The sequence below is a fragment of the Bacillus sp. FSL K6-1012 genome (assembly GCF_037964915.1).
In the GTDB taxonomy this organism is placed as follows: Bacteria; Bacillota; Bacilli; order Bacillales; family Bacillaceae; genus Bacillus; species Bacillus halotolerans.
Genome location: NZ_CP150175.1, coordinates 4205863 through 4262953, shown reverse-complemented (window position 1 = coordinate 4262953; position 57091 = coordinate 4205863). Strand labels below are relative to the sequence as shown.

Annotated in this window: 59 protein-coding genes, 4 tRNA genes and 7 pseudogenes (2 of these 70 running past the window's edge); 40 read left to right on the top strand and 30 right to left on the bottom strand. The window is 41.6% G+C overall.

The genetic code is table 11. The annotated features are described in order from the left end of the window. From NSS75_RS22080 to NSS75_RS22040, 9 genes are all read left to right on the top strand, one after another. Positions 1-315: the end of a molybdopterin-dependent oxidoreductase gene (locus tag NSS75_RS22080; RefSeq protein ID WP_339235220.1), read on the top strand. Its footprint begins 1689 nt before the window's first position; 315 of the gene's 2004 nt are visible here — the last part of the coding sequence; its start codon lies beyond the left edge, outside the window; its stop codon occupies positions 313-315. A gap of 126 nt (positions 316-441) precedes the next feature. Then, positions 442-1542, top strand: a complete 1101-nt coding sequence (gene ychF / locus NSS75_RS22075; RefSeq protein ID WP_024123566.1) for a redox-regulated ATPase YchF — start codon at positions 442-444, stop codon at positions 1540-1542. A gap of 110 nt (positions 1543-1652) precedes the next feature. Continuing rightward, positions 1653-1940, top strand: coding sequence for a 30S ribosomal protein S6 (gene rpsF / locus NSS75_RS22070; RefSeq protein WP_010332658.1), 288 nt, complete (start codon positions 1653-1655; stop codon positions 1938-1940). A 40-nt stretch (positions 1941-1980) separates the two neighbouring features. Beyond that, positions 1981-2499: a single-stranded DNA-binding protein SsbA gene (gene ssbA / locus NSS75_RS22065; protein ID WP_010332657.1), complete on the top strand. Its 519-nt coding sequence runs from the start codon at positions 1981-1983 to the stop codon at positions 2497-2499. Positions 2500-2541: 42 nt separating this feature from the next. Then, positions 2542-2781 (top strand): 30S ribosomal protein S18, encoded by a 240-nt coding sequence (gene rpsR, locus NSS75_RS22060; protein WP_010332656.1) that lies wholly within the window; start codon positions 2542-2544, stop codon positions 2779-2781. 65 nt (positions 2782-2846) lie between these two features. Continuing rightward, positions 2847-3605 carry an exodeoxyribonuclease III gene (gene xth / locus NSS75_RS22055; protein ID WP_216395040.1) on the top strand — a complete coding sequence of 253 codons (759 nt, stop codon included), beginning with the start codon at positions 2847-2849 and terminating at the stop codon, positions 3603-3605. 58 nt (positions 3606-3663) lie between these two features. Then, on the top strand, positions 3664-4605 hold the full coding sequence (locus NSS75_RS22050) for a LacI family DNA-binding transcriptional regulator (protein WP_216395041.1): 942 nt from the start codon (positions 3664-3666) through the stop codon (positions 4603-4605). 51 nt (positions 4606-4656) lie between these two features. Next, positions 4657-5037: a VOC family protein gene (locus NSS75_RS22045; protein WP_216395042.1), complete on the top strand. Its 381-nt coding sequence runs from the start codon at positions 4657-4659 to the stop codon at positions 5035-5037. 18 nt (positions 5038-5055) lie between these two features. Beyond that, entirely contained in the window at positions 5056-5610 is a 555-nt protein-coding gene (locus NSS75_RS22040) for a maltose acetyltransferase domain-containing protein (RefSeq protein WP_024123563.1), read from the top strand. A 31-nt stretch (positions 5611-5641) separates the two neighbouring features. Here the strand turns inward: NSS75_RS22040 and NSS75_RS22035 are convergent, their stop codons facing one another. Next, positions 5642-6994, bottom strand: a complete 1353-nt coding sequence (locus tag NSS75_RS22035) for an MFS transporter (RefSeq protein ID WP_024123562.1) — start codon at positions 6992-6994, stop codon at positions 5642-5644. A gap of 228 nt (positions 6995-7222) precedes the next feature. Here NSS75_RS22035 and NSS75_RS22030 point away from each other — a divergent pair, with 228 nt between their 5' ends. Continuing rightward, positions 7223-8122: a type II CAAX endopeptidase family protein gene (locus tag NSS75_RS22030; RefSeq protein WP_339235213.1), complete on the top strand. Its 900-nt coding sequence runs from the start codon at positions 7223-7225 to the stop codon at positions 8120-8122. Here NSS75_RS22030 and NSS75_RS22025 read toward each other — a convergent pair. The 4 genes and pseudogenes from NSS75_RS22025 to NSS75_RS22010 form a co-directional block, all read right to left on the bottom strand. Beyond that, a pseudogene (locus NSS75_RS22025) lies at positions 8119-10209 on the bottom strand (thioredoxin domain-containing protein). The gene NSS75_RS22030 and the pseudogene NSS75_RS22025 sit on opposite strands and share 4 nt — an antisense overlap. A gap of 68 nt (positions 10210-10277) precedes the next feature. Then, positions 10278-11195: an EamA family transporter gene (locus NSS75_RS22020; RefSeq protein WP_024123558.1), complete on the bottom strand. Its 918-nt coding sequence runs from the start codon at positions 11193-11195 to the stop codon at positions 10278-10280. Next, entirely contained in the window at positions 11192-11605 is a 414-nt protein-coding gene (locus NSS75_RS22015; protein WP_105954671.1) for a MerR family transcriptional regulator, read from the bottom strand. The genes NSS75_RS22020 and NSS75_RS22015 overlap by 4 nt, the downstream gene beginning before the upstream one ends. Positions 11606-11759: 154 nt before the next feature. Then, positions 11760-11859, bottom strand: a pseudogene (locus tag NSS75_RS22010) (hypothetical protein); the annotation flags it as partial. 128 nt (positions 11860-11987) lie between these two features. On the opposite strand from NSS75_RS22010, the gene NSS75_RS22005 reads away from it, so the two are divergent. Beyond that, positions 11988-12464 (top strand): HXXEE domain-containing protein, encoded by a 477-nt coding sequence (locus NSS75_RS22005; RefSeq protein ID WP_061571965.1) that lies wholly within the window; start codon positions 11988-11990, stop codon positions 12462-12464. 208 nt (positions 12465-12672) lie between these two features. Here the strand turns inward: NSS75_RS22005 and NSS75_RS22000 are convergent. Then, positions 12673-12843: pseudogene (locus NSS75_RS22000) on the bottom strand (DUF255 domain-containing protein); the annotation flags it as partial. 236 nt (positions 12844-13079) lie between these two features. Between NSS75_RS22000 and NSS75_RS21995 the strand changes: the two are divergent. After that, positions 13080-13529: a GyrI-like domain-containing protein gene (locus NSS75_RS21995; protein ID WP_024123555.1), complete on the top strand. Its 450-nt coding sequence runs from the start codon at positions 13080-13082 to the stop codon at positions 13527-13529. A gap of 375 nt (positions 13530-13904) precedes the next feature. Here the strand turns inward: NSS75_RS21995 and NSS75_RS21990 are convergent, their stop codons facing one another. Then, positions 13905-15197, bottom strand: a complete 1293-nt coding sequence (locus NSS75_RS21990; protein WP_339235207.1) for an amino acid permease — start codon at positions 15195-15197, stop codon at positions 13905-13907. A 153-nt stretch (positions 15198-15350) separates the two neighbouring features. Here NSS75_RS21990 and NSS75_RS21985 point away from each other — a divergent pair, with 153 nt between their 5' ends. Continuing rightward, positions 15351-15794 carry an Lrp/AsnC family transcriptional regulator gene (locus tag NSS75_RS21985; protein ID WP_024123553.1) on the top strand — a complete coding sequence of 148 codons (444 nt, stop codon included), beginning with the start codon at positions 15351-15353 and terminating at the stop codon, positions 15792-15794. A 31-nt stretch (positions 15795-15825) separates the two neighbouring features. Here the strand turns inward: NSS75_RS21985 and NSS75_RS21980 are convergent. Both NSS75_RS21980 and fabF read right to left on the bottom strand, forming a co-directional pair. Beyond that, positions 15826-15996 (bottom strand): annotated as a pseudogene (locus NSS75_RS21980) (DUF255 domain-containing protein); the annotation flags it as partial. Positions 15997-16167: 171 nt separating this feature from the next. Next, the gene (gene fabF / locus NSS75_RS21975) at positions 16168-17400 is read right to left on the bottom strand and encodes a beta-ketoacyl-ACP synthase II (protein ID WP_339235204.1); all 1233 of its coding nucleotides are present in this window, start codon (positions 17398-17400) and stop codon (positions 16168-16170) included. Positions 17401-17503: 103 nt separating this feature from the next. Here fabF and NSS75_RS21970 point away from each other — a divergent pair, with 103 nt between their 5' ends. Further along, entirely contained in the window at positions 17504-18340 is an 837-nt protein-coding gene (locus NSS75_RS21970) for a helix-turn-helix transcriptional regulator (protein WP_095712554.1), read from the top strand. Between the two features lie 63 nt (positions 18341-18403). On the opposite strand, the pseudogene NSS75_RS21965 reads toward NSS75_RS21970, so the two are convergent. Next, positions 18404-18511: pseudogene (locus NSS75_RS21965) on the bottom strand (DUF255 domain-containing protein); the annotation flags it as partial. Positions 18512-18575: 64 nt separating this feature from the next. Here NSS75_RS21965 and NSS75_RS21960 point away from each other — a divergent pair. Next, a pseudogene (locus NSS75_RS21960) lies at positions 18576-18647 on the top strand (MarR family transcriptional regulator); the annotation flags it as partial. A 299-nt stretch (positions 18648-18946) separates the two neighbouring features. Here the strand turns inward: NSS75_RS21960 and NSS75_RS21955 are convergent. From NSS75_RS21955 to NSS75_RS21945, 3 genes are all read right to left on the bottom strand, one after another. Further along, the gene (locus NSS75_RS21955) at positions 18947-19822 is read right to left on the bottom strand and encodes an AraC family transcriptional regulator (protein WP_198098277.1); all 876 of its coding nucleotides are present in this window, start codon (positions 19820-19822) and stop codon (positions 18947-18949) included. Positions 19823-19917: 95 nt separating this feature from the next. Then, positions 19918-20607 carry a DUF554 domain-containing protein gene (locus NSS75_RS21950; protein ID WP_103672080.1) on the bottom strand — a complete coding sequence of 230 codons (690 nt, stop codon included), beginning with the start codon at positions 20605-20607 and terminating at the stop codon, positions 19918-19920. 90 nt (positions 20608-20697) lie between these two features. Beyond that, positions 20698-21510, bottom strand: a complete 813-nt coding sequence (locus tag NSS75_RS21945) for a MerR family transcriptional regulator (RefSeq protein ID WP_024123548.1) — start codon at positions 21508-21510, stop codon at positions 20698-20700. A gap of 466 nt (positions 21511-21976) precedes the next feature. On the opposite strand from NSS75_RS21945, the gene NSS75_RS21940 reads away from it, so the two are divergent. The 3 genes from NSS75_RS21940 (at position 21977) to NSS75_RS21930 (ending at position 24640) form a co-directional block, all read left to right on the top strand. Next, positions 21977-22552, top strand: a complete 576-nt coding sequence (locus NSS75_RS21940) for a TetR/AcrR family transcriptional regulator (protein ID WP_101859635.1) — start codon at positions 21977-21979, stop codon at positions 22550-22552. Between the two features lie 58 nt (positions 22553-22610). After that, complete coding sequence (locus NSS75_RS21935) at positions 22611-23360, top strand: SDR family NAD(P)-dependent oxidoreductase (protein WP_216394750.1); 750 nt, start codon at positions 22611-22613, stop codon at positions 23358-23360. Positions 23361-23626: 266 nt separating this feature from the next. Further along, complete coding sequence (locus NSS75_RS21930) at positions 23627-24640, top strand: NADP-dependent oxidoreductase (protein WP_216394749.1); 1014 nt, start codon at positions 23627-23629, stop codon at positions 24638-24640. 464 nt (positions 24641-25104) lie between these two features. On the opposite strand, the gene NSS75_RS21925 is transcribed toward NSS75_RS21930, so the two are convergent. Then, entirely contained in the window at positions 25105-25728 is a 624-nt protein-coding gene (locus tag NSS75_RS21925; protein ID WP_024123544.1) for a flavin reductase family protein, read from the bottom strand. A gap of 89 nt (positions 25729-25817) precedes the next feature. Between NSS75_RS21925 and NSS75_RS21920 the strand changes: the two genes are divergently transcribed. Next, positions 25818-26498, top strand: a complete 681-nt coding sequence (locus tag NSS75_RS21920) for a winged helix-turn-helix domain-containing protein (protein ID WP_339235193.1) — start codon at positions 25818-25820, stop codon at positions 26496-26498. A 104-nt stretch (positions 26499-26602) separates the two neighbouring features. On the opposite strand, the gene NSS75_RS21915 is transcribed toward NSS75_RS21920, so the two are convergent. Next, positions 26603-26758, bottom strand: coding sequence for a winged helix-turn-helix transcriptional regulator (locus NSS75_RS21915; RefSeq protein WP_308314958.1), 156 nt, complete (start codon positions 26756-26758; stop codon positions 26603-26605). A gap of 66 nt (positions 26759-26824) precedes the next feature. On the opposite strand from NSS75_RS21915, the gene NSS75_RS21910 reads away from it, so the two are divergent. After that, positions 26825-27487, top strand: coding sequence for an MBL fold metallo-hydrolase (locus NSS75_RS21910; RefSeq protein WP_101859640.1), 663 nt, complete (start codon positions 26825-26827; stop codon positions 27485-27487). A 121-nt stretch (positions 27488-27608) separates the two neighbouring features. Here NSS75_RS21910 and NSS75_RS21905 read toward each other — a convergent pair whose 3' ends face one another. Next, entirely contained in the window at positions 27609-27986 is a 378-nt protein-coding gene (locus tag NSS75_RS21905) for a VOC family protein (protein ID WP_339235189.1), read from the bottom strand. Positions 27987-28068: 82 nt separating this feature from the next. Beyond that, the gene (locus NSS75_RS21900) at positions 28069-28647 is read right to left on the bottom strand and encodes a LysE family transporter (protein ID WP_024123540.1); all 579 of its coding nucleotides are present in this window, start codon (positions 28645-28647) and stop codon (positions 28069-28071) included. Positions 28648-28768: 121 nt separating this feature from the next. On the opposite strand from NSS75_RS21900, the gene NSS75_RS21895 reads away from it, so the two are divergent. After that, entirely contained in the window at positions 28769-29683 is a 915-nt protein-coding gene (locus tag NSS75_RS21895; protein ID WP_339235186.1) for a LysR family transcriptional regulator, read from the top strand. A gap of 58 nt (positions 29684-29741) precedes the next feature. On the opposite strand, the gene NSS75_RS21890 is transcribed toward NSS75_RS21895, so the two are convergent. The 3 genes and pseudogenes from NSS75_RS21890 to NSS75_RS21880 all read right to left on the bottom strand — a co-directional run bounded on the left by NSS75_RS21890 (position 29742) and on the right by NSS75_RS21880 (position 31636). Next, complete coding sequence (locus tag NSS75_RS21890) at positions 29742-30221, bottom strand: DUF2798 domain-containing protein (RefSeq protein WP_326323489.1); 480 nt, start codon at positions 30219-30221, stop codon at positions 29742-29744. 82 nt (positions 30222-30303) lie between these two features. Continuing rightward, positions 30304-30743: pseudogene (locus tag NSS75_RS21885) on the bottom strand (GNAT family N-acetyltransferase). Beyond that, entirely contained in the window at positions 30740-31636 is an 897-nt protein-coding gene (locus NSS75_RS21880; protein WP_339235182.1) for a LysR family transcriptional regulator, read from the bottom strand. Before NSS75_RS21880 ends, NSS75_RS21885 begins: the two are co-directional and overlap by 4 nt. A 189-nt stretch (positions 31637-31825) precedes the next feature. Between NSS75_RS21880 and NSS75_RS21875 the strand changes: the two genes are divergently transcribed. Then, positions 31826-33025 carry an MFS transporter gene (locus NSS75_RS21875; RefSeq protein ID WP_339235179.1) on the top strand — a complete coding sequence of 400 codons (1200 nt, stop codon included), beginning with the start codon at positions 31826-31828 and terminating at the stop codon, positions 33023-33025. Positions 33026-33105: 80 nt separating this feature from the next. Here NSS75_RS21875 and NSS75_RS21870 read toward each other — a convergent pair whose 3' ends face one another. After that, the gene (locus NSS75_RS21870; RefSeq protein ID WP_339235176.1) at positions 33106-33954 is read right to left on the bottom strand and encodes a pentapeptide repeat-containing protein; all 849 of its coding nucleotides are present in this window, start codon (positions 33952-33954) and stop codon (positions 33106-33108) included. A gap of 158 nt (positions 33955-34112) precedes the next feature. Between NSS75_RS21870 and NSS75_RS21865 the strand changes: the two genes are divergently transcribed. Beyond that, positions 34113-34496 (top strand): nuclear transport factor 2 family protein, encoded by a 384-nt coding sequence (locus tag NSS75_RS21865; protein WP_339235173.1) that lies wholly within the window; start codon positions 34113-34115, stop codon positions 34494-34496. 107 nt (positions 34497-34603) lie between these two features. Continuing rightward, positions 34604-35398 (top strand): hypothetical protein, encoded by a 795-nt coding sequence (locus NSS75_RS21860; protein WP_024123533.1) that lies wholly within the window; start codon positions 34604-34606, stop codon positions 35396-35398. A 33-nt stretch (positions 35399-35431) separates the two neighbouring features. Here NSS75_RS21860 and NSS75_RS21855 read toward each other — a convergent pair whose 3' ends face one another. Continuing rightward, positions 35432-36166 (bottom strand): MerR family transcriptional regulator, encoded by a 735-nt coding sequence (locus NSS75_RS21855; RefSeq protein ID WP_339235170.1) that lies wholly within the window; start codon positions 36164-36166, stop codon positions 35432-35434. Positions 36167-36321: 155 nt separating this feature from the next. Further along, positions 36322-37632, bottom strand: a complete 1311-nt coding sequence (locus NSS75_RS21850) for an MFS transporter (RefSeq protein WP_339235167.1) — start codon at positions 37630-37632, stop codon at positions 36322-36324. Positions 37633-38069: 437 nt separating this feature from the next. On the opposite strand from NSS75_RS21850, the gene NSS75_RS21845 reads away from it, so the two are divergent. Beyond that, a complete protein-coding gene (locus NSS75_RS21845; protein ID WP_185848387.1) occupies positions 38070-38519 on the top strand; it encodes a DUF6376 family protein in 450 nt (149 codons plus the stop codon). 59 nt (positions 38520-38578) lie between these two features. On the opposite strand, the gene NSS75_RS21840 is transcribed toward NSS75_RS21845, so the two are convergent. Together NSS75_RS21840 and NSS75_RS21835 are read right to left on the bottom strand one after the other, a co-directional pair. Then, a protein-coding gene (locus tag NSS75_RS21840) for an IS3 family transposase (RefSeq protein WP_339233173.1) occupies positions 38579-39729 on the bottom strand; the annotation gives its coding sequence in 2 pieces (ribosomal slippage) (positions 38579-39456 and positions 39456-39729; 1152 coding nt in all). Positions 39730-39843: 114 nt separating this feature from the next. Beyond that, the gene (locus NSS75_RS21835) at positions 39844-40773 is read right to left on the bottom strand and encodes a manganese-dependent inorganic pyrophosphatase (RefSeq protein ID WP_010332614.1); all 930 of its coding nucleotides are present in this window, start codon (positions 40771-40773) and stop codon (positions 39844-39846) included. A gap of 209 nt (positions 40774-40982) precedes the next feature. Between NSS75_RS21835 and NSS75_RS21830 the strand changes: the two genes are divergently transcribed. Further along, positions 40983-41360: a winged helix-turn-helix transcriptional regulator gene (locus NSS75_RS21830; RefSeq protein WP_024123528.1), complete on the top strand. Its 378-nt coding sequence runs from the start codon at positions 40983-40985 to the stop codon at positions 41358-41360. Between the two features lie 29 nt (positions 41361-41389). On the opposite strand, the gene NSS75_RS21825 is transcribed toward NSS75_RS21830, so the two are convergent. Then, positions 41390-41875, bottom strand: coding sequence for a spore coat protein (locus NSS75_RS21825; protein WP_024123527.1), 486 nt, complete (start codon positions 41873-41875; stop codon positions 41390-41392). Positions 41876-42020: 145 nt separating this feature from the next. Between NSS75_RS21825 and NSS75_RS21820 the strand changes: the two genes are divergently transcribed. The 4 genes from NSS75_RS21820 (at position 42021) to rplI (ending at position 45786) form a co-directional block, all read left to right on the top strand. Then, the gene (locus tag NSS75_RS21820; RefSeq protein WP_010332611.1) at positions 42021-42170 is read left to right on the top strand and encodes a hypothetical protein; all 150 of its coding nucleotides are present in this window, start codon (positions 42021-42023) and stop codon (positions 42168-42170) included. 224 nt (positions 42171-42394) lie between these two features. Beyond that, positions 42395-43324, top strand: a complete 930-nt coding sequence (locus NSS75_RS21815) for a YybS family protein (RefSeq protein WP_339235160.1) — start codon at positions 42395-42397, stop codon at positions 43322-43324. Positions 43325-43360: 36 nt separating this feature from the next. Continuing rightward, complete coding sequence (gene gdpP / locus NSS75_RS21810) at positions 43361-45340, top strand: cyclic-di-AMP phosphodiesterase GdpP (RefSeq protein WP_024123525.1); 1980 nt, start codon at positions 43361-43363, stop codon at positions 45338-45340. After that, positions 45337-45786 (top strand): 50S ribosomal protein L9, encoded by a 450-nt coding sequence (rplI, locus tag NSS75_RS21805; RefSeq protein ID WP_010332608.1) that lies wholly within the window; start codon positions 45337-45339, stop codon positions 45784-45786. Before gdpP ends, rplI begins: the two co-directional genes overlap by 4 nt. A gap of 36 nt (positions 45787-45822) precedes the next feature. Here the strand turns inward: rplI and NSS75_RS21800 are convergent, their stop codons facing one another. The 3 genes from NSS75_RS21800 to NSS75_RS21790 form a co-directional block, all read right to left on the bottom strand. Beyond that, on the bottom strand, positions 45823-47901 hold the full coding sequence (locus NSS75_RS21800; RefSeq protein ID WP_339235155.1) for a glycosyltransferase family 39 protein: 2079 nt from the start codon (positions 47899-47901) through the stop codon (positions 45823-45825). 135 nt (positions 47902-48036) lie between these two features. Then, positions 48037-49245 (bottom strand): MFS transporter, encoded by a 1209-nt coding sequence (locus tag NSS75_RS21795; RefSeq protein WP_213418195.1) that lies wholly within the window; start codon positions 49243-49245, stop codon positions 48037-48039. A 72-nt stretch (positions 49246-49317) separates the two neighbouring features. Further along, positions 49318-49458, bottom strand: a complete 141-nt coding sequence (locus NSS75_RS21790) for a YycC family protein (protein WP_003242786.1) — start codon at positions 49456-49458, stop codon at positions 49318-49320. Between the two features lie 120 nt (positions 49459-49578). Here NSS75_RS21790 and NSS75_RS21785 point away from each other — a divergent pair, with 120 nt between their 5' ends. Beyond that, positions 49579-49782 carry a hypothetical protein gene (locus NSS75_RS21785; RefSeq protein WP_059335329.1) on the top strand — a complete coding sequence of 68 codons (204 nt, stop codon included), beginning with the start codon at positions 49579-49581 and terminating at the stop codon, positions 49780-49782. Between the two features lie 49 nt (positions 49783-49831). On the opposite strand, the gene NSS75_RS21780 is transcribed toward NSS75_RS21785, so the two are convergent. Further along, on the bottom strand, positions 49832-50032 hold the full coding sequence (locus NSS75_RS21780; RefSeq protein WP_038954329.1) for a DUF2188 domain-containing protein: 201 nt from the start codon (positions 50030-50032) through the stop codon (positions 49832-49834). Between the two features lie 170 nt (positions 50033-50202). Here NSS75_RS21780 and dnaB point away from each other — a divergent pair, with 170 nt between their 5' ends. The 9 genes from dnaB to walK all read left to right on the top strand — a co-directional run. Then, on the top strand, positions 50203-51567 hold the full coding sequence (gene dnaB, locus NSS75_RS21775; RefSeq protein WP_010332602.1) for a replicative DNA helicase: 1365 nt from the start codon (positions 50203-50205) through the stop codon (positions 51565-51567). Between the two features lie 119 nt (positions 51568-51686). Beyond that, on the top strand, positions 51687-52106 hold the full coding sequence (locus NSS75_RS21770; RefSeq protein WP_339235147.1) for a VOC family protein: 420 nt from the start codon (positions 51687-51689) through the stop codon (positions 52104-52106). Positions 52107-52312: 206 nt separating this feature from the next. Beyond that, positions 52313-53605, top strand: a complete 1293-nt coding sequence (gene purA / locus NSS75_RS21765) for an adenylosuccinate synthase (RefSeq protein ID WP_101859653.1) — start codon at positions 52313-52315, stop codon at positions 53603-53605. Between the two features lie 222 nt (positions 53606-53827). Next, positions 53828-53903 (top strand) — tRNA-Lys (locus NSS75_RS21760). Positions 53904-53913: 10 nt separating this feature from the next. Then, a tRNA-Glu gene (locus NSS75_RS21755) sits at positions 53914-53985 on the top strand. A gap of 82 nt (positions 53986-54067) precedes the next feature. Then, positions 54068-54144 (top strand) — tRNA-Asp (locus NSS75_RS21750). Positions 54145-54179: 35 nt separating this feature from the next. Continuing rightward, positions 54180-54252: transfer RNA gene (locus NSS75_RS21745), tRNA-Phe, on the top strand. Between the two features lie 383 nt (positions 54253-54635). Then, the gene (gene walR / locus NSS75_RS21740) at positions 54636-55343 is read left to right on the top strand and encodes a cell wall metabolism DNA-binding response regulator WalR (protein WP_010332599.1); all 708 of its coding nucleotides are present in this window, start codon (positions 54636-54638) and stop codon (positions 55341-55343) included. A gap of 6 nt (positions 55344-55349) precedes the next feature. Continuing rightward, positions 55350-57091, top strand: the 5' portion of a protein-coding gene (gene walK, locus NSS75_RS21735; RefSeq protein ID WP_010332598.1) for a cell wall metabolism sensor histidine kinase WalK. Its footprint extends 94 nt past the window's final position; only the first 1742 of its 1836 coding nucleotides appear in the window; it begins with the start codon at positions 55350-55352; its stop codon lies beyond the right edge, outside the window.

The following is a 57091-nucleotide window of genomic DNA, read 5'->3' as shown; positions in this document are numbered from 1 at the left end:
CCGCAGCGCTCTAATCATTCACAGCATGTTCCGTTCATCGAGAAGCTTCAGCACATACAGGTCGATATTTCTTCAGATATAGCGGCTGAGCGGGATCTTCAGGATGGAGACGAGGTTGTCATTTTCAATGATCGTGGCCGTTTGAATGGTAAAGTTAAAGTGATGAAACAGGCTCATCCGAAGACGATAAATGTAGATGAAGGCATGTGGGCGGCTTTTGGCGGCTCCGTCAATACGCTGACAAATGATACAAATTCTGATAATGGAATGGGAAGTACGCTTTTTGACTGTTTAGTGGGCTTGAAAAAAGCATAATGAGAGGGTTCAGCAGGCTGAAAATGCTTTTTTGTCAGCTTGTCTTTTCCAGTGAACCTCCTTATAATTGCTCTAGGTTCAAAATACGTTAATGCAATGACGGTTTTATATAGAGGAGATGAAAGAATGGCTTTAACAGCTGGAATTGTCGGTTTGCCGAACGTCGGGAAATCAACATTATTTAACGCAATTACACAGGCCGGTGCCGAATCAGCCAACTACCCGTTCTGTACAATTGATCCGAACGTGGGAATTGTAGAAGTACCGGACGATCGTCTGCGAAAGCTGACTGAGCTGGTCAAACCGAAGAAGACTGTGCCGACTGCTTTTGAATTCACTGATATTGCAGGAATCGTAAAAGGTGCGTCAAAAGGAGAAGGTCTCGGTAACAAATTCCTTTCTCATATTCGCCAAGTTGACGCGATCTGCCACGTTGTCCGTGCTTTTTCTGATGATAATATTACACACGTTTCCGGTAAAGTTGATCCGATTGATGATATCGAAACGATCAATCTTGAGCTGATTCTCGCTGATATGGAAACAGTTGAAAAGAGGATTACACGTGTCAGCAAGCTTGCAAAGCAAAAAGATAAAGAGGCTGTGTTTGAGTTTGACATTTTGTCTAAACTGAAAGAAGCGTTTGAAAATGAAAAGCCTGCTCGTTCTGTTGAATTTACTGAAGAGCAGCAAAAGCTTGTAAAGCAGCTTCATTTGCTGACTTCAAAGCCTATTTTGTATGTTGCAAACGTAAGTGAAGAGGAAGTGGCTGATCCGTCTGGCAATGAATATGTAGCGAAGATTCGTGAATACGCTGCCGGCGAAAACGCAGAAGTCATCGTTGTTTGTGCGAAGATTGAATCCGAAATCGCTGAGCTTGAAGGCGATGAAAAGCAAATGTTCCTTGAAGAGCTGGGAATTGAAGAGTCAGGTCTTGATCAGCTGATTAAAGCATCTTACTCGCTGCTTGGGCTGGCAACATATTTCACAGCCGGTGAGCAGGAAGTCAGAGCTTGGACATTCAAAAAAGGCATGAAGGCCCCTGAATGCGCTGGAATTATTCATAGTGACTTTGAGCGCGGCTTCATTCGCGCTGAAACGGTTGCTTATGATGATCTTCTTGCGGGCGGCGGCATGGCAGGAGCGAAGGAAGCCGGAAAAGTCCGCCTTGAAGGAAAAGACTACGTGGTAAAAGACGGAGATGTTATTCATTTCCGATTTAATGTATAGGATGCAGTTGTAAAGGGACAAGAGCTTTGGTATAATATAAAATTGTGAGTAATAGAATTATTGCTCCTTGCCCATTACGGGCCGCTTAGTCCAAAAGGAGGTGCAAACAGATGAGAAAGTACGAAGTTATGTACATTATCCGCCCAAACATTGACGATGAGTCTAAAAAAGCAGTTATCGAGCGTTTCAGCAACGTTCTGACTTCTAACGGTGCGGAGATCACTGGAACAAAGGATTGGGGTAAACGTCGTCTAGCTTACGAAATCAACGATTTCCGCGACGGTTTCTACCAAATCGTAAACGTTCAAGCTGATGCTGCGGCAGTTCAAGAATTTGACCGTCTAGCTAAGATCAGTGACGATATCATTCGCCACATTGTTGTTAAAGAAGAAGAATAAGCAATTTTGAAATATATAATGGTAAAAGGTGGTCTTTCTTATGCTTAACCGAGTTGTATTAGTCGGAAGACTGACAAAAGACCCAGAGCTTCGTTATACGCCAAACGGTGCGGCTGTTGCCACGTTTACTCTTGCTGTGAATCGTACATTTACGAACCAGTCTGGAGAACGTGAGGCCGATTTCATTAATTGTGTCACTTGGAGAAGACAAGCCGAAAACGTTGCAAACTTCCTGAAAAAAGGAAGCCTTGCAGGCGTAGATGGCCGTTTACAAACAAGAAACTATGAAAACCAGCAAGGGCAGCGTGTCTTCGTGACCGAGGTCCAAGCTGAAAGTGTTCAATTTCTTGAGCCGAAAAGCGGCGGCGGTTCTGGTTCAGGTGGATACAACGAAGGAAACAGCGGCGGAGGCCAGTACTTTGGCGGAGGCCAAAATGATAATCCATTCGGGGGAAATCAAAACAACCAGAGACGCAATCAGGGGAACAGCTTTAATGATGACCCATTTGCCAACGACGGCAAGCCGATTGACATCTCGGATGATGATCTTCCATTCTAATGAGAATATCGCTAAATTGACAAAGAAAGGAGGGAAATGACAATGGCAGGAGGACGCAGAGGCGGTCGTGCGAAGCGCCGTAAAGTGTGTTATTTCACTTCTAACGGTATCACGCACATCGACTACAAAGATGTAGATCTTCTTAGAAAGTTTGTTTCTGAGCGCGGTAAAATTTTACCACGTCGTGTAACTGGAACAAACGCTAAATACCAACGTAAATTGACTGCAGCGATCAAACGCGCTCGTCAAATGGCTTTACTTCCATACGTAACTGGTGAGTAAGCTGATACGTAAAGAGCAAGGACCTTCGGGTTCTTGCTCTTTTTTATAGGGGGGATGAAACAAATATGAAGCTGATTTCTTGGAATGTAAACGGCCTGCGGGCTGTCATGAGAAAGATGGATTTCTTTTCTTATCTGAAGGAAGAGGATGCAGATATCATATGTCTTCAGGAAACAAAGATACAGGATGGCCAGGTTGATGTTCAGCCTGAAGGCTATCATGTGTATTGGAACTATGCAGAGAAAAAAGGATATTCAGGTACAGCTGTTTTTTCAAAACAAAAGCCGCTGAACGTCATGTACGGAATCGGAATAGAAGAGCATGATCAAGAGGGCAGAGTGATTACGCTGGAATTTGAAAACGTGTATGTGATGACCGTTTACACGCCTAATGCAAAAAGAGGGCTGGAACGCATTGATTACCGTTTGCAATGGGAAGAGGCTTTATTAGCGTTTATTCTCGAATTGGACAAGAAAAAACCGGTTATCCTGTGCGGTGATTTAAATGTGGCTCATCAAGAAATTGATTTGAAGAATCCAAAAGCAAACCGGAATAACGCGGGTTTTTCTGATCAAGAAAGAGGAGCATTCACTCGTTTCTTGGAAGCCGGCTTTATCGACTCATTCCGTTATTTATACCCTGATCTGGAAGGCGCTTATTCCTGGTGGTCGTATCGTGCGGGTGCCCGGGACAGAAATATTGGCTGGCGTCTGGATTACTTTGTTGTTTCTGAGCGGCTTAAGGGGCAGATTGAAGATGCCAAGATATCAGCACACGTCTGGGGTTCCGACCATTGTCCTGTTGAACTTACGATTAATATATGATGTGATAGCAGTAAGGATTGATCCTTACTGTTTTTTTATGATGAAAAAGGAGAAAGAGATGGCAAACATAAAAGAGATTGCAAGGCTGGCGAATGTATCTGTTTCGACTGTGTCACGCGTACTGAATCATCATCCGTATGTGTCTGAAGAAAAAAGGAAGCTGGTGCATCAAGTCATGGAGGAATTAGACTACACACCGAATCGAACTGCGATCGACCTCATTCGCGGCAAGACTCAAACGATCGGTGTAATCCTTCCTTACAGCGATCACCCTTGCTTTGATAAAATCGTAAACGGCATCACAAAGGCGGCATTTAGACATGAATATGCAACAACCCTCCTCCCTACCAACTATAACCCCGACATTGAAATCAAATATTTAGAGCTGTTAAGAATGAAAAAAATAGATGGCCTCATTATTACATCACGAGCCAATCACTGGGACATTATAATAGCCTATCAAGAATATGGACCGATTATCGCTTGTGAAGATACTGGAGACATTGATATTCCTTGTGCTTACAATGACAGAAAAGCAGCCTACATAGAAAGCTTTCGATATCTAAAGAACCGCGGACATGAGAATATCGCTTTTACTTGCGTGAGAAGCGCCGACAAGAGCCCGAGTACGGCGGATAAAGCAGCGGCTTATCAGGCCGTCTATGGCAGCCTGGAGGACCGCCATATGCTGACCGGCTGTAATCATATGGACGACGGAGAGCAGGCGGGTGCGTATTTCTATACAAGCGGCCGGGCTCCAACAGCTATTTATGCAAACAGTGATGAAGTGGCAGCGGGAATTTATGTATTTGCCAAAAAGAAAGACTGGGATGTTGAGATCATTGGAGAAGGACATTCCTCTATCAGCCGTGTCCTCTGTTTCCCATCGCTTGACCTGAATCTTGAGCAGCTGGGCACCGCAGCATTTTCGTTATTTTTGCAGGAACATCCCATAGATATAAAAATTCAGCATCAATTCATGAAAAAAAGCTTGAACTGAAATGCATTTCATCCCTTATAACTTCATTGAAAGACAAAGGAGGAGGAAGACATGCATATTGAGCACACGGCCATCTGGGTCAGAGATTTAGAGCGAATGAAGGCTTTTTATGAAACGTATTTTCATGGCAAAGCCAATTCTCTTTATCATAATGAGAAGAAAGATTTTAAGTCGTATTTTATGACGTTTGATTCCGGAGCAAGGCTGGAAATCATGAAAAAAGGAGATGTGACTGATCAGCCGTCACAAACGATGACAGGCTGGGCGCATATCGCTTTTTCCACTGGAAGCAAAGAGAATGTTGATGAACTGACAGAAAGGTTAAAGCAGGACGGATTCGCTGTAGTAAGCGGTCCAAGGACGACAGGGGACGGCTACTATGAAAGTGTAATTGAAGATGAGGAAGGAAATCTAATAGAGATTACAATTTAACATCTTGGAGTGAATTGAATGCTGACAGAAAAAGAAAAAATGGCAGCCGGAGAATTATACAACTCGGAAGACCGTGAATTATCACTAGAGCGTAAACATGCGAGAAATCTGATTAAACAATATAACGAATCACCAGAAGATGAGTCAGTGCGAACGGAACTTTTGAAAAATCTGCTTGGTTCGATCGGTGATCAAGTCACCATTTTGCCGACATTCCGCTGTGATTACGGCTATCACATTCATATGGGGGATCGTACATTTGTTAATTTTGACTGTGTCATTCTTGATGTTTGTGAAGTTCGTATAGGATGTGATTGTTTGATAGCTCCAGGGGTGCATATCTACACGGCTGGTCACCCTCTCGACCCGCTTGTTAGGAAGTCGGGGAAGGAATTCGGTAAGCCTGTTACAATTGGAGATAATGTTTGGATTGGCGGGCGGGCAGTGATAAACCCGGGAGTGACGATCGGCGATAACGCGGTGATTGCTTCGGGTTCCGTAGTGACAAAGGATGTCCCTGCTAATACGGTTGTAGGGGGAAACCCTGCGAGAAAGCTGAAGGAATTGAATTGAAATCAGTGCGGTTAAACGCCGCACTGATTTTTTATATCTGCTTGGCATTCGTATTGGGACCGAAGCAGATTAACAAAATGGAGCATGCGAGCCAGCAGCCGCCTATAAAGAAAAAGACGCTGACATAGCCGAGCTGAACGGCGATAAAACCGACGAGCAATGATCCGAAGATGTTCGAAAAGCGCCCGAGACCATAGGCTAAACCGCTGCCTGACGAGCGATACTCTGTTGGAAAAGGCTCAGATGTATACGCATATAAGTTTGATGTGAAAACCCGTTCCGTAATATTAACGATGAAACCAAACACGATAATCATGATGGGAATGAAGGTCATGCCATATAAAAGACCTGCGATGGCAGTCAGAAACGCACTGGCGGCCAATATCCATTTTCTCTGAAATTTTTCAGAAATCATTGAACCCAGCAATGCGCCCAGCGGAGCGCCGACCGAGTGCAATACGTTATACCATAATGTATTTTCCATCGTGACCCCGTTGCTTTTTAGCAGGCTGGGGACCCAAGAGGCAAAGCCATAGAATCCAAAGGTTTCAAAAATCCATACCGCGGATAACACAATGGTTATTTTCAGGTTTCTCCCCTTTAATAATCCCGCGTAACCCGCATGTTGTACCTGTCCGCTTGCGGTTTGCGGCGCCGGAGCAGGAAGCGGGCCTTTTTCTTTTTCAACGCTTGCTTCAATCCTTTTCAGGATGGCATCGGCTTTTTCATATTCACCGCGATTTTCATGCCAGCGGGGTGATTCCTCCAGCCGCCGAATAAAGAAAAAATAAATAAGACCAACAGCGCCCCATACAAAGACAAGTCTCCATCCCCAAGAGCCGAGCGGAATGACAAAGGCTGATACGATATTGGTGATCGGAACGCCAATCAATCCGATCATGGCACAGAAAGAAATATATTTTCCGCGAACACTTGAAGGGAAAAATTCTGCTAAATAGCTATTGGTGATGACCATGGCAGCTGCGACACCAAATCCAGTGAGGAAACGAAACGCCATTAAGGACGGGATGTCCCATGCCGCGGCATTGCATAACGATGCGATTGAAAAAACGAAGACAAATAGGTTCAAGGCTTTTTTTCGGCCGATTCGATCTGAAAGCCGTCCCCCAAGTGATGCTCCCAAAAACATGCCTAAAAACGAAGCAGCCGTTACATTGGCAATGGTTGAAAGCTGGATGCCCCAATGCTCGATCAGTGCTGGCGCTACATTGCTGAGGGTAAATAAATCCGCAAGATCAAAGAAGTAAACAATGCCGAGAGCGGTTAATACTTGGAAGTGGACACGTGAAATCGGGAGGCGGTCTAAACGGTTTGCCGCGTTTGAAAAAGGATGTGTATGTTTCTGTTTGACGCCCGTATTCATAAAAAACCCCCTTTTTTAATAGCGGGAGAAAGACTGAACATTCCCCTCTTGGCATTATTATAAGTATCTTGATTCATTGGGGACAGAGTTCAAATCACTAGATGGAAGAACTAAATTCACACTTTTCGCCTTAATTTTGCTTAAAAGATTTCCAAAACAGTAGATTAGTAGACCAAATTATGCAAATATATAGTAATATTCTCATTGAAAGGAAGAGTCATAGAAGGAATGAATTCATTTATCCGTCCTCTAGAAGGAAACAATACATTGTGGAGATATTTTTTCTCCTTTTTGGTGATGGTTGGCTTATTCTTTTTTGGAAGCATTGTTTATGTATTTATGATGTTATTGACTGCACTTTTAAGTCCACATATCGCGTTTGATGTGGATACAGGTATGTTAACCGATTCTTTGGCTGATCTGTTTTTAACTCATATCGTTTATGTATTTGCGATCCCAGGAGTTTGGCTGGCGTTTCGCTTTATCCTGAAACGCCCGTTTCGGTCAGTCATTACACCGCATGCAAAAATCAGCTGGCGCAGCATTTTCTTTGGCTTTATCGCTTATTTCTTGCTGATGGCTGTGGTTCAGGGGATTGATTATGCGATTCATCCGGCGAAATACACTTTTCAGGATTTTGACGCCTCACGTTTTCTGTGGCTGCTTGTGGCATCTCTGTTATTGGTGCCGCTTCAGACTTCTGCGGAAGAACTGTTTTTCAGGGGGTTTTTATTGCAGGCTTTTGGAAAAGTGATAAAGAATCCTTTTGTATTGACGCTGATTGTCGGCGGTCTATTTGGGATTGTACACTTTGGCAATCCTGAAATGAGTAATGGCGCTTTTTGGGCAGGCATTGAGTATGTAACAATTGGGATTCTTTTAACGTATTATACGGTCAAAACAGGCAGCCTTGAAATTTCACTTGGTGTGCATGCCGCGAATAATATGTTTTTATGTCTTTTTATGACTGAAAAAAACAGTGTATATGGAGATATTCCTTCCTTATTTGCCATCACACGGGGAAATCCGATGTGGGAGACTTTCTTTACGGTTGTCGTTAATCTTTTCTTTGCGTTTATCGTTGTACAATACCATAAGAGATCAAAAAGAAAGCAGCAAGGCGTTTAATCCCTGCTGCTTTTTAATGTTTGTAAGGCTTCTTCGATGTCTGTTGTCGGCTGCTGGCAGGCGAAATTTTCACAAATATACACGGTTGTTTGATCGTCTATGATGCGATACTCAGCCGCGAATGGCGCAATGTCTTTGCACTGGTCGGGATGCTCTGCCACCAGGATGGAATCGTTGGGATTAAAGGCCTTTTGAAGCGCGCTTGTGATCTGTTTTCTGTCTGGATCGTTCGGGCGCCCGAAAATCACAATTTCCTTTTTAGGATTCATCTGTTTTAACACACTTTGCATAAAGAAAGAGTGGCCGCTTGGGTATGCCTCGATTTCAGGCTTGAACACGGAGAACATCGTTTCGGCTTTTTCAATCAGCGAAAAATCGCCTGTGACTTGCCCGAGGCGCAGGAGCTGAACGGCTGCCACGCTGTTTCCTGAAGGCACGGCGCCATCGTACACTTCTTTTTCTCTGACAATTAACGCTTCTGCGTCGTGTCCGGTAAAGTAGAACCCCCCATGCTCCTCGTCCCAAAACAAATCGATCATATCGTCTGACAGCTTCTTCGCTTTTTCTAAATATGATAGATCAAACGAGGCTTCATAGAGGTCGAGATAAGCCCATAAGAGAAAGGCATAATCGTCGATAAATCCTTTGTTTTTCACTTCGCCGTCGCGATACCGAACCATCACCCGGCCGTTGATGATTACATTGTTTTCAATAAAGGTGATAGCGTCTTCAGCCAAGCTGAGGTATTGGGGTTCCTGGAATACCTTTGCCGCTTTAGCAAGACCCGCAATCATCAGGGCGTTCCATGACGTCAGCACCTTATCATCGACATGCGGATACGTTCTTTCTTCACGTGTCTTTAACAGCTTCAATCTTGCATCTTCAAGCTTGCGGCTGAGCTCTTCTTCGGTTAAGCCGCTATCCGCTTTGATTTGATCCCGCTTGGTATGAATGAGATTGGGAATGTTTTTGCCCTCAAAGTTGCCTTTTTCTGTGATGTCATACACGCTGCAATACAGCGTACCGAGATCCTCTCCGAGCGTCTTCAAGATCTCTTCTTTTGACCACACGTAGTACTTTCCTTCTTCGCCTTCTGTATCCGCGTCTAAAGCCGAGAAAAAGCTCCCGTCTTCATGGGTCATTTCCCGTTGAATGAACGTAATAATCTGCTCACAAATGTCTTTGTACCGGCTGTTTTGCGTGACTTGATAAGCTTCAGTATAAGCTGTCAGCAGCAGCGCATTGTCATACAGCATTTTTTCAAAGTGAGGGACGAGCCACTCATCATCGGTCGAATAGCGGGCAAACCCATAGCCGATATGGTCATAGATGCCTCCATTTGCCATGCTGTCCAGTGTTTTCGTGACGTTGTACAAAGCGTTTTCCTGCCCAGTCGTGTGATAATAACGGAGCAAATACATGAGCATATGAGGCATAGGAAATTTCGGCGCCTGTCCGAAGCCGCCGTAGATTGTATCGAAACCATTGGCAAGCTGCTGGAATGTCCGGTGGATCGCTGATTCGCTCAACCCCTCACTTGTTTTAGCCGCTGTTTTGGTCTGTAAATGGTTAGCGGCGTTTTCTGCAATATCCTCGACATGCTCAAGATCGTTCGCAAACGTTTCTGAAAGATGCTCAAGCACGTCAACAAAACCCGGACGATTATATTTACTGGTCTTCGGAAAATATGTACCCGCGTAAAACGGCTTCTGATCAGGCGTGATAAACACATTCAGCGGCCAGCCGCCCTGTCCGGTCATCAGCTGGCAGATTCTCATATAAACAGAATCAACATCAGGGCGCTCTTCCCGATCCACTTTAATCGCAACAAAACGTTCGTTAAGAAGGCGGGCGATTTCCTCGTCCTCGAAGCTTTCATGAGCCATAACGTGGCACCAATGGCATGTTCTTTAGATTAGCCAAGGTTAGCTATACCCAATAGATACGAGAACAGGCTTGTTTTCGCGTTTCGCTTTTTCAAATGCTTCTTCTCCCCAAGGGAACCAGTCCACAGGGTTATGAGCATGTTGAAGTAAATAAGGAGACTTCTCAGCGATTAATCTATTGGGTTTACTTTTGTTTGGCATGGGATCACCTTCTTCCTATAATTAGTGTATATTTAACTTAACACATTTTCTCAAAAATAATCCCTATTTTATATAGCTGACTGTTCTTTAGTATTGTACTTAGGAATACGTATTACACCCGAAGCAGTTAAAACCCCTAATATAACTAACACAGCCCCAATAACTTGAAATACCTTTATCGGTGTTCCAACGGCAAATGAAATAATCATCGTTACAACGGGAACAAGGTTGAAAAATAAAGATGTTTTTCCTGCCCCAATCTCCTTAATCCCCTGATTCCACCATAGGTAACCCAAAACACTTGTAAAGAAAGCCATAAAGGCAATTGCCCCCCAAACTCCAATCGGGATGTTCGATAAAGAAACAGGTTTGGATGTAAATAAGGAAACTACTATTAAACTAATAGCACCGATAACCATCGTATAAGTGGTTGTAGATAGCGGAGTACCATCTTTTACAAACCGACGTCCAAGTACACCATAAAGTGCCCAACAAATGTTACCTGTAAAGATTATTAAATCTCCGCCTGAAATTGATAAGGTTTTAATGGTTTCCATAGAACCTTGTGTAATGACTAACAATACACCGATGAATGCAAAGAATATGCCGAGCACTTGTTTTTTTGTAATTTTGTCCTTTAAGATAATTCGAGCGAAAATTGCTGTTAATAAAGGATTCAGACCCATTATTAATGCTCCGTTAACGGGAGATGTGTATTTCAAACCAATAAAAAACAAGGCATTAAATCCAAAAATTCCTATAATCCCAAGCACAATGTATGATACGGCATTCTTCCGTAATTGACTTTTCTTTATACCTTCAGTAAAAATCAAAATGATGAGCATCACCGCAGCAGCTAAACCGAAACGCCATGCCGCAGAAGACGATGGAGAAAAATATCCAACTGTATATTTTGCAAGATTAAAAGTAGCTCCTGTAAAAATAGAGAAGCCAAGTAACATCAGGTATATATTTAAATGTTTCATTTGTTTTCCACTTCCTCTTTCAAAATTGAATAATATGTATTCAGTTTTCCTTTTGTAGTAGAAATTACTTCTTCCAGCTCCTTTTTTTTAATTTCCATTTTCTCTAAGTGCTTGGTTAAAATCTCAATACGTTTATTTATAGATGGGGAGAGTTGTGACGATTTAACATCCGAATTGATTTTTTCCAAAATGCAGCCGTCTTTGACAAACTCATTAATATCCTCCAAAGACATACCTGTTTCCTTTAAACTTTTAAGGAATGTCATGAACTGAATATCAGTCTCTGTATAAAAACGCCTTCCACTGTTTTTTCGTTTTGGTGGTGGAAGTAACCCAATCTTTTCGTAATATCTTAATGTATACGAGCTAATACTAGTCTTTTCAGCAGCTTTACTAATGGAATACAACAAACATCATCCCTCTCTTTTGATTAAAGTTAGTTTACAACTTAGAGTTAACTCTAAGTCAAGTAAATAAAAAAACCTGCTACCGCATGGTTACGGATTACAGGTTTTAAAAAATGAATGACATAAAAGGTAAACTGTATTATTTAAACAAATGGTATTATCGTTTAAAATGGCTTCTGTTATCTTTTAATGGAGTTCCATACGAGTTGATTATCCCAGGCCACCAACAACACGTTATTGCACATATAAAAAAGAGAAGAAAATACTTAGGCAGCTTCTTCTGTCTTTTAACACCATATCAGTTCACCCTCATATGTAATATAATGTTGCTAAACCATATTGGTTGATTCCTTTAAGAGACGTGGCACCGAGGAGGAAATGAAAGATGGTTTATTTCGTAGTATTTTTTTGTTTTGCTATTACACTGCATAATATTGAGGAGGCTATTTGGTTACCTAAGTGGTCACAACAACCTTCAAAGTTTCAAAAGCCAGTAACCTCAAATGAATTTCATTTTGCTGTCATTGTTATAACTATGTTGGCTTATTTATCTGCATTTGGTTTTTTATATATGCCAGAATCAGATATTGCAAAATGGATTTTCATTGGCTTTCTAGGTTCTATGGTTATCAACGCTATTTTTCCACATCTTATCGCAACTGTTTTAATGAAAAAGTACGCACCTGGACTTCTTACGGGCTTATTGCTTAACATTCCAGTAAACTCATTAGTTATTTATCAAATGTTTGTAAAGAATTTGATTGTATGGAAGGAGTTAATAATATCTACGTTGGTTGTAGGAATTATTTTATTAGCACTTATTCCATTATTATTTAAAGTTGGTGATAAAGTATCTCCTTAATGAGTTTGAATTGATTAGAATTTAGGAAGATATTAAGGGACACAAATTAGAGGTCAAGATAAAATGCAATGAATCAAAAGAAAAAACAACAGTATTTAAATTAGAAGAGAAAAAGTTTTTGAATCTAGGTTTCTAAAAATTTGCAATAAAATTATTAAAAGGCAGCCGAAACTGGTTGCCTTTTGTGGTTATTTTAAGAGACATGACACCAATGACAACAGCTGTATCCAATACTTACCAATATGGGTTTGTTTTCTTTTTTTGCTTTGTTGAAGGCTTCTTCTCCCCACGGGTGCCAGTCAACAGGATTGTGAGCGTGTTGAAGTAAGTAAGGAGACTTCTCAGCTATTAGTCTATTGGGTTTGTTGTTAGTTGGCATGGAATCACCTTCTTTCTATACAAATTTTTATTCAGTATTGTCTATACATTATTTAATATACCAAAAAACAAGAAGAAGAGACCTTTTGAGGTAATCTCTTCTTTCTTTTTATGGATCTTCGGAATATACAGTGGCTAATGGCTTAATTAAACTATACTATAATCAGAATATTTTAAAAAATAACTTGAAAAACATTTTAAATCGAATTACCTTATCTAAGAAAGGAGGATTAAAATTTGAAAATAACTATTGAAGAATTACCTGAATCAAGGATTGCTTATTTCAGAAATGTTGGGGAGTATGGTGAAAAGCAAAACAAAGAATTAATGGAGACTTTTAAAAAGTGGGCAAAATTGAATGATGTATTTGATAATTCTACAATTTTAGGCATACCGCAAGATAACCCAGAGATTACTCCTAAAGAGGAATGTCGTTATGATGTTTGTGTTGTTATAAATAAAGATTTCAATGTGAAAAAACCAGCTCATGTTGGAGAATTTTCTGGTGGGAAATACGCTGTTTTCTTGCTTGACCATACAAAAGAGGCAGTCAGAGACTTTTGGGGCAATATTTCTTCTGAGATAGAAAGAAATAATCTATCAATAAGAGAACAACCAATTATAGAAAGATATACTCCACAAATGATTGATAATCATTTGTGTGAAATATTAATTCCTATACAGTAAGGAAGCAGGGACATTTCTTTCCTACCTTCTATTTAAAGGACGAACAACATTAGACCTACTATGTATTTCAGATCTAACTGCAATTGAACCACCACAAGTGAATGACACATATATGATGTTTGAAGTTTAAGCAGTGGTCCCACCTGAACGTTATCCTGAGTGTGGGTTCGACATGTCTGAGGAAGATATTAAGGGTCATAGGTTAGAGAAAAGTTTTTAAACTTAGGTTTCTAAAAATTTACATTAAATTTATTAAAAGGCAGCCGAAACTGGTTGCTTTTTGTGGTTATTTTAAGAGACATGCCACCAGATTCATGTCATGGGAAAGAGATAGGCAATACTTCAGCCTACCTCCATGATTTTAAAGAATACCCTTCATGATTTAATATTTCTCTCTCTTTTAGCTCTCCAGGTGATGTATCCAATACATGAAAGTGCAACAATGATAGGAATTGCTATATAGGAGCCGATGAAAGGATAAACGGCAAGACATAATAGGCAGGCAATGACAGCAAGAAACTTACCAAAGACATTTGTAATCAGCCGAACTCCTGCTGCTGTACCAACTATATAGGTTGCTATTGCTAACGAATTAGGAATAAAAACTAACTGGTCTAATCCAATGTGAAAAATAAAACTAAAAAGTAAACCAACCCCGGCAATTGCTCCTACTAGTATTACAGCACGGCTAGGAGTTGAATATTTTTTATTCATGTTGTTCAGCCATGAGGGAGCAAGACGTTTATGAGATAAGGAATAACCTAATCGGCTCATACTTGCCACAAACGCATTGTTAGTTCCTAAACATATGATAAAAGCAAGTATTGCTGTTGCCCAAGCACCATTTACTCCTGCCACTTTTTCAACGACTTGTGCTATTGAAGCATTATTCATAGCACTATTAACGGTTTGTTCCCCAGTTGAATAAGAGTTTGTGCCAATGACAGCTAAAGCTATGCCTATGTATAAAACACCAATAATAACAATGGCTCCCCAAGTTGATCGCATGATGTTTTGTTTTCTCGGGCTTTTAAATTCAGGTGCCAGACTAGAGATTGCTTCCCATCCAAAGAATGACCAAAAAATGAGCATTGCAGATTGGCCGATTGGAATGATGCTGTTTTTTGAGATGTGTGGTGTTATGCTCTCATGGTCAATTGCTGGAAATGCTAAAACTGATGTACCTAATAATATCAGTAAAGTAAGTCCGGCTAATACCAATTGAATTTTTCCACTTGTTTGCAGACCTACATAGTTTCCAATTACAGCGATTGAGAGTAATATGCTTGCAATAATATATGAGGAAAACTGCGGTAAATTGAATGCAAAAGCTATGTAAGTCCCACCCGTTAATGAAACTATAATCTGTCCAACACTTCCTGCGATGAAAAAAAACCATCCACAAATAGCACCTGCATAATGACCAAAAGCTTTATCCGTAAAAGTTAATATTCCACCTGAGCTGGGGAAATCTATTGAAAGGAATGCAAATGTACAAGCTAATGGAATACTTAGCAGTATCATAATCATCCATGAAACTAATGCATTTGAACCGGCAATGCCTGCTGTCATTCCAGGTAATATTAAGATTCCTGATCCTAAAACTGCTCCCACATATAGAGCGGTGCCTTGTGAAACCGATATAGTTTGCTTCAATGGCTGAGTCAAAGATATTCTCTCCTTACAGTTCTGAACTTATTTTTATTATAGAAGGTTATTCTCTTTTTTTATATAAACTAATGAATATTTTATTATCTTCTGCTTTACGATATGAATGAAAAACAATAGAATTATATACAATTAAGAAGAGGAGAGATGGAAATGGATGAAATAGACGGTAAATTATTAGAACTGCTCCAAGAGAATGCACGAATAACAATTATTGAACTATCGAAAAAACTGAATTTAAGTCGTCCGAGTGTAAATGAACGATTACGTCGTTTGCAGGATAACGGTGTTATTCAGGGGTTTACCGCACGTGTTTCAGCTGAGGCTATTGGAAAAGGTACAATTGTGATTATACAAATAGGAAATTTAAAAATAGAATGTCGTCGATTTGAGGAATTGATCAAAGAAGAAACGGATATTCTAGAGTGCCATAGAGTTACAGGAACAAATAGTTACTTTCTAAAGGCAGCAGTAGCTACGATGAAGGATTTAGAAGTCTTAGTAGACCGCCTAATTCCTTATGGTCAATTAAATACGTCTGTCGTATTGTCATCGCCTATTCTTTCTCGCCCTCTGCTCCCTGTCACTGATAGTTAATGTCATTATGGCTACTCTAAAAGACATGGCACCAATGACATGTTGAATAGCCGATGCTGACCAGAACCGGCTTGTTTTCGCGTTTTGCTTTTTCGAAGGCTTCTTTTCCCCAAGGGTGCCAGTCTACGGGGTTGTGGGCATGTTGAAGTAAATAAGGAGACTTCTCAGCGATTAATCTATTGGGTTTATTGTTAGTGGGCATGGGATCACCTTCTTTCTAAATGTTTTTTAAAGTATTCTCTTTCCTCTATTTAATATACCAGATAGTTAAGACCCGTCATCATTTGTCTGTGAGGTATTCCATAATGAAAATCAAGGGCTGTAAACCCTTGATAGATTCATTATTTCACCTTTGAACTATAAAGATGGGTCTTCAATCGTAATGCTTTAACACGATTGCTGAATTATGTCCTCCGAAACCAAAAGAATTTGATAGCCCATATTTCAATGGAAGGTGTCTCGCTTCTGATACAACATCTAAGTCGCAATCTGGATCTTGATTCTCTACATTAATAGTTGGCGGAATCATTCCTTGTCTCAAACTTTCCACTAAAGCAATTGCTTCAACTCCGCCAGCAGCACCAAGCATGTGCCCAGTCATTGACTTGTTTGCAGTTGTTGGAAGTTTACATGAATGTTCACCAAATAATTTCTTAATAGCTAGAACTTCTGAACGATCACCTACTTGTGTACTTGTTGCATGAGCACTAATAACATCAATTTCACCTGTTGATATATTTGCACTTCTCAATGCTTTTTTCATGGCTAAGTAGGCACCCTTACCTTCTGGGTGTGATGCTACCATATGATGAGCATCTGAACTAGCTCCGTACCCCACTACTTCACATAATATCGGCGCATCTCTAAGAATAGCATTTTCTAATGATTCTAATACTAAGATACCTGCGCCTTCACTCATAACAAAGCCATCTCTATCTGTATCGAACGGACGGCTGGCTCGATTTGGATCTTGGTTTCTTGTAGATAGTGCATGGGCGTTTCCAAAACTAGCCAAAGATATCTGTGTGATTGCAGCTTCTGCTCCACCGGCAAATATAATATCTGCTTCATCATTTCGGATAGCATTGAAAGCTTCACCAATAGAGGTGTTCCCGATTGAACAGGCTGTGACTGGTGATAATGATGGTCCTTGTGCTCCTAATTTTATGCTTATTTGGGCCGCAGCTGCATTTGAAATCATCATTGGTACAAGGCTAGGGCTTACTCTCGCGGGACCTCGTTTATTTAATACATTCACATTATCAACAAGCGATTGTATGCCTCCGATTCCTGAACCAACATATACCCCTAAACGTTCAAGATCAACATTATCTAACTGTAATTGTGAATGTTCTAATGCTTGTTCGGCTGCTGCTAAGGCAAACTGACTAAAACGATCTAATCGTTTTGCTTCTTTTCTCCCCAATATTTCACCTGCATCGAAATCACGAACGATTCCGGCTATCTTTGTTTTATAATCAGCAGTATCAAAAGAATCAATGAGAGATATTCCCGAGTGTCCTTTAACTAGTTGATTCCAAAAGCTGTTTACATCATTTCCTAGTGGAGAAATAACTCCCATTCCAGTAATGACAACTCTTTTCATGATCATTCCCTCCTCGTTTTTATTAACTTTAGCTATTGTGTTATCCTATTACAAGTTGTTGTTTATCCTAGTATAATTAATACTATTTTAAAGGGAGATCTTAATGAAACCTGAAACAAGACTTCAAGCTTTATCAGAATTTCTAAAGAACCAACGTTCGAAAATTACTCCCCAAATGGTTGGTTTACCTGTAGGAACCCGCAGAAGAACACCAGGACTAAGAAGAGAAGAAGTGGCTCAACTAGCCGGTGTAAGTCTTACTTGGTATACATGGTTAGAACAAGGCAGAGATATAAAAGTATCTACTTCGGTATTAGATGCTATTTCTCGAGCATTACAATTAAATAACGATGAAAGGAGATATTTGTATGCTCTAGCGTTAGAGGAAGGAGTGAAACAACCCTTTATAAATGAGAAGGAGAAGGAAATCAGTCCGGCTTTAGTAAAAATGTTGCAGGAACTTCGTTATTGCCCAACGATTATATCAGATAGAAGAAGCCAGATTGTTGGGTGGAATCAAGCAGCAGCTAATGTATTTTTGGATTTTGAACAAATCATCCCGGCAGAAAGGAATATAATACGCTTACTATTCGCAAGAAAGGAATTTAAAAGTTTAGCAGTGAATTGGGAGCATTTTGTTAGAGGATATATTGCAATATTTAGAACGTATTATGGACAGTATGTGGCTGATGACTGGTATGAGCAATTTATACAAGAAATGGAACAGGCATATCCCGAGTTTCGTAAAATTTGGAATGAAAATGAGATAAGCTCTGCTCCTGAAGTATTAATTGAGTTTCGTCATGCTAAGGTAGGTAAAATGTTGTTTAATCTTACTTCATTACAGGTGCATGGGGATACTGATTTAAGATGCAGCGTCTATACTCCAGTTGAGGATACTGAAACTGAGCTTAAGTTAAAACGTTTAATTGAAGGCTAGCTATGAGAAATTCACTTCCTAATGTGCATTAAATGACAATGTTCTTTAGAATAGCCAAGGTTAGCTATACCCAATAGATACGAGAACCGGCTTATTTTCACGTTTTGCTTTTTCGAAGGCTTCTTCTCCCCACGGGTACCAGTCTACTGGGTGGTGGGCGTGTTGAAGCAAATACGGTGATTACTCAGCGATTAATCTATTGGGTTTATTGTTATTTGGCATGGGATCACCTTCTCTCTACAGAGTCAGGAAAAATGTAGAACATGATTGGGAATATGTGAAGAAGGGAAACAAAAGGGATTACTAAAGTACAATTTTTCACCTTTAAAAATTTAAAGTGCATTATATGGTATAATCCCTTCAATAAAAATATGCAGTGGCCAAATACAAGTCCTGAATGACATAAAGATAATGTTCTCTTAATTTGCAGAATGAAAAGCAGACGCTGCATTATAAAAAAACATACCAAATAAAGAATATTGGTATGTTTTTTATTTTCTGTATATATCATTTGAAAAATCCTTATAGTTACTCATTATGTGTGCGATTACTTTAATTGTTTGCTTCCATAAAGAGCCTTCAATTCCTCTTTATTTATCGTAAAACTTATTCTTTTTTTAAGATCGGTATCCAAATTTCACTTTTAAAAGAAGGGGACGTTATATCTTTATGCTCGTTCCACAGTATTTCTGGACCTTCTATTTGTTCATAATTTGACGATGGAAACCATTCAGAATAAATGCGTCCCCATACTTCTTGCAGCGTATCCGGAAATGGCCCGATTGCTTCGAATACAGCCCATGTTGAGGCAGGAACTTCAAGCTGTGAGAGGTTATTTGGACACTGTTTCGTTGTGGCTGCGCCAATATAGTGATCAAGCTCTCCTTTCTCCTCGGTCCGGCCTTCAGAAAAGTTCGTGGAAGCACTAATGAGTCCCAAAGGCGCTACATTAGAAAGCTTTTTAAGTGTATTTATTGCTTCTTCATCTAAACTTTCCCACATGGATGCGATTTCCGGATTAACCCCTTTGAAAATAAGAGGAACTCTTTTTTTAATGCCGACGATGCGAAATGCTTGTTTTTCTTCAATGCGATAGTTCATTTCACTTCCTCCTTTGATTGATAACTGGAAGGTCATACGTGGATAAGCTTTAAGTGAATGGCCATTAAGTCTGGCTTTTGATGGTTTTATGCCATGCAAATTTTGGAATGCCCGTGCAAAAGAATCTGGTGAGTTATATCCGTACTTTATTGCAATGTCAATCACTTTTACATTGCTTTCTTTAAGTTCAAAAGCTGCAAGAGTAAGACGTCTGCGACGAATATATTCGGATAATGAAATACCAGAAAGGAAGGAAAACATCCTTTTAAAATGATATTCAGAGCAGAATGCAAGCTTTGCTACTTCTTTAAAATCAATATCATTAGTGAGGTTTTCTTCAATATACTTTAATGCTTTATTCATACTTTTAAGCAAATCCATTTATTTGACCTCCTTTAACAAAAGAATAACAGGGGTGAAATGTTTCTACCCGACATTCCGTGCACAGTTTTGCAGGTTAATTGTAGATTAAGGATTTAAAATGGTAATCCAAATACATGAATAATTAAAATTACAATAGGCGGAATCAACAGTGATGGCAGGAGGTTCAACGTTTTAAATTTTTTAATTCCCAGAATACTTAACCCCGAACTAAGGATTAATACACCGCCGACAATTGTGATTTCATTAATAAGGTCTGTATTTAATGCACTTTCCATTAATTTTGCAAATAAATATATTGAGCCTTGCCAGGTAAATAATACAACCGCAGATGCTGCTATTCCAAAACCAAATGTGGAAGCGAGAACAATGGAAGTGATCCCATCTAATATACCGTTTGTTAGGAGATAAGTATAATCTTCGTGCAGAGCAGCGTTAACAGGGCCTAATATTGACAACGAGCCTATACAATATAATAAGATTGCAGTTGATAAACCTTCGGCTAAATTGCTTTTGGAGAACTTGTTGACTAAATTGTTAAATCTTAATTCTAAATTTATGCTCTGACCAATCAATCCCCCAATAGCTAAACTGACAATAAAAAGAATTGGGTATTTACTAGAAGGCAAATGCTGTGTAAAGGCGTTGATCCCTAGTCCAACTGCGGCGAATCCCATTGCCTGCATAAGTATCTCTTGGTACTCATCTTTCATTCCTTTTTTGAATATACCTCCAATTAAGCTTCCTGCAATGATCATAACTGTGTTAAAAATTGTTCCAAACATAGGCTATCTCCTCCAATAATAGTTCCTTTCAAAAAAATAAACCCTCAAGTTACTTGAGGGTCAAGTGTATGTAACAGCCATTAATTAAATTTATTTGATTGGCAAAAGTATTTCAGTCACATAATTGTCTGGATTATTAGTTACCCCATAATCAATCAGCGTTATTTCGATTGAGTCGCCAGCCAATTCATAATGATGCTTTTTCATATATGTAAGTAACATTTCGTAGTATTTTGCTGCTTCTGAATGTGACCCTTTAAATCTAATTTGCAGATATTCTCTTGAGGGGAAAGTGATTTCAGGTGAATGTATTTCATCTTCATCTTCCAGAACCATAAATATACTGGAATATCGGTCAAACTGATTTGATTTTATATTTGTTGCTGAAATGGATAATCCTACTTTCCCTAAAAATAGATCTTTGTGGACTTTAAACTTAGTTCTCAATTCTGTTACCGGATACTCAATATCTTGACCAAGAATATATTCATGTTGTAAATACGCCACACGCAGTTCAGGAAGTTTAATTTTTGAAATTTCTTCTAGCGGCATATTAACTGCGTCTTCCATTTGTTTAATGCGGCGAGAGATCTTTCTCTCAATGCGTGCCAATTCCCTCTTTTTTCGGTCGATTTCAGTTTGCTGGTCTTTCAGCAAGTGAATCAGAGTATCTACCTCAAGAGAATCATAAAAATCAAGTAGTTTATTTATTGGCAAACCTAATGTCCTCAGGTACTTGATTGTACTCAATCTTTCAAATTGTTGTGTAGAATAATATCTGTAGTTATTATGTTCGTCTGTAAATTCTGGTTTTAAGAGACCAATTTCATCATAATACCTAAGAGTAGGTACGTTTACATTGAATAACTTAGATACTTCTCCAATAGAGAAAAATTCCTTCATCCTAACAACCTCTCTGTTATTAAAGCTGTCTGTTTATGTACATCCACATTATATATGATGCAGTAACCCTAAAGGTAAAGTTTTCCCTATATAGACGGCCATAATCAAGATTGAGTTGATAAATATTATATTTATTCTTTATTTGATTTGAGTAGAAATAAGAAGGAGTGATATTCGTTAAAATTCAGGTAATAGCACACCTAGACAATTTTAAAGTTTTTGCCCTTGGCCTTAAAAAATATATAAAACACAGGATGAATTCTAAATTCTTTACCGATCGTTCTTAAATTTGATATACTTAACACATGTTAGGTCTAACTGTTTTCTTCTCAAATGAGAATGCTCGTTCTTTAATTATTTAAGAATAGGGAGAGATGAATGATATAAAGTTATTTTGCCCTAGTGCATCAATGATTCTCAGTACTTTATCAGTGTTAATAGATGATACGTTATAAGGTGGGATTACATGGCTAGAAATAAAGAATTTGATGAAAAATTAGCATTAATAAAAGCGATGGAGCTTTTCTGGGAACAGGGTTATGAAAAAACATCCATGCAAGACTTGGTGGACCATATGGGGGTTCACCGCAGAAGTATCTATGATACTTTTGGTGACAAACATACTTTATTTATGAGAGCTTTAAGTCACTTTGTAGAAGTAATGGAAATGAGAATGAAGAATGAGGTGAAAGCTGATTTAACGGTTAAGCAGACTATAAGAAAAATATTTGAAATGGTTATTGATCCAGAAGAAAATCTGCCAAAAGGATGTTTAGCTGTTAATACAGCAGTTGAATTATCCCTGCTAGATGAAGAAGTAGCTAAGAAAATTAAAGAGATTTTTATAAATACGGAAGCCTTATTATTTGATCTGCTAAAACATGGTCAAGAAAAAGGAGAAATTCCTAAACACTATAACATCAAAGGGCTTTCTCAATTCATTCATAATTCACTCGTAGGGGTACGAGTATTAGCAAAAACGACAAATGATAAGGATAAATTTGAAGCCATTATCGATTTGACTTTGTCAACGCTAGACTGAGATATATTTTGTGATATGGAGAATTAATAAAAAAATATGTTTTTGAGGAGAGAATCATATGAAGTACACAGTTATTACAGGAGCAAGCTCAGGCATAGGATATGAGACAGCATTAGCGTTTGCTGCTCGCGGCAAAAACTTAATTATTGTAGCTAGAAGATTAGATAAATTAGAAGACCTTAAATCAACAATTCACAATATTAATCCTGATTTGGATGTTATTATTCGTACAAGTGACTTATCTGTCACAGATCAGGCATATACACTGTATGACAATTTAAAGGAATATCAAATTGAGACTTGGATTAATAATGCCGGGCTTGGTGAATCCTCTTCTGTCACAGATCAGAATTTAGATAAAGTGGAAACCATGTTGCGTGTCAACGTAGAATCCTTAACGATTCTTTCAACACTATTTGTACGTGATTATTCTGATGTAGAAGGAACTCAGTTAATTAACGTATCATCAGCACTCGGGTATGCAATTGCTGTTGGCAGTATTACGTATTCTGCATCTAAATACTTTGTTAGTGCATTTACAGAAGGGCTTGCAAAAGAACTGGAACGCAAAGGTGCGAAAATGAAGGTGAAAGTTTTAGCACCAGCAATCACGGAAACAGAATTCATGAAAAATGCATCTGATACGAAAGAATTTGATTACAAAGCAAATATCCCGATGTACCACACAGTTGAGCAAGTGGCGAGTTTTATGATGGAGCTTTATGATCGTAATCAAGCAGTAGGTATTGTAGACGAAAACTATGAATTTAAATTAAGAGATCAAATCTATCCGATTCTAGAGATATAATATTTAACCTATATAACGATACTCTATATCACTGCCACTTGGAGGATGAGAAACATTTGTTTACAGAAGCGGTTTTAAAAAATTTAATCATTTGAGAATGATCGTTCTAAAAATGACTAATGTTAATGAATAAATAGGAAATGTAGTGAACTCTTTATGGTTTAGGTGGCGGGTTAAAATAGGAATAAGATTCCCCTCCGCCTAAACAATTATACAAAAAGGTAAAAACCCAATATATGTAACATGATTGAGGATGCTGATAAAAAATGAAAACACTCATGAAAGCAGCTCAGATCACCAAGTACTCAAAAAATATCTATGCCCAAATCAATGACATTCCAATTCCAGAAATCGGTGAAAATGAAGTTTTGGTAAAGGTCAAAGCTGCGGCGGTCAATCCACTGGAAATGTTAATTATTACAGGCAGCGTGAAACTGATTCAAGATTATGAGTTCCCATTAACGCTTGGTAATGAATTGACAGGAGTTATCGAAAAAGTCGGAAAAAAAGTGACGGAATTTCACGTAGGAGATGCCATCTATACACGTCTCCCGCTCGAAAAAATTGGTGCTTTTGCGGAATATGCCGCAATTGATGCTGCTGCAATTGCACCCATGCCAAAAAATTTGTCTTACGTGGAAGCCGCTGCTGCACCACTGGCTGGACTCACAGCGTATCAAGGTCTGCATGAAGAACTTGAGGCACAGTCAGGTAAATCTGTCTTCATTCCAGGTGGATCAGGCAGCTTTGGCCAAATGGCTGTACCAATTGCAAAGGCAATGGGCCTAAATGTCATTGTTAGTGGCAGCTCAGAAGCGCGCGAACGCACTTTGGAAATGGGTGCAGACCAATATTTGGATTATGCAATAGAAAACTATGTTGACTTGTTGTCGAATGTGGATTACGTGATGGATACACTGGGACCTAAAGAATTTGACAGTGAATTGAGTATTATCAAACCGGGCGGAAGATTGCTCTCTCTCCGTACAGGACCAAATAAACGTTTCGGAAAAGACCGAAATTTCCCATCGTGGAAACAAATGCTATTTTCCCTTGCTGGTGCAAAGTTTGACCGCAAAGCCAAGAAACAAAACGTGGAATACCATTTTATCTTCGTTCGTTCTGACGGCGCACAACTTAAAGAGATTACCAAAATCATTGAAGAAAACAACATTGTTCCAGCAATTCATCCAACACGATTTACCATAGACAACGTAAACGAAGCACTAAAACTAGTCGCAAATGGACGACCAAAAGGGAAAGTGATTATTCAATTTTAAGAGGAATATGAAGAAAGCAGTCAAAAAGTTGAGATCATTTATGTAAAGGATTTTGAAACAAACCGCGAGTTCTGCTGATTAAGAAACAAATGGAAAAGATAAAAAGCCAGGTCAGATCATAGAAAAACTTCAGCAAGCCGGAGTCTTGTCTCAGTAATGGTAAGACATGGAGAACTAGCCATTTCAATTGTTTCTTATAAAAAATGTTGGAATGAAATTGAGACAGGTGCTTACTTTAACAGACATATCACCAATGACACGTTATTGCCCATAAAAAAAGAAGCGACAACTAAGGCAGCTTCTTTTTTTATTTCTTCAAAACTTAACAACTTTAAACTCTGTTAGTAGCCGATATCTTGTGAAGCATTTATAGGCTTTATTTTAAAAAACATTTAGTTCTGAAAAATTTGAGGTATATCGCAGCACATCAACCAAAAACTCTTCAAAATGCAGGACAAAATGAGTCATGTTTCCGAACGAAAGGTTTTTCCTATTTCTTTTCCTAAACCAAAATAGTGTCTGAAATTATAAATAAGCGGACTCCATTTTAAAGGGTCAATGTGGTTGTCGTTCAATATGATCTTTTCCTCGGCATGAAAATGTAAAGCTTGTGTTTCCACAATCGCAAATGATGGTTCGTAATCTGGTATCCGAATATGTTTCACTTCTGCTTCTATTTGGATAGGGCATTCTTTAATCCTTGTTGGTGCTACTGTCATTGATGGTAAAGGTGTTAACCCTGCCGCTTCGTATTTCTCTTTTTTGTAAGTAAACCCGAGCTGTTTCTTCAAAGGCGGGATATTCTTTTTTCCGCTAAAAGACGAAATTCTTTCAACGTTTTTCCATAAATCGGGGCTGGGCAAGTTAATGACACATTCTTTGTGTCTCTTTATATTTTCAATAGCTTTTCCTCCTAGTCCTACTCCCAGAACAATATAGTTTCCAAGCGCCCAAGAGGAAGACATCGGACTAATATTGGTGGTTCCATCTTCATTCAAAGTGGAAAGAAGGAATGTTGACGTGCCATAGTACATAATGTTTGGTTTGATTTCTTTAAAATGAAGGGTGTCTTGTTTTTCACTGTTCAACGCTTAATGCCTCCTAATCATTATTTATTCATATTGTAAAGGTTTAACATTTCAACTATCATCGAAATATGAATGTAAGGAGGAGAATGATGAATCCTAATATTGCAAAGGTTGCTTCGTTACTATCTGACCCCACGCGTTCTTCTATTCTTTTGACCCTTATGGATGGAAGAATACACCCTGCTGGAGAGCTTGCATATTTCGCTAAAATCAAGCCTCAAACTGCGAGCTTTCACCTGCAAAAATTACTTGAAGCACAGCTCATCAGTGTAGAGAAGCATGGAAGACATCGGTATTATAAATTGGCTAGCGCCGATGCTGCAAAAGTGATCGAACAATTGCTCAGTATTTCGCCTGATTCAAAAGTGAAGTCTTTCAATGATTCAAAAGAAAAAAGTGATTTACACTTTGCCCGTACCTGTTATGATCATCTGGCTGGTTATATCGGCGTGCAAGTGACACATTCATTAGTCGAGCAGGGCTTCTTACGAAAAACGGATTTACACTTTGAGGTCACTTCAGAAGGCTCTTTGTTTTTAAAGGATTTTGGAGTCGACGAAGAAAAACAAAGAAATAAGAGGAGAGCTTTTGCGCTTTGCTGTTTAGATTGGAGCGAGCGGCAGCATCATTTAGCAGGCGCTTTGGGACATGCATTATTAGACAGGATGCTAGAACTGCAATGGATTGTGCGTATGCCTAAAACTAGAGTTATTAAGGTTACACAAAGCGGAAAAGCTGCATTTGAGAAATACTTTAAATTGAGTATCTAAGATTTGAATGGAAAACATACTTCCTCCATCAAAAATGGAGAAAGCAGATGGGTGCCATATTCATATGAGAAGCGGAACGCAAAGTGATAAAGTGGCTTATCTCCTTATGTTTCGAGACGTAAAGCCTGTGATGTCTTCACCACACCATCTGTTTTCCGTTCCCTTAGCTGCAACGTCAGCATCCTTTGTGTGATACCCGGTATTGATCTTTTCAGTTCATTAAACCTGACCGGTTGATGAGACAGGGTATCGATGATGATTCCTTGCCATTTTCAGCCAACAATGTGTAAAGCCATTTACAAAAATATTCAAAGGAAGTGGTTTGCTTGAACTTAATACAAATATCAGAACATGTCTATCAGTGTGAATTTGAACTCGATATACCGATTCATATCCCAGTTCATATTTGGTTTATTAAAGATGGCGATGATGTTTATATCATTGATACAGGAATAGAACGTTTCGCAGATGCTCAAATAAAGGCAGCGTTAGCAATTGGTCATCCCAAAGCCATTCTGCTTACCCATGGCCATAGTGATCATATTCAAGGTGCAGCAAAATGGTTAGAGAAGTTTGACATTCCTATTTATGCCCATCAAAAAGAACTGATTTATATAAATGGAGAAGCGCCTTATCCGAACAAAAATGACGTCGAAAACACAAGGGTAGCACATACTGTCCGGCCACTGACGGAGCATACACTTACTCACTTGCCGATACAATACTATGTAACACCCGGACATTCTCCGGGGCATGTTATCTACCATCATGAAATTGATAACATTTTATTATCGGGAGACCTTTTTATTACAAGTAAGGAGGAGCTGCACCCGCCTATCAGAAAATTCAGCGTCGATATGAATGAGAATATAGATAGCGGCGCAATCATAGATGAAATCAAACCAACTCTTATCTGCTCTTCGCATGGACAAAGCATTCTTTATAACGAAGAACTGTATAAAAGGTATGTTTTAAAATATAGAGATTAAAGAAAGTTTGTAACAGTAAATATGAATTGGTTGGGGAGAAGAGTGAGACTATTTTGAGTATCGTTTTTAGAAGGAATAAGTCCCTCAAAACATACCAAACACTCGGTATGTTTTGGGAGATTTAAAGATACTCTGATATTTCGACGAGGTTCTGATCGGGATCTCGAATATAAACAGAGATAATCGGGCCAAGGGCGCCGGTTCTTTTTACAGGCCCTTGCTCTATATTGACATTCATTTTCGTGAGATGTTCTACTACTTTATTGATAGGTTCATCAGTGATAAAACACAAATCCGCAGATCCAGGTAATGGGTGCTGTGCCTTAGGTTCGAATTCATGACCGGCCTCATGCAAGTTTATTTTTTGATTGCCAAAACGCAATGCTTTTCTGCCCGAACCAAACGTTTCTTCCTGCATTCCCAAAACAGAGGTGTAGAAGCGGATTGTCTCCTGAAGGTTTTTTACCGTTAACACCAAATGATCAAGTCGTTTTATCATTAACGATCCCTCCTGCAAAGTATACATTTCACTAAATCTATTATTAATCCTGCATAGCTGCTTTCGTATCAGATGAGATTAACTAAAGAAAGATACTTACCGCAGAATAAATGAGCAGCAAGCACATGATGACTCGAAATGCCTTATCGTGTTTTTCAAAAAGCTTTTTAAAAACAGAGCCGAACCCTGACCATAGCAGCAGGGCGAACCAGCCCAAAAAAATGGCCAATGAGAGATAAAAAATAATTGATGTCATTGAATGCTGAAACGGCAGTATAAAAGCACTCATCAATGTTAAGAAGAACAAAACGCTTTTGATATTGATGATCTGGAAGATGAAACCGGACAAAAAAGAAGAGTGCGTGTCTCCTGAATCCTTCTTTGAGCCTTTGGCGAAACCGATCTGCCAGGCCAAATAGAGCAAATAGACTGCACCAGCTATTTTGAAGTAGGGCTCAACAAGAGGAATCCAATTGTATACACCTATTGTAAATATACCGCTGAGAATCCCCAGTGCTGCAAAGCCCGATAAGATGCCGCTATTAAAACGCCACGAACCGATAAAGCCAAACCTTCGCGCTTCATTCATCATTAAGATGTTACTTGGGCCGGGCGTAATGGATGTCAAAATCACATACGAAAGAAAAGCTATAATACTCATTGAATCACCTTCATTTACTAATGTCATATTGGGCAGTTTTTATTGTATGATAGTCATATCTATAAATAAAATTGAAATATAAAAAAGCATTATCATTTTTTTCGATAGAAGGGGAAAACGTATGGAGATCAGACATCTTGTCACGTTCCAAGCCATTGTAGAAATGGGAAGTTACACGGGAGCTGCTGCTAAGCTGGGTTATACGCAATCCACGATCACCACTCATATCCAAGCACTTGAGCAGGAGATCGGCGGCGCTTTATTTTCGTATGAAAAAAGAAATCTAAAGCTGACTCATTTAGGCAGAGAGTTAATCCCTTTGGCAGAAGATTTACTTTCTGCCCACGACCAGATCAAGAATATGAAGAGTGTTCATGAAATCAACGGAGTATTAAAGGTAGCCGCACCGGAGTCTTTAACGATTTCTAGACTAGGGCCAATCATAAGGGAATTTTCACTGAAATATCCTCATGTGAAGATTATATTAAGCAATGGGACATGCGGGGAAAACCAGGTAGATTTATTGAGCGGACGGGTGGATATTGCTTTTATGGTCTATCCAGCAATTAGCCCGGACAAATGCATTCATTATACTTTAACTGAGGAGAGGATTGTCCTTGTGGGCAGTCATGACGGACCGGATCATTTTGATGATTATAAACAAGATATCAGCGGCCATTTTTTTATCACAAATGAAGAAGGCTGCAGCTATCGATCAATGTTTGAAAGGTATCTTGTTAAGCATGACATCTGCAACGTTCAAACAATGGAGCTGTGGAGTATCGAAGCGATCAAACAAACGGTCATGAGCGGGCTTGGCTTTTCTGTTTTACCTTATGTGACAGTGAAAGAAGAGGTGGAAAGCGGTAAGCTGAAAATCCTTGGTCATTCTAAAGCTTTCGAACCGCTGTATTCCCATATGCTGATCAAAAAGAAAAAATGGCAATTGCCGGCGGCAGAGGCTTTTGCTGAACTTGTTTTACATTCGTTTCGTGAATCTGAACAGGAGTCTCTTGTTGGTATGTCCGGTGAATAGACAGGATGTTGGAAAAGGAGGAGTTGGTACGCTCACTCCTTTTCATATTAGTCATCCATCAAACTGCGGCTGAAACCTTGGGTTTTACAAACTTTACGAAAATGCCCCGGACTAAAGGGCCCATTATTAATAATTGCAATGGGTAGGCTAAAATAAAGTTTTTCAGAACGATCATAAGGTAAGCGCTGAATAGGCTGTTCTCGTTAAGTCCATTCGAAAAAACTGCCGTGATTAATCCGAAAACAGACATGCAAAGTACCATACCAACCACCATACAAGTCGACATGGCAAGGACCATATATAATTTCTTAGACTTGTCGAACGGCATTTTGAATGTCATTTTTCTTGCGAGCGGACCGACTAAAAGTAAATCTAACAGTAACGCTACAATAAATCCAATGATCATCTCAAAAGCTGTAACCCATGAAAAATCACGAATGGCTCCGTTGATCACTGCATTGTAAATCGACATGACGCAGACCATCCCAAAGCACATCATCACGCCAAAGATAAGGCCTTCTTTTTTATTTGCTGGCATACAATCAATCCTTCTCTCAATAATCGGTGATTAGTATACCAATGAATCACACATGCTCATAAGTGACAAATTTGTGAGCAATTTATTGGCTGGAATCGTCTTCTTTTGTCATCAGCACATGCGGAATGCCATCCAATATAAATTCCTCTGATGCTGTCTGATAGCCGAGCTTTTCATAAAAGCCTGCTGCCTGTGTCTGACCGTGCAGTTTACATGTATAAATGCTTTTTTCTTTCACAATGCGTTCTAACTCATCGACAATCACTTTCCCCAACCCGAATTTGCGATAGGGCTTCAGAATGCAGATTCTTTCCAGTTTGCCCGCGTGATCAACGATACGCACACGCGCTGTGCCGACCGGCTGTTGTTCATGGTAAACCAGAATGTGCTGGCAATCCCCATGGAGTGTATCGAACTCATCGAACTCGTCGGAAACTGGACAGCCTTGTTCCTCAACAAATACTGTCTTTCTGATGTCAAACGCTGTATGTAAATCATGTTCGTTATTCTCTTCACATTCATGATTGATCCTCCTCTTTATCAGAAAAATGGCTGATGACATACTGTTTAAAGGTCTCTGCCACCGGGGATAAAAATCTGCCTTCTATCCAGGCGATTCCTATGACGCGCTGACATTCCGGCCAGCTGACACGAATTTTTGTGATTTTGCTTTGGTCTAACCCTTTAAGATCGGGCAGAACGGATATGCCAAGACCGGCTGCCACAAAACCTGCCGCAGTGGCTGCTTCTTCACCCTCAAACATAATGTTCGGTTGAATGTCCGCTTTCTCAAACAATTCATCAACCGTCATGCGAAGCGCATATCCTTTTTTCAATAAAATGAAACGCTCATCGGCGACTTCGGTCAGTGCAATGCTTTCTCGATGAGATAACGGATGGTTGTTTGGCACAAATACAAACAGTTCTTCGCTCCATAATTGTATCCAGCGGATCAGCTTTTCAGGCTTGATGGAGGCAAGGAGACAGAGATCCAGATCTCCGGATTTTAATCGTTCAAGCAGCCAATATGAATGGTTTTGCTTCAGCTGGAAGGTAATGTCGGGATATTTCTGCTGAAAGCTGCCGATTAAATCGGGAACCAGCGTTGTTCCTAATGTATGTAAAAAACCGAGAGACACTTCGCCTTGGTCAGGCTGTAACAAAGCTTGGATTTCTTCTTTCCCTTCGGTATATTCCTTCATCATGGCATGAACGCGTCTTAAAAATATTTCTCCGTATTTGTTTAGTTTAATCGAACGTCCTTGCCTGTCGAATAGCGGGACGCCTAAATGGTGTTCGAGTCTGGCGATTGAGCGTGAAAGCGCAGGCTGTGTGATCGACAGACTTTGTGCCGCCTTCGTGACGTGCTCCATGCGGGCCAGTGTTTGAAAATATTCAAATTGTTCCCATTCCAAATCGTCAACACCTCCTACATTACATTTAAGCATGAAATGGATATTTATTATGCATTATACAACATATATCAACGGTGCTAAGATAAATGTATAAACAGACTCGAGGATGTTTGAAATCGCAAGAAATAAAGGATGGGTGTTTATGGAGTGCAGCCTTCAACAAAATGGTGAGGGGCAGATAAAGTCCCGATGACATACATTCAAAAAGGCACACCGGTTTTTCGTAAAATTACGTTTGCTTTCTTTGCTGCAGGTTTTAATACATTTGCCATTCTGTATTGTGTACAGCCGCTTATGGAGGAATTTACGCGGGAGTTTCATGTGACCCCTACAACAGCGAGTCTTTCTTTATCTGCTACAACAATACTCTTAGCTGTCAGCATGCTTGTTTTCGGTTCGTTGTCAGAGGTATGGGGACGTAAGCCAATTATGGCTGTATCCATGCTGGCCGCATCCGTTCTCTGTCTGGCGTCGGCCTTCAGCCCGAATTTTCATACGCTGCTCGTATTGAGAACCATTCAAGGGATTGCGCTCGCTGGTCTCCCTTCGATTGCGATGGCTTATCTTGGAGAAGAAATTGAACCCGGAAGCCTTGGGTCGGCGATGGGGCTGTATATCAGCGGAAACGCGATCGGCGCCGTTTTTGGAAGGATTGTTTCAGGGCTCTTGAGTGAGTACTTTACTTGGCATATAGCGATGGGGTCAATTGGTGTGATCAGTTTGATAGCGAGTATGATATTTTTTATGAATTTGCCTCAATCGACCCATTTTACGCCGAGAAAACTTGAGATCGGTCAGTTGGGAATGTCTTTAATCAGCCACTTGAAGGACCGGAAACTGTTAAGCTTGTTCTTCATTGGTTTTTTGCTTCTCGGAAGCAATGTTGCATTGTTCAACTACATTGCGTATGTGCTGTTAGCGCCGCCGTATTCCTTTAACAAAGCGATTGTCAGCTGGATATTTATTGTGATGATTGTCGGGATTGTCAGCTCGTCTTTTATTGGAAGAATGGTCGATCAATACGGTTATCATAAAATACTGATGATGAATATTTTTATCGTGCTCGCAGGTGCATTATTAACGTTAAACGGCGTATTAGCAGTAAAAATTCTGGGGATTGCTCTTTTTACCTTTGGTTTCTTTGGAGGGCATTCAGTCGCCAGCAGCTGGGTTGGACGGAGAGCCCTGCATAACAAGGCGCAGGCCTCATCGCTGTATTTGTTCTTTTATTACGCAGGTTCAAGTATCTGCGGAACAGTCGGCGGCGTGTTTTGGTCTGCTTTTCATTGGCTGGGTGTCGTCGGTATGATCACGTTCATGCTGCTGTTTGCTTTCGTGCTGTCGGTATTTCTGGCAAGGAGTGAAAACGTGTCGGGCAGCGCGCTATGACTGATTTAACATGTCCTGAGGTGCAGGGCAGTAAATTGAAATGATGGTGACAAAAAAAGGACCTCTGGCGGGTCCTTTTCTTATTGGCTGTTGTTCCAATGGGCCGGGATCTTTAAAGTAGGCGGAAGCTTTGTGCGGGGATTGCCTTTTGCAGCGTTCACTTGTGCCTGCGTTAGAAAAATGCTTCCTGTCAGGTCAGCTCCGCTTAAATCAGCATCTCTGAGATCAGCGCCGATGAAATCTGTCATTCTCATATCAGAATGTCTCAGGTCGGCTGCTATGAGCAGTGCTCCTCTGAAGTTTGCTCCTCTTAGATCAAGCCCTTTCAGTTTCGCGCCGATCAGGGCGCTTCCCCGGCTGATTTTTTTCGGGAGTTTTTGATTGCGGGCTTGGGCACGCACCAGCTCACTCGTTTTTAACAGCCATTCATTAACCTCAGCTCTATGCTCGGACACATGTAGGTTCAGCAGGTTTTCCGCGCTGAGCCTGGTGAGTTTGTCCGTCTTTTCGAAACAAGCCCGCAGCTCACGGTAAATGGGCTTGGCTGCCTCTATAGAAAGAGCTTCATGTAAATACCAAAGCATCTCATGCAGCTGCTGCATAATTGGAAAAACGTCAAACATCTCTTTCGCGGATTGCGGGTTGTTTCGCCAATCCTTTCCCTCATAAGTAATTTGGGATACCTTTTGACCGGCGCCAAAGCATTCATAAGCTGAGCAGCCTCGAAATCCTTTTTCTCTAAGAGCTTCATGTATGGCACATTGATAGTTTGATTCTAAGTTGCGGCAAGGCGTTCCGCCATCTTTATCAAAAGCAAAATCGGCCGATTTCGCATAAGGCAAGGCAACACAGCACAGGCCAAAACAATGTTGGCAATCTGCGCTTATATCATGCTGTCTATTGTCATGTAATGTGAATTCCACAGGCAATATCGTTCACCCCTTTACTCGGGAACTTTGTAAAATATAGGTTTTATTCGTGCTATTTGCATTATATAGGAAATAGGTATACTTTTCATTTTGTTTTCGGTATTAACTGCTCAAACAATGTATAATATATCCAACCGTGATGATGGGGAGGGAACCTTTTGGAACAGCAAATAAAAGAGATCATTTCTGCTTGTGATGCGGCAATCCGGAACGAAGATTTTGATACACTGATGAATTACTATACAGAGGATGCCATTTTAGTTGTGAAGCCTGGCATGATCGCACGCGGTAAAGAAGAAATCAAAAAAGCGTTTATTGCGATCGCAAATTATTTCAATCATCAGCTTGTCCCGACGCAAGGGGAAATGGTCATTTTGGAAGCAGGCGACACTGCTCTGGTCCTTTCTCAAACGCTGCTTGAATCGGATAAAAAGGATTCCGAGTATGCGATGGAAAGAAGGGCGACCTATGTGTTTAAGAAGAATATGCAAGGTGAGTGGCTTTGTGCAATTGATAATTCATATGGTACGGATTTAATTTAGTTTATAGTGCTTAGACATTCTGAAACAAGACGGGCTGCATGTGATCTGCTGTGTACTTTTCCTGCATATAATGATTCATGAAGGTGAATAGGAAAGGGTGAATTCAATTGAATCCATACAACAGCAGAATGGCACCTTATTGGGTTTATCATGGCGGAGAATCAACGCTTTACCAGTATCCATATGTCTATAGGCAGCCCGGTTTCTCGCGCGCCATTATTACTGCAGCGCGGGGTGATGTGACAGGAGATGGAGTCGCTGATGAAGTCTTCCTTACTGGCAATCAAACGTCAGGCAGTCCGCTATGGAGAAATATCACTTTGGTGATACGTGACGGCAAAACACATCAGGAACGGCAAATCCAGCTTCATAACAATATCGGATACAATCCGTCACTTTTTCTGGCTGATGTGACAGGCAATAAAACGGAAGATGTGGCTGTTGTAATCGATACCGGGGGAAGCGGAGGCTCTATCTATGCGTATGTGTTTGCCTATATGAATCGGCAGTTCAGGCAGATTTTCAATTCGGATTCTTTTAATGATGAATTCAAGTACAGTGTGAGCTATCTAAATCAATATAAAGCGAGCGTGGTCAGTCAACGCCAGCATGAACAATATATACTTGATCTTACCTACAAAGGCAGAGACTATTTGAATGAAATTTATACGAATCAGGGTGTTTTAAAAGCGCCGATAGAAGGCTGGGTTAATCCTTTATCCGGCTTGTATCCGGTTGATTTCAACAGAGACGGCGTATACGAATTGCTGGCGTATCAGCGAATCGCCGGAAGGTATAACGCCGACTCATTGGGATATGTTCAAACCGTATTGAAATGGAACGGGCGGAATTTTGGCGTTGACCGGCAGAATGTATCGATTGTTGGCGGTGCCGCAACTTGAGCAGAGGGAATGCGTTAGTGGCAAAGACTCACGCTACAGGTGTTCTGCAACGACGGTCAGATAATAAGATAAACCAGTTTGCTGCTCTTCTAACATTTCTCGATGAAAATCATCCTGCATAAAGAACCGCGTTTGTTTTACGTAATCTTCTTTGCTTGTCGGATGTCCGTTTTGAGTCAGGAACGTAATATGATTCATGACATGCTCTTGCACGGCAGGGTCATGATACGTCACGCCGCTTCTTGAAAAATCAGCCATTCCATCAAGAAAATGTTTTGCCTCTATCGCCATTTTGTTCATTTCATCTACATTGATAGCGTGGGTATCTACTTCAAAATCGTAATGCTCTTTTAAATGGTCATTTTGTTCCGCTAAAGATTGTTTCCATTCGTTTGAGGTTTCAAATCCTTTAAACATTACCTTATGATCCATGTTCTCACCTTTTCTTGTGTATTCTAAAGACGTATTGACCGTTTGAACGAAGCGCTGGTACTTTTTAATTTTCTTTTCAAACAGCTTTTTTTGCTTTTCTAATGTGCCAGTTCTGTCAGCATCCTCATCTAATAACCTTTTTATTTCTGACAAAGGAATATCTAATTCTTTGTAAAAAAGGATTTCCTGCAGTCTTTTTAGCTCGTCGGCACCATAGTACCGATATCCGGCTTCGCTGATTTCTTTTGGGAACAGCAAGCCGATTTTGTGGTAGTGATAAAGCGTTTTGATTGTCACGTTCGCAATGTGCGACAATTCTTTTACTGTTACCTTCACAACTCAATTCCTCCTTCCTCTATCACTATGAGGCCTTACCTTTGGTTGGAGTCAAGAATAAAAATGATGTTATTTTTGCCCGGAGAGAATGGGATATAGCCCCAGAGAAAGCTGTTTTATGATCAAAGAAAAGAGTGCTTGCACACAAGCACTCTTTACTCCAACTTAATTCTTTTCACATCTCCTAGCACAAATACGTAAAAAATCAGCCCAAGCAGCAATACAAAACCGGCAACAAGAAAGCTGAGCGTAAAGGAACCTGTCACATCAAACAAATATCCCGTGAGTGAAGCGGCGATTATGCCTCCGAATAGGTTATTTGCCAGATTTACCATGGAACTCAGCATGGAAACGGAGCCAATCGGGGCCAGTTCTGCGGAGATGGACCAGCCGACCGGAGCCGTTGCAGAAACGCCGGCGAGGCCGATTGAAATGCAGATAATTGCAACGGTAATATTATTCGTCAAAATGGAGCCCAAAAAGAAAAAGCCGAAGCTCATCCCTACAATGATCACGGTTCGGTACACCTTGGTGTTGGAATAGCCTTTTTTGATAAGGTAATCGACGAGCCAGCCGCCGACCACAATGCCGGAAATGGTTGAGATCAGCCACGGCACGGCGGTGAATAAACCGGATGACATGAGATCCATTCCGTATGTATGCTTAAAGAAAGTCGGAAGCCATGTAAGCAGCAGGTTGAATGTATAGCCGTACCCCGTAAATCCGATCATTAAGCCCCATACTTTACGGTTGGAAAACAGTGCTTTTAAAAGCGGGACCGTTTTATAGGGGATTTGTTCTGTTGTGATTGTATTGTGTTTCTGAATATAGTTTAATTCGCTTTTGGAAATGCGTTTGTGCCGTTCGGGCTGCTCATAGTACTGCCAGAAAAAGATGGTAAACAGCACATTGATGCATCCGATCGTTAAAAAGGCGACCCGCCAGTCAAATGTTGTGACGAGAAAGGCGACCAGCGGCGCTCCGATTACGTTTGAAAATTTGGCGGCTGAATCAAACAGTGAGTTCGCCAGACCCCGTTCACTTGGAGGAAACCATAGAGCGGTTGCTTTGGAAGCGGCGGGGAACGCCGATGCGCTTGTCAGCCCAATGAGAAATCGGAACACATATAAGAGCAGTTTTCCTTGTAAAAAAGCGAGAATGATCGTTAAAATGCTCCAAACCGTCATTCCGATTCTTGTGACCCAGGCCACGCCAAACCTGTCCAATAAACTTCCGACGGGCAGCTGCATCAGTGTGTACGAATATGTGTAAATCGAAAACACAAAGCCGAGTTCAGTTGCTGTGAGGTGAAACGAATCTTGTATCGCCGGGGCAGCTACAGAAATGGCCACTCGATCAAAATAATTAAGAATGATAATGCCGCTCAGTAACGAAGATATATACCATCTGGTATGCCCGGGCCGTTTCACGCGCTCTTGACTCATGATGAAAACCTCCTCTGTCATAGCATGATCTCCGGATGTAAATACCATTCAAATTTTAATTACCACAGCTCTCTTTTATGTAAACGGACAGCAGGAATTTGACTGGAAAAGCCCATTGCTTTAGAATGAAAGTAATAAAAATGAACACTCCAAAGGGGAGTAGCTTTCACAGTAAAGTCGTCATTACGGGACAAGGTGTCCTCGGCTTTGCTGGCAATTTGATTGTTAGCGAGACCTTTGCCAAATCTGATTTGGTGAAGGTCTTTTTGTTTCTAAACTTCACCAAATCGGTGGAGTTTTTTTCATTTTTATCAAAAAAGGGAGAGGAGATTCACTATGTCTAAGCTGAAGAAATGGCTGAAACGTGAATTGGTGAAGAAGGGGCTGCCATTAGCGAAAGAGAAATTGATTCCGATCTTAAAAGAAAAAATGAAGAAGAAACGATAAGGGGGCAAACAATGAAGAAAATGGTTCTGACGGTTTTGGCCGGCGCGGGTCTTTTGGGGGCAGGCGGATGCGGAATACTGGATCAGGTGAATGACGGGCTGGATTATACAAATGAAGCGTCAGCTTATGTGGAAAAGGTGAAGACGTTTGCAGAGGAAGCGCCTGCATTGGCTGAGGAAGCTGTAAATGACACTGAGGCGAAAGAAAAACTAGAGACACAGCTTGAGTCCATTCAAAAGGCAGCGGCTGATTTTAATGAATTAACACCGCCTGATGCCGCAGCGGAGCTTCACAACACCCTGCAGGAGCATAACGACACATTGCAAAAAAGTGCGGAAGACGTCTTGCAGCAAGTGGAAGAAGGAAAGGTATCGCTTGAGGAATTGGAGCAATCCGAATTGGTCCAAAACGCTAAGCAAATTACTGATGTGATGGGGCAAATTGAAAAGCTTGGCGAATAAGAAAAAGCATCCCGGGAGGGGACTGACCCCCGTTTTTGAGACAGGGATCAAAACACCTTTTATACAGCCAATTGCCGATAGCTTATCGGTGATTGGCTGTTTAGTTTCGTTTGAATACGAATGTTGTTATAATAATAAATGTATTCTTTGACAGTGCGTTCTACGATGGCGGTCGTGGTTCGATTAATGCTGTTAAGATAGAACGTTTCAGACTTTAGTGAGGAATGAAACGATTCGATGGAGGCATTATCAGCGGGCGTCCCTTTGCGGGACATGCTCATGGTAATGCCTTTTGTTTTAACAGCTTTCTGATACTCATAAGATGTATACACAGATCCTTGGTCACTATGTAACACGCAGTTCTGAGGCAGTGTTGGCAGCTGATCAAGTGTGTTTAAGACAAAGTCTGTGTCCTGCTTATCTCCAATCGTGAAAGCAATTACTTCTCCATTGTATACATCCAATATACTGGAAAGGTACAATTGTTTCTGTCCATAAGGCAAATATGTGATATCCGTTACTAGTTTTTCAAGAGGATGATCGGACTGAAAGTTCCGATCTAATATATTATCAACCACGGCATATGGCTGCCCATTCTTCTTGCGCTTTTTCACCTTAACCCGGCACTGCCACTGATTTTTCTGCATGATACGCTGAACCGTTTTATGGTTAATACGCATTCCCTTTTTTAATATAGCTGTAATTTTTCGATATCCATATCGATACTTGTGCTCTCGGCACAACGTGCCGATTTGTTTTTCCAAATGGCACTTGGGATGATCTTTCATCAGGTTCTTCTTCCAACGATAATAAGATGCTCGTGAAATACCTAAATGAACACAGATATTCTGTACGGTCATTGTGCTGTGCAATACTTCTACAAGTTCGACTGACGTTTGGCTATCAACTTCCTTTCCAATTCGTTGTACTTTTTTAGAACTTCATTCTGTTGTCTCAGATAACGGTTCTCTGCCTGCAGTTTCTCTAATTCGGAAGAATACTCCGGACCTTTTCCGTAAGTGTATTGCTTACCAACAGGCTGTTCAAATCGATGTGTATCCCCAGCCTTATGCCATCTAACCCATGTCTGAACCTGCGTCTTATTCTTGATATTCAATTCCTGCATGATCTCTTTCATAGGTACGCCTGCCAATCTCATTTCTACAGCCTTCTGTTTGACTTCAATCGGATAACTCACTCTTGTTCCCATACAAAAAACACCTCCAAGTCTTATTTAAGGATAACAACTATCCGTTTTCAAACTTGAAGGTGTTTTTTATTTGTCTCATCTTATGGGGTCAGTCCCGAGCGGGATGCTTTTTTATTATTCTGCAATCGCGTCTGTTAACACAGGAACGACTTGTTTTTTACGAGAAACAACGCCTTTAAGAAGGGCTGTATTGTTTTCTAATGTGACGTTGAATGCTTTTTCCACTTTGTCCGCTTCGTTACCGATTGCAAGTGCAAGTGAATCGTTTTCTAAGATGTCTGTGATCACAAGAAGGAACAGATCAAGGTTCTTCTCAGCCACAACTTTAGAAATCACTGCTTCTAACTCAGCTTGGCGCTTTCTCACATCTTCAATATCCACTGTGTTGACTTGTGCGATTTCGACTTTTTTGCTGCCGAGTGTGAATTCTTTTGCATCAAGAGAAATCAGCTCTTCAACTGTTTTTTTGCTTAAGTCAGCGCCGGCTTTCAGCATGTTTAAGCCGTATTCTTCAGCATCTACGCCAGCGATTTCAGCAAGTTCTTTTGCTGCAGCTACGTCTTGATCAGTGCAAGTTGGAGATTTGAATAACAGAGAGTCAGAAATGATAGCAGACAGCATAAGGCCGGCAATTTCTTTCTCGATTGTTACGTTATTTTCTTTGTACATTTTGTTTAAGATTGTAGCAGTACAGCCGACAGGCTCAGCACGATAGTAAAGCGGCTCAGCTGTTTCGAAGTTTGCGATTCTGTGGTGGTCGATGACTTCAAGAACCTGAACGTCTTCAATATCCTTGATGCTTTGCTGGCGTTCGTTGTGGTCAACAAGGATAACGCCGTTCACTTCGTTTGCAGCTGTTTCTACAAGACGAGGGCTTTCTTGTTTGAAGTAATCTAGCGCGTATTGTGTTTCGCCGTTGACTTGTCCAAGTCTGACAGGCTCAGCGTTGAAACCGAGTTTGTTTTTTAAATCAGCGTAAGCAATAGCAGAGCAAATCGTATCTGTGTCTGGATTTTGGTGTCCGAAAATAAGTATTTTTTCCATGATAACTCCTTATCCTTTTTTAAGTAGTGTAAACATTCTTTTTATAGTTTAACACGTCTTGCTGCGGGTGTAATCATGCAAACCCTTAAAAATTGATGTGAATAAAAAGCATTTTTTTTGAGTGGAAGAGGAAAGGTGTGTAAAATACTGGGTAGGTCAGTTACAAAATGATCTGTAGTATCAAAAAAGGTACTATTGGAGGGTCGAACATGAGCCGAAAAAACAATATTTATCCGAACAAAGAAGGCTGTCCAGTTGAATTTACACTAGATGTCATTGGCGGAAAGTGGAAAGGGATCCTTTTTTATCACATGATAGATGGCAAGAAACGGTTCAATGAGTTTCGCAAAATCTGCCCGAGTATTACCCAACGAATGCTGACCCTGCAGCTTCGGGAGCTTGAAGCGGATGGCATTGTTCATCGCGAAGTTTATCACCAGGTGCCGCCCAAGGTCGAGTATTCTTTGACAGAATTCGGGCGAACGCTTGAGCCGATTGTATTGCAAATGAAAGAATGGGGTGACGCCAACCGAGAAGTACTGGAGGCGCGTCGTTCGAACAGTTTATTAAAAGAACAGCAGAAGTAGCAGCAAAGGGAGAGCCTTTGCTGCTTCTTTTATTTCATCGAAATGGCTTTATTGGCGTTTCTGACGTCATTTTTTAACAGATCAGAAAGGTTGTAAGATGGGTAGTATCCATGCTGATACATGTATTGATAAACCTGCGCATGCAACTTAATGGCAGCGTTTAGCTGTTTGACAAGTACGGTTCTTAATTGAGGTGTTGCTGTTTCTGTAATTGCAATGGCATAGCTGCGGACAGATGTTTTGGCAAAGCCGAGCAGGTCACCGCTGTAAAATGGATTATCCGCGCGCTCTTCTTCTTCATCATCGCGAGGCATCGGCGCCTGAGGGAAGAACGGGAGAAGCTCTTTTAAGTTTTGCTCAACGGCCTGAATGGACACGCTATAAAGCTGTCTGAGCTGAGGATCTCTAACTTCTCTAATCATTTTCTTCAGTTTAATGAGCCCGTTTGCCTGAAAAGCAACCAGCTCATGCATCTCTAATGTTTCATGCCAAGCCAACGTTCTGCGTTCATCCATGTAACAAATCTCCTTTATCAATCAGATTCTGTATCAGCATATGCCCAACGTTCAATGTTGTTCATGATGTTTTGAAGTTTTTAAAAAGGGAAATTCACCTTATATAGGATACGGGTTGAGAACATCCAAAAAGAGGTGAAACACGATGTGGGACATGATAAAGAACTTTTTCTTGTTTAGCAGCGGCGTTCTGCAAGCAACAACCCTTTTACTTGTGATTTTAATATTTGTGTATGTCAGAAAAACGAAGAAGAAAAACAAAGAATCTTCTGGTTTTATGGATGATAAAGAATAAGAAGTGATGGGCATTCTTTTAAAGAATGTCTTTTCGTTTGCAATGTTTCACATGAAACATTGGCGTCATTTTACTTGCGATTTGGACTTATGTTAAAATATAAAAGTAATTTTAGAGATGATATGAAAACATTGGTGCAAAACATGTTGCGGCGATGAAAAAAAGAGCAGTCGTTTATGCTGCTCTTTTCTATTCGTATGTTCAGTATGATACGAGGTGACTAAGTGAAACAAACAAGAGCATTAATGGAAGGTGCTATTTTAATCAGTTTGTTTGCGATCATCACACTGTTGGTCGTTTATGTTCCATTGATTGGAACAATTCTGTTATTTGCACTGCCGCTGCCTATGATCCTTTATACGATCAGACACGGATTGAAATTAGGATTATGGATGGGCGCTGTCAGTCTTCCTGTTGTCTTTATTGTCGGGTCCTTTAACGGACTTATTGTAGCTTTTATGTCAGCTTGTGCGGGCATTGCCATGGGGCATTTTTTCAAAAAAAGAGAACCCGGTCATGCTATTATTTCGGGTGCCCTTATTTATATGCTTTGTATCGTGTTCTATTTTGTGATAAGCATTCAGTTTTTGGGTATCAATATCATTGATGAAGCAATGACACAATACCGGCAATCACTCGATATCGTTGAATCCGTTTTGAAACAATCGGGTGATGCTGAAGAGCTTGAGAAACAAATGAAACTGATGGAAGAACAATTGAGTACGGTTCAATATCTTTTTCCAACAGCTATCGTGATGGTAGGAGCCATTTTTTCTTTCCTCAGTTACCTTATCGCTAAGCCGCTCTTAAGGCGATTCTCCCCCGATATTCCTAGTCTAAAGCCTTTTAGAGAGTTGAAGTTTCCGCAAAGTGTTGTAGTGCTGTATTTGTTGATTGTCATTCTTTCATTTCTGCCTTTAGAAAAAGGCCAAATGCTGTACTCTATCGCTTTAAATGGGGAGTTTATACTCGGGTTTCTTATTTTTATCCAGGGTTTATCATTTATCTTTTTCTATTGCCATAAGAAAAAATATCCGAAGGCAGTCGCCGTCATTGCAGTCATTCTTGGTTTTCTGCATCCGATTTTTATGGCAGCCATTCGCATTTTAGGCGTTATGGACATGGGCTTTAACATAAGGAATAAGGTGAAGTGAATATGAGTTGTACTCACATGGTGGGGAGTGATAGAAATGCCAAGCTTTTATGAAAAACCGTTGTTTCGGTATCCCATCTATGCATTGATTGCTTTGTCAATCATTACAATCCTCATCAGCTTTTATTTTAACTGGATCATAGGAACCGTCGAAGTGTTGCTGCTTGCAGTTATACTGTTTTTTATAAAACGCGCGGATTCTCTTATTCGAAAAGAGATTGACGCTTATATTTCTACGTTATCCTACAGGTTGAAAAAAGTCGGTGAAGAGGCATTGATGGAAATGCCGATCGGCATCATGCTTTTTAATGATCAATACTATATAGAATGGGCAAATCCGTTTCTCTCTTCTTGCTTTAATGAAAGTACTTTAGTGGGGAGATCACTTTATGATACGTGTGAATCAGTTGTGCCGCTCATCAAACAAGAGGTAGAATCGGAAACGGTTACATTGAATGACCGAAAATTTAAAGTGGTCATCAAACGGGATGAGCGTCTGCTTTATTTCTTCGATGTGACGGAACAGATACAGATTGAAAAGCAATATGAAAATGAAAGAACTGTGCTGGCCTATATTTTCCTTGATAACTATGATGATGTGACGCAAGGATTAGACGACCAGACGAGAAGCACGATGAACAGCCAAGTGACATCTTTGCTCAACGCTTGGGCGCAGGAGTATGGAATATTCCTGAAAAGGACTTCATCAGAACGTTTCATCGCTGTGCTTAATGAACACATTTTAACCGAACTTGAAAATTCGAAGTTTTCGATTCTGGATGAGGTACGGGAAAAAACTTCATTTGACGGCGTCGCGCTGACCTTAAGCGTTGGTGTCGGAGCTTCGGTCTCATCGCTGAAAGAGCTTGGCGATTTGGCGCAATCCAGTCTGGACTTAGCACTGGGCCGCGGCGGAGACCAGGTAGCCATTAAGCTGCCAAACGGAAAAGTGAAGTTTTACGGCGGTAAAACGAACCCGATGGAGAAGCGAACAAGGGTGCGCGCCCGCGTGATTTCTCATGCTTTAAAGGAAATCGTTTCTGAAAGCAGCAATGTGATTATCATGGGTCACAAATTCCCCGACATGGATTCTATCGGCGCGGCGATCGGGATATTAAAGGTGTCACAGGCAAATAACAAAGATGGATTTATTGTGATTGATCCGAATCAAATCGGTTCAAGTGTGCAGCGCTTGATTGAGGAAATTAAAAAATATGAAGATCTGTGGTCAAGGTTCATTACGCCTGAAGAAGCGATGGAAATTGCCAATGACGATACGCTGCTTGTCATCGTGGATACACATAAGCCGTCGCTTGTTATGGAAGAACGGCTGGTAAACAAAATTGAACATATTGTGGTCATCGACCATCACCGCAGAGGCGAAGAATTTATCAGAGACCCGCTGCTCGTCTATATGGAGCCGTACGCTTCATCAACAGCGGAATTGGTGACAGAGCTGCTTGAGTATCAGCCGAAGCGCTTAAAAATCAATATGATTGAAGCAACCGCCCTATTAGCTGGTATAATAGTGGATACAAAGAGCTTTTCACTCCGCACTGGCTCGCGGACCTTTGATGCAGCTTCATATTTAAGAGCGAAAGGCGCCGATACGGTGCTTGTGCAGAAGTTCCTCAAAGAAACCGTTGATTCCTATATTAAACGGGCGAAGCTGATCCAGCATACGGCCCTCTATAAAGAGAACATCGCGATTGCGTCTCTGCCTGAGAATGAGGATGAATATTTCGATCAAGTGCTGATTGCGCAGGCTGCGGATTCACTGCTGTCGATGAGCGAGGTTGAGGCTTCATTTGCGGTAGCGAGACGTGATGAACAAACTGTTTGTATCAGTGCGCGGTCTCTTGGCGATGTGAATGTTCAGATCATCATGGAGGCGCTGGAAGGCGGAGGACATTTAACAAATGCGGCGACTCAGTTATCCGGCATTTCAGTAACAGAAGCGCTGGAGCGGCTGAAGGGCGCCATAGATGAGTATTTTGAGGGAGGCGTACAAAGATGAAGGTTATTTTCTTACAAGATGTAAAAGGAAAAGGAAAAAAAGGCGAAGTGAAAAACGTAGCAGACGGTTATGCGCATAACTTTCTGATTAAAAAAGGCCTCGCGGTTGAAGCGAACGCGTCAAACATCAGTGTACTAAACGGTCAAAAGCAGAAAGAGAAAAAAGAAGCCATCGCAGAGCTTGAGCAGGCAAAGAGCTTAAAAGAAACATTAGAAAAACTGACTGTTGAGCTCAGCGCGAAATCAGGTGAAGGCGGCCGTTTGTTCGGCTCTGTCACAAGCAAGCAAATTACTGAACAGCTTCAAAAAGACCATAACATCAAAGTGGATAAGCGGAAGCTGGAACTGCCGGACGGCATTCGCGCGTTAGGTTATACAAACGTTCCTGTGAAATTGCATCCTGAGGTGCAGGCTGTGTTAAAGGTACATGTGAAAGAAGAAGCTTAATAGAAAAGAGGCTTGGATTGATCCAAGCCTCTTTTTTTATTCTGCGAGATAAAGGGTTTGCTGGCTTTCTCCGCCAGGTCCACCTTTCATGCCTTGCTGGCTGCTTGTGCTGCTCGAGGAACTGCTGTACTCGTCAGAAGATATTTCTTGACCGTGTTTCTTGATCCAAGAAACGAGTTCAGTATTGCCTGAGTTAGTTTCTGACAGCAGGAAGTATTTCACTTTGCCTTCTTTGACTAGTTTTTTCAGATCAGAGACAGTCAGAATCGGATCTGTGCCGTTGAAGCCGCCGAGTGCCATGACAGATTCATCTGTATCGATGATATATGGCGCAGCCGTTACGGTTGTTAACGTAGCGAATAAATACTCTTCGCCGGTATTATGCTCTCTCAGATAAGACAGGAGACCGGTGTCCATTTCTGAGGAGAACATGTTTCCTCCGTTTGCCGAGCTTTTAAGCTGCGGGCCGGATTCAGGAAGAACGCTGTTGCCCCCGTATAAAAGCGGCGTTGCTGACCAGTAGATTGGTGCGAGGAGCAGCACACATAAGCTGACAATGATTAGCTGTTTGCTGCTTTTGAGCATGAGCAGAGCAATGGTGGTGCCGAGTCCTGCGAGTCCGAGTACATACATCCAACCACTGCCGATTTGGCTTGTATAAGCACTCAAAATATACACTTGGAATGCGGCTGTAATGAAGACGGCCGCTGGCAGCAGGCAGCTTGTCCAATCTTTATTGTTTTTGTATAGGCGGTACATTGTATACCATCCGATACCGGAAAGTGCGGCAATCGGCGGTGCCAGCATAATCAAGTAATACTGGTGGAAGAATCCCGCGATGCTGAAGAAACCTGCCACAGGTACAAGCCATGCTGTCCAGAATAGCGTTTCTTTCAATTCTGCCGCCTGACCACGGCGATCACGGCACCAGCTGACAATTACACCAAGTAATCCGATCAATGCGAATGGAAGCATCCAGCTGATCTGGCCGGAAAGAGCAGATTGGAAGAGACGAAGCGGTCCTGCATCACCTGTGCCGAACATGTTCATGCTTTTTCCGCCGCCCCCGCCGGATCCTCCATTCCCTGGTCCGCCTGTTGGAGGTGTGCCTCCTCCATTGGAAGCGCCGCTTTGTCCAGAAGGCGGCTGAGGAGCCTGTGCATTGCCCCCGAAGGAATCGGTGCTGTTTTGATTTCCATCTGCCTTGCTGTTTCCGTTCTGAGATGAAGAGGTTCCGTCAGATGATTCATTGTGATTTGGCGCTTGCATCGTGCCATTATTCTGCATGTTACCGCCGCCTGCGCCATTCATATCACCGCGTGCAAGGCCGGTGGTTTGCCCAAGCAGCCGCTCTGTGCCGTTATATCCGAAGGCGAGTTCTAACACAGAGTTTGTCTGGCTGCTTCCGATATACGGCCGGCTGGAGGAGGATGTTGAATCCACAATAACCGCCCATGAGAGCGATATACTGGTTAGGAGGATAAGAGACAGAATCAGCGATCCTGTTTTTTTCTTTAGCGAAATCCGAGAAGCAATCAGGTAGAATAACACAAATGCAGGCAATACCATAAAGGCTTGCATCATTTTCATATTAAATGCAAGGCCGATCAGGCCAAAAGCTGTCAGGAGCCAAACGAGCTTGCCTTGTTTGACCGCCCGAAGCAGGCATGATGAACCGAGCAATAAGGTAAAGACAAGCATGCTGTCAATGTTGTTTGTCCGGCTGACGGCGACTGCGATTGGTGTCAGCGCCATGACAAGCGCGGCGGCGCGGGCCGCTCCAATGCCAAATGTCGGTTTGATCATTCTGTACAGAAGGAATACCGATCCAACCCCGGCGAGAGCCTGAGGAATGATGACACTCCACGTATGAACACCAAAGATCAGCGCGAAGATCGTTTGAATCCATAAAACAACAGGCGGCTTATCAACTGTTACAAATCCGGAAGGGTCAAATGACGCATAGAAGAAATTGTGGAAGCTTTGCGTCATGCTTTTCACCGCTGCCAGATAGTATTGGTTCGCAGCGTCATCCTGCCAAATGTGATAGGTGTTGAGAAAAGCCGCTGCAAGCAAAATAACAATAAGGACTGTGTCGAAACGTTTGGTTTTCATCGTTTTTCACCTCTTTATGATGTCTTATTGTAAAAAACAAATATGAAAAACTTATGAATAAACCATAAAGATTCAAAGAATGTCTGACCGTTTTTCCATAAAAAAAGAGGCAGAGACATCTTCCCCGCCCTTTTTCTACGCTGAATTTCTCTTTCTCTCTGTCTGAAGGACGTATCGATCGCGTCCAGCCCCAAGTCCTGCTGTTCCCATGACGATTAAAGCAGCAATAAGAAGCACAATCGGCATTGTCCATGAATGTGTCTGGTCAAAGAGATACCCGACAAAGATCGGCCCGACGGCTGCAAGAAGGTAGCCGAATGACTGTGACATGCCTGACAGCGCTGCAGCCTGATACGCATTTTCACTGCGGAGCCCAATGAGAGTGAGTGCCAGACTAATGCTGGAGCCTTGTCCGATACCGATAATCACCATCCAGATGGCAAGCATGGCATGGCTGCCGCCCGTTAATAATCCGCATAGACCGATCAGATAGACTGCGGTCAGCGCTGCAACGATCCCGCGCTGATGTTTCACGCGGTCAGCTAAAACCGGTGTCAGAAAAGTGGAAGGCAGACTCGCAAATTGCATGAGTGATACAAGCCATCCGGCGGTTGACGTATCAATCCCGTGTGAACGGAGAATCTCAGGAAACCAGGCGATACTGCTGTAAAATAAAAATGATTGCAGGCCCATGAAGATGGTGACGAACCATGCCACTTTGGAAGCCCAAATCGGACTGGTTTTAAGCTGCGGCGTCTGGTTGGACGCATCCCGATGGCGAAGCTGAGGTATCCAAATCAGCAAGGCTAGAAATGCTAAGCCTCCCCATAAAAGAAATCCCTGTTTCCATCCGCCATCCAACTGGGACGCTAAAGGAACGCTGATACCTGATGCTAAAGCAGCGAATATATTCATAGATGTCGTATACAGGCTGATCATAATCCCTGGCTTTTCAGGGTATTTATGTTTGATTAAGCTTGGCAAAAGTACGTTTCCGATCGCAATTCCGATTCCGATGAGTGCCGTTCCGAAAAACAAAGCGGGGGTATAGCCGGCAGATCGAATCAAAACACCGATAAACAGTATCAGGAGACCAAGCCATAAGGTTCGCTCATTTCCGAGGCGCCGTCCGAGCTTAGGCGCGAGCGGAGAAAGAACGGCAAAAGAAAGCAGCGGCAGTGCGGTCAAAAAACCCGCTGCCCCATTGGACATGTGCAGCTCGGTCCTGATGGAGCTGATGACCGGCCCGACTGAAGTGATTGCGGGTCTTAAGTTAAACGCGATAAAGATAATACCGGCAATCAGCCAAAACGATTGGATTTTTTTATTTTGTGGATGTGGCAAAGCAGTTACTCCTCTTTTCTAACATATACTTAATATCATTCCGATACATGTAAGCAAGTATGCGAGTGCAGGTTATGATTTGTCCTCTTTCTGCAATTCAGCCATTTTGGCAAGCAGAATATGTTGAGGCATATGCATGATCTGTTCAAGCGGCAGATTCAAAGACTCTGCAAGCTTTTGTGCAGTTTCAGCAGAAATTTGCAAAGGTCTCACAAAGATCCCTCCTCTCTTTTGTCCATTGTACAAGAATCAGATGTGAAACGTAAGAAGATATCACAAAGGGATGGTGCATTCGGAAAATGCCCCTTATAAAAGAGATAAGGAGGGTTCATCATGAACAAACCGTTATCATTATTAAAACAAATGCTGTATGAGCATCAGATAGACACAGAGAAAGCTGTCACATTGGAAGAATATATTGCATTGCGGCATAAGCTTCAGGAGCTGATGGGGAAATTTGCTTCCTTTGAAGAGTGGGAGCTGTATCAAAAGGCGGCGGATCTCATGATGCGTATTGGATTCAAATGGATGGAATAGCGTGGTACGCGCTAAAAAAAGCCCCGCGGCAGCGAAGGCTTTCAGTTTGTTAGAAAGACAGTTCGTCTTCCACATTTTTATGCTGGTCATAAATCACAAGCTTTGCCGGGCTGTTCTCTTTGGCTACCTGCTTCGCTTTTTCAATAGCGGCGTCTTTTGAGGTGTATAAAGCTGTAGGCGCCACATTCTCCACTTTGATAAACCAGCCGTCCGCATCGACGTTGGGTGTTACGGCGTATTTTTTCAGCATCATTCATTCCTCCCTCAAGTTTTATCAGTTTTTTTCCCAGCCTGGCACTGTCCGAAACTATCCAATCTGCTGACTGAAAAAAATGGGAAACAAAGAATTTTTCTATTTTTTTTCTGGATAAATGGTAAAATGGAGTTTGGAGATTTTTTAATGAGAGGACGGTGCTTAGCATGACAGACCTTCTGAATGATCGGCTGCCGCCGCAAAATATAGAAGCCGAACAAGCCGTGTTAGGCGCTATTTTTTTACAGCCGTCTGCTTTAACACTGGCTTCAGAGGTATTGATTCCAGATGATTTCTATAGAATGTCCCACCAAAAAATTTATAATGCGATGCTGGTGCTCGGAGACCGCGGTGAACCGGTTGATTTAGTTACGGTGACGTCAGAGCTTGCCAACACGGACCTGCTGGAAGAAGTGGGAGGCATATCGTATCTGACTGATATCGCAAACTCGGTGCCGACAGCGGCTAACATAGAATATTACGCAAAGATCGTTGAGGAAAAATCAATTCTTCGCCGGTTAATCAGAACAGCGACAACAATCGCTCAGGACGGATATACCCGCGAGGACGAGGTCGAAGATTTACTCAGTGAAGCGGAAAAAACGATTATGGAAGTGGCGCAGCGCAAAAATACAAGCGCCTTCCAAAATATCAAGGATGTCCTTGTTCAGACGTATGATAACATCGAGCAGCTTCACAATCGAAAAGGCGATATTACCGGGATTCCGACAGGGTTTTCTGAGCTTGATCGGATGACTGCCGGATTCCAGCGAAATGACTTGATTATTGTGGCTGCCCGTCCGTCAGTAGGGAAAACGGCCTTTGCCTTGAATATCGCGCAAAACGTAGCGACGAAGACCGACGAGAGTGTAGCCATTTTCAGTCTTGAGATGGGTGCCGAGCAGCTCGTTATGCGTATGCTTTGTGCCGAGGGAAATATCAATGCCCAAAACCTTCGTACAGGAAATCTGACAGAAGAGGATTGGGGAAAGCTGACGATGGCGATGGGAAGCCTGTCCAACAGCGGAATTTATATCGATGACACACCGGGTATCCGTGTCAGTGAAATCCGTGCCAAATGCCGCCGTTTGAAGCAGGAAAGCGGTCTTGGCATGATTTTGATCGATTACCTGCAATTGATCCAGGGAAGCGGCCGTTCAAAAGATAACCGTCAGCAGGAAGTATCAGAAATTTCCCGTGAACTGAAATCGATCGCCAGAGAGCTTCAAGTCCCTGTTATCGCGCTTTCTCAGCTTTCGCGTGGCGTTGAGCAGCGTCAGGATAAACGTCCGATGATGTCTGATATCCGTGAATCAGGAAGTATTGAGCAGGATGCAGATATTGTCGCGTTCCTTTATCGTGATGACTACTATGACAAAGAAACTGAGAACAAAAACATTATCGAAATCATTATTGCCAAACAGCGTAACGGCCCGGTAGGAACCGTGTCTCTTGCGTTCGTAAAAGAATACAATAAATTCGTCAACCTGGAACGGCGTTTTGACGACGCAGGTGTTCCGCCCGGTGCGTAAACCCCAAGAGCTTCTTCTTGGGGTTTTTTTCATCCAAAAGACGGAGGAGAAACCAGCCACTTAGCTGATGTAAAAATGAAAGCGTTTTAATAAAATGAGACAAAAAGGAGAGGGTAACAATGAGAAAGCGTTTTTCACAATTTCATGCCGCACAAATTAGGATAGCAAGACCTACGGGCCGGCTTGATCAGATCATTCGCTTTTATGAAGAAGGGCTGGGCTTAAAACGAATTGGTGAATTTCATCAGCATAATGGGTTTGACGGAGTCATGTTTGGCCTCCCGCATACCGATTACCACTTGGAATTCACCGAGCATGACGAGGAAAGAACAGCCCCCGTTCCCCACCCAGACAGCCTGCTCGTCTTTTATGTGCCGAGCGAAGAAGAAATCAAAGCCATCACTGCAAAATTAAAAAACATGGGCTATCAGGAGGCTGAACCTGAGAACCCGTACTGGAGTCATGGAGGGGTGACGATAGAGGATCCAGACGGCTGGCGGATCGTGTTCATGAACACAAAAGGGATTTCAGGCAAGTGATTCTTTCTTCTGCTAAAGGATAAAAGTTTCATGAGCTTTTCAAGGCAAATCTTTAAGAAAACGCTTCTAAAGTCAATTAAAGCGAACGAATTTGGATTTACAAGAATTTAATGTTCGGATTTACAATTGACTTTCTGTTTCTTCACTGATAAACTTGATTTGTTTGAATAGAATCGTTTTTGAAAGGTTAACGGAGGTGCACGGACATGTCTTCAGTAGTTGTAGTAGGTACGCAATGGGGCGATGAAGGGAAAGGTAAAATCACAGATTTCCTGTCAGAAAATGCAGAAGTGATCGCCCGTTATCAAGGCGGAAATAACGCAGGGCACACCATCAAGTTTGACGGAGTCACATACAAGCTTCACTTAATCCCGTCTGGAATTTTCTATAAAGATAAGACGTGTGTGATCGGAAACGGAATGGTTGTAGATCCAAAAGCATTAGTCACAGAGCTTGCGTATCTTCATGAGCGCAACGTCAGTACAGATAACCTGAGAATCAGCAACAGAGCTCACGTCATTCTGCCGTATCATTTGAAGTTGGATGAAGTGGAAGAAGAGCGAAAAGGAGCAAACAAGATCGGCACAACGAAAAAAGGAATCGGCCCTGCTTATATGGATAAAGCAGCCCGTATCGGCATTCGTATCGCGGATCTGTTGGATCGTGACGCGTTTGCGGAGAAACTCGAACGCAATCTTGAAGAAAAAAACCGTCTGCTTGAGAAAATGTACGAGACAGAAGGATTTAAAATAGAAGATATCTTAGATGAGTATTATGAATACGGACAGCAGATTAAGAAATATGTCTGCGATACATCCGTTGTTTTAAATGATGCGCTTGATGAAGGCCGCCGCGTGTTATTTGAAGGCGCGCAAGGGGTTATGCTTGATATCGATCAAGGAACATACCCATTTGTTACGTCATCTAACCCGGTTGCCGGCGGTGTCACCATCGGTTCAGGTGTCGGCCCGACAAAAATAAAGCACGTAGTCGGTGTCTCAAAAGCCTATACGACTCGTGTCGGCGATGGTCCTTTCCCGACTGAGCTGAAAGACGAAATCGGCGATCAAATCCGTGAAGTCGGACGTGAATACGGAACAACAACAGGCCGCCCGCGCCGTGTCGGCTGGTTTGACAGTGTCGTTGTCCGCCACGCCCGCCGTGTCAGCGGAATCACAGATCTTTCATTGAACTCAATTGATGTGTTAACAGGTATTGAAACACTGAAAATTTGTGTGGCTTACCGTTATAAAGGAGAAGTCATCGAAGAGTTCCCTGCAAGCCTTAAAGCACTTGCAGAATGTGAACCGGTTTATGAAGAAATGCCAGGCTGGACTGAAGATATCACAGGTGCGAAGAGCCTCAGCGAGCTTCCGGAAAATGCGCGCCACTATCTTGAACGTGTGTCTCAGCTGACAGGCATTCCGCTTTCTATTTTCTCTGTCGGTCCAGACCGTTCACAGACAAATGTCCTTCGCAGCGTGTACCGTGCGAACTAAGCAGAATACCCGCAAGCCCCTGTTTTCAGGGGCTTGTTTTTTGTTTGAAAACTGCAGATAAGTTGGTCTGAGAAAAAAATATGAAAAAAAACCAAAAAAGTTATTGCCACTTCTATTTGTTCGTGATATTATAAATCTCGTTGTTACGGAAACTGCTTCAATAGAGTACAAGATAAGAACTTGATCCAAGTCGTTTGCTCTATGAAAAATCCGGCATCTTAAGAGCCATTAGCTCAGTTGGTAGAGCATCTGACTTTTAATCAGAGGGTCGAAGGTTCGAGTCCTTCATGGCTCACCATTTTTGTGAAGGCCCGTTGGTCAAGCGGTTAAGACACCGCCCTTTCACGGCGGTAACACGGGTTCGAATCCCGTACGGGTCATTGATTTACTTTAGCGTTATTGCTAAATTCCTTATTTGTCTGCGAGAGTTGACACGACAGCTCTCCAGACAAATTACTGTAAGGTCCGGTAGTTCAGTTGGTTAGAATGCCTGCCTGTCACGCAGGAGGTCGCGGGTTCGAGTCCCGTCCGGACCGCCATTTTACTTTACTTAGTAGAGAAAAATAAATCATTTGGCTCGGTAGCTCAGTTGGTAGAGCAACGGACTGAAAATCCGTGTGTCGGCGGTTCGATTCCGTCCCGAGCCACTTACCAAACGCATCTGCAATCGTAGGTGCGTTTTTTCTTTTAAGAAAAGATAGACATGCGGAGTGTTATAATAGAAGAAAAAGGGAGAACCGGCCCTGCGGCCGGTTCAAAGAAGAAGACGTCAATGAAAAGACGCACGCAGGTGAGGGGAAGTTTCATTTAAATTATCTTTTTTAATAAAAGTTGAAAAACATGACAAAAGATAGACAATTGGTGGATGAAGGTGAAAAATGTGTTTTTTTCTAAACCTTTATTTTTTTTATCTTTTGACCTTAAACCGTTATAATAGACAAGGACCCATTGTTCTATTTGGGCCATAAGTGATGTAACGAATGTGATATAGATGAAATGAAGACCATTCGGCAGGAGGAAATCAAAAATGATGGATAAAAAGATCCTTGTAGTAGATGATGAAAAACCGATTGCAGATATATTAGAATTTAACTTAAGAAAAGAGGGCTATGAAGTGCATTGCGCCTATGACGGAAATGAAGCCGTTGAAATGGTGGAAGAGCTTCAGCCTGATTTAATTCTTTTAGATATTATGCTTCCGAATAAAGACGGCGTTGAAGTATGCCGTGAAGTCAGAAAGAAATACGATATGCCTATCATTATGCTGACGGCTAAGGATTCAGAAATTGATAAGGTCATCGGGCTTGAAATCGGCGCGGATGACTATGTTACGAAACCATTCAGCACACGAGAGCTTTTAGCCCGTGTGAAAGCGAACTTGCGCCGCCAGCTGACAACAGCGCCAGCGGAGGAAGAATCATCTTCCAACGATATTCATATCGGCTCCCTCGTGATCTTCCCTGACGCGTATGTAGTGTCAAAACGAGATGAAACGATCGAATTAACCCATCGTGAGTTCGAATTGCTGCATTACCTGGCAAAACACATCGGACAAGTCATGACACGTGAGCACTTGCTGCAAACAGTATGGGGCTACGATTACTTTGGGGATGTCAGAACGGTTGACGTAACAGTGCGCCGCCTTCGTGAAAAAATTGAGGACAACCCGAGCCATCCAAATTGGATTGTCACACGCCGCGGCGTCGGTTATTACTTGAGAAACCCTGAACAGGACTAATGCCCAATGAATAAGGTTGGTTTTTTTCGGTCGATCCAATTTAAGATTACCTTGATTTATGTGCTTTTGATTATCATCGCGATGCAAGTCATTGGTGTGTATTTTGTCAATCAGGTAGAGAAGTCGCTGATTACCTCTTATGAACAATCGCTTAATCAGCGAATCGACAACCTTTCTTATTATATTGAGCAGGAATATAAGAGTGATAATGACAGCACCGTCATTAAGGATGATGTCAGCCGTATTTTGAATGATTTCACGAAGAGTGATGAGATTCGGGAAATTACTTTTGTTGATAAAAGCTATGAAGTGGTTGGCTCTTCAAGGCCATATGGAGAAGAAGTTGCAGGGAAACAAACGACGGATCTCATTTTCAAAAGAATTTTTTCTACTAAACAGTCTTATTCTAGAAAATATTATGATCCGAAAAGCAAAATAAGAGTCCTCATTTCCGCAAAGCCCGTTACCACTGAAAACCAAGAGGTTGTCGGAGCGATTTATGTGGTAGCGAGCATGGAAGATGTCTTTGGCCAAATGAAGACCATCAACACAATACTGGCCTCCGGCACTGGTTTGGCCCTCGTTTTGACAGCCCTTCTCGGTATTTTTCTAGCCAGAACCATTACCCACCCGCTTTCAGATATGAGGAAACAGGCAATGGAGCTTGCGAAAGGGAATTTCTCCAGGAAGGTTAGAAAGTATGGTCATGATGAAATTGGACAGCTCGCCACAACGTTTAATCACTTAACGAGAGAGCTTGAAGATGCACAGGCAATGACAGAGGGTGAACGCAGAAAGCTTTCCTCTGTTATTGCCTATATGACGGATGGCGTTATTGCCACAAACCGAAACGGCGCGATTATTCTCTTGAACAGCCCGGCGCTGGAGCTGCTGAACGTTTCACGTGAAACAGCCTTAGAAATGCCGATTACAAGCCTGCTGGGGATTCAAGAGAATTATACTTTTGAAGATTTAGTCGAACAGCAGGACTCTATGCTGCTCGAAATTGAGCGCGACGATGAATTGACAGTGCTTCGTGTCAATTTCTCCGTGATTCAAAGGGAGCATGGCAAAATCGACGGTTTAATTGCTGTCATTTACGATGTAACCGAGCAGGAGAAAATTGACCAGGAGCGCAGAGAGTTTGTAGCGAATGTATCACACGAGCTGCGGACGCCGCTTACGACCATGCGCAGTTATTTAGAGGCATTAGCGGAAGGCGCGTGGGAAAATAAAGACATTGCACCGCGTTTCTTAATGGTGACGCAGAATGAAACAGAGCGGATGATTCGGCTTGTAAACGATTTGCTTCAGCTTTCTAAATTTGACAGCAAGGATTATCAATTTAATCGTGAGTGGATTCAAATCGTCCGATTTATGTCGCTCATTATTGATCGTTTTGAAATGACGAAGGAACAGCATGTGGAATTTATCCGCAATCTGCCGGACAGAAACCTGTATGTGGAGATTGACCAGGATAAAATTACGCAGGTGCTCGATAATATTATTTCCAACGCTTTAAAATATTCACCTGAAGGCGGACATGTCACCTTCTCAATTGACGTAAATGAAGAGGAAGAACTTCTCTATATCAGCGTTAAGGATGAAGGGATCGGGATTCCGAAAAAGGATGTCGAAAAAGTCTTTGACCGCTTCTACAGGGTTGATAAAGCGAGAACGAGAAAGCTCGGCGGGACCGGTCTGGGACTTGCCATTGCCAGGGAAATGGTTCAGGCGCACGGCGGAGA

Bases quoted from the DNA above. Each gene is read 5' to 3' on its own strand.
- ychF (WP_024123566.1), top strand. From the start codon at position 442: ATGGCTTTAACAGCTGGAATTGTCGGTTTGCCGAACGTCGGGAAATCA.
- rpsF (WP_010332658.1), top strand. From the start codon at position 1,653: ATGAGAAAGTACGAAGTTATGTACATTATCCGCCCAAACATTGACGAT.
- ssbA (WP_010332657.1), top strand. From the start codon at position 1,981: ATGCTTAACCGAGTTGTATTAGTCGGAAGACTGACAAAAGACCCAGAG.
- rpsR (WP_010332656.1), top strand. From the start codon at position 2,542: ATGGCAGGAGGACGCAGAGGCGGTCGTGCGAAGCGCCGTAAAGTGTGT.
- xth (WP_216395040.1), top strand. From the start codon at position 2,847: ATGAAGCTGATTTCTTGGAATGTAAACGGCCTGCGGGCTGTCATGAGA.
- NSS75_RS22050 (WP_216395041.1), top strand. From the start codon at position 3,664: ATGGCAAACATAAAAGAGATTGCAAGGCTGGCGAATGTATCTGTTTCG.
- NSS75_RS22045 (WP_216395042.1), top strand. From the start codon at position 4,657: ATGCATATTGAGCACACGGCCATCTGGGTCAGAGATTTAGAGCGAATG.
- NSS75_RS22040 (WP_024123563.1), top strand. From the start codon at position 5,056: ATGCTGACAGAAAAAGAAAAAATGGCAGCCGGAGAATTATACAACTCG.
- NSS75_RS22035 (WP_024123562.1), bottom strand. From the start codon at position 6,994: ATGAATACGGGCGTCAAACAGAAACATACACATCCTTTTTCAAACGCG.
- NSS75_RS22030 (WP_339235213.1), top strand. From the start codon at position 7,223: ATGAATTCATTTATCCGTCCTCTAGAAGGAAACAATACATTGTGGAGA.
- NSS75_RS22020 (WP_024123558.1), bottom strand. From the start codon at position 11,195: ATGAAACATTTAAATATATACCTGATGTTACTTGGCTTCTCTATTTTT.
- NSS75_RS22005 (WP_061571965.1), top strand. From the start codon at position 11,988: ATGGTTTATTTCGTAGTATTTTTTTGTTTTGCTATTACACTGCATAAT.
- NSS75_RS21985 (WP_024123553.1), top strand. From the start codon at position 15,351: ATGGATGAAATAGACGGTAAATTATTAGAACTGCTCCAAGAGAATGCA.
- fabF (WP_339235204.1), bottom strand. From the start codon at position 17,400: ATGAAAAGAGTTGTCATTACTGGAATGGGAGTTATTTCTCCACTAGGA.
- NSS75_RS21970 (WP_095712554.1), top strand. From the start codon at position 17,504: ATGAAACCTGAAACAAGACTTCAAGCTTTATCAGAATTTCTAAAGAAC.
- NSS75_RS21955 (WP_198098277.1), bottom strand. From the start codon at position 19,822: ATGGATTTGCTTAAAAGTATGAATAAAGCATTAAAGTATATTGAAGAA.
- NSS75_RS21950 (WP_103672080.1), bottom strand. From the start codon at position 20,607: ATGTTTGGAACAATTTTTAACACAGTTATGATCATTGCAGGAAGCTTA.
- NSS75_RS21945 (WP_024123548.1), bottom strand. From the start codon at position 21,510: ATGAAGGAATTTTTCTCTATTGGAGAAGTATCTAAGTTATTCAATGTA.
- NSS75_RS21940 (WP_101859635.1), top strand. From the start codon at position 21,977: ATGGCTAGAAATAAAGAATTTGATGAAAAATTAGCATTAATAAAAGCG.
- NSS75_RS21935 (WP_216394750.1), top strand. From the start codon at position 22,611: ATGAAGTACACAGTTATTACAGGAGCAAGCTCAGGCATAGGATATGAG.
- NSS75_RS21930 (WP_216394749.1), top strand. From the start codon at position 23,627: ATGAAAACACTCATGAAAGCAGCTCAGATCACCAAGTACTCAAAAAAT.
- NSS75_RS21920 (WP_339235193.1), top strand. From the start codon at position 25,818: ATGAATCCTAATATTGCAAAGGTTGCTTCGTTACTATCTGACCCCACG.
- NSS75_RS21905 (WP_339235189.1), bottom strand. From the start codon at position 27,986: ATGATAAAACGACTTGATCATTTGGTGTTAACGGTAAAAAACCTTCAG.
- NSS75_RS21900 (WP_024123540.1), bottom strand. From the start codon at position 28,647: ATGAGTATTATAGCTTTTCTTTCGTATGTGATTTTGACATCCATTACG.
- NSS75_RS21895 (WP_339235186.1), top strand. From the start codon at position 28,769: ATGGAGATCAGACATCTTGTCACGTTCCAAGCCATTGTAGAAATGGGA.
- NSS75_RS21890 (WP_326323489.1), bottom strand. From the start codon at position 30,221: ATGCCAGCAAATAAAAAAGAAGGCCTTATCTTTGGCGTGATGATGTGC.
- NSS75_RS21875 (WP_339235179.1), top strand. From the start codon at position 31,826: ATGACATACATTCAAAAAGGCACACCGGTTTTTCGTAAAATTACGTTT.
- NSS75_RS21850 (WP_339235167.1), bottom strand. From the start codon at position 37,632: ATGACAGAGGAGGTTTTCATCATGAGTCAAGAGCGCGTGAAACGGCCC.
- NSS75_RS21845 (WP_185848387.1), top strand. From the start codon at position 38,070: ATGAAGAAAATGGTTCTGACGGTTTTGGCCGGCGCGGGTCTTTTGGGG.
- NSS75_RS21835 (WP_010332614.1), bottom strand. From the start codon at position 40,773: ATGGAAAAAATACTTATTTTCGGACACCAAAATCCAGACACAGATACG.
- NSS75_RS21830 (WP_024123528.1), top strand. From the start codon at position 40,983: ATGAGCCGAAAAAACAATATTTATCCGAACAAAGAAGGCTGTCCAGTT.
- NSS75_RS21825 (WP_024123527.1), bottom strand. From the start codon at position 41,875: ATGGATGAACGCAGAACGTTGGCTTGGCATGAAACATTAGAGATGCAT.
- NSS75_RS21820 (WP_010332611.1), top strand. From the start codon at position 42,021: ATGTGGGACATGATAAAGAACTTTTTCTTGTTTAGCAGCGGCGTTCTG.
- gdpP (WP_024123525.1), top strand. From the start codon at position 43,361: ATGCCAAGCTTTTATGAAAAACCGTTGTTTCGGTATCCCATCTATGCA.
- rplI (WP_010332608.1), top strand. From the start codon at position 45,337: ATGAAGGTTATTTTCTTACAAGATGTAAAAGGAAAAGGAAAAAAAGGC.
- NSS75_RS21800 (WP_339235155.1), bottom strand. From the start codon at position 47,901: ATGAAAACCAAACGTTTCGACACAGTCCTTATTGTTATTTTGCTTGCA.
- NSS75_RS21785 (WP_059335329.1), top strand. From the start codon at position 49,579: ATGAACAAACCGTTATCATTATTAAAACAAATGCTGTATGAGCATCAG.
- NSS75_RS21780 (WP_038954329.1), bottom strand. From the start codon at position 50,032: ATGCTGAAAAAATACGCCGTAACACCCAACGTCGATGCGGACGGCTGG.
- dnaB (WP_010332602.1), top strand. From the start codon at position 50,203: ATGACAGACCTTCTGAATGATCGGCTGCCGCCGCAAAATATAGAAGCC.
- NSS75_RS21770 (WP_339235147.1), top strand. From the start codon at position 51,687: ATGAGAAAGCGTTTTTCACAATTTCATGCCGCACAAATTAGGATAGCA.
- purA (WP_101859653.1), top strand. From the start codon at position 52,313: ATGTCTTCAGTAGTTGTAGTAGGTACGCAATGGGGCGATGAAGGGAAA.
- walR (WP_010332599.1), top strand. From the start codon at position 54,636: ATGGATAAAAAGATCCTTGTAGTAGATGATGAAAAACCGATTGCAGAT.